The organism is Ruegeria sp. AB5 (genome assembly GCF_056542645.1).
Genome location: NZ_JBQGAE010000011.1, coordinates 54,454 through 109,663, shown reverse-complemented (window position 1 = coordinate 109,663; position 55,210 = coordinate 54,454). Strand labels below are relative to the sequence as shown.

Here is a 55,210-nt window from a genome sequence, read left to right as displayed (position 1 = left end):
TGCTTCGCGGTCGAAATGGAAGAACTCGCGCCCCAAGGATCGGACCGGCACCAACCCGTCCGCGCCGGTTTCGTCCATCTTCACGAAGGCCCCAAAGCGCGCGATGCCGCTGATCCGGCCCGAGAATTCATTGCCCACGCGCTCGCTGAGGTAGGCCGCCAGATAGCGGTCGGTCGTGTCGCGCTCCGCCATCATCGAGCGGCGCTCGGTATCCGAAATATGGGTGGCAGTTTCGTCCAGCCGGGCGATCTCATCCTCGGTCAAACCGTCCTTGCCCCAGCCATGGGCCGAGATCAGCGCCCGGTGCACGATCAGGTCGGCATAGCGCCGGATCGGAGAAGTGAAATGTGCATAATTCCGCAGCGCCAGCCCGAAATGGCCAAAATTTTCCGGGTTGTAATAGGCTTGCGCCATCGACCGCAGGGTGGTCAGGTTGATCAGCTCGGCATCCTCGGTGCCCGCAGCCGCATTCAGCAGCGCGTTCAGATGACGGGTTTGCAACACTTGCCCCTTGGCCAGGTTCAACCCCGCCGCCTGCGCGGTTTCCCGCAGGCTTTCCAATTTCTCGGGCGCTGGCTCTTCGTGGACACGGAACAGCAGCGGGCGGCGCTTGGCGACCAGGGTCTCGGCGGCGGCGACGTTGGCCAGGATCATGAACTCTTCGATCAGCTTATGCGCGTCCAGACGGTCGCGGAACGCCACGCTTTGAACTTTGCCCGTCTCGCTCAGGATGATCTTGCGTTCCGGCAGATCCAACTCCAGCGGCTGCCGCACAGCCCGCGCCTTTTTAAGCGCTGCATACGCGGCATAGAGCGGTTTCAGCACAGTCTCCAACAGCGGCCCGGTGCGGTCATTGGAGGAGCCGTCGATGGCTTCCTGCACCTCGGCATAATGTAGCGAAGCGGCGGAGCGCATCAGTCCGCGCACGAACCGGTGGTCGATCTTGTTGCCCTCGGCGTCGATCTGCATCCGCACCGCAATACAGGCGCGCGGGACGCCTTCGTGCAGGGAACACAGATCGCCCGACAGCCGGTCCGGCAGCATAGGAACCACCCTGTCGGGGAAATAGCTGGAGTTGCCGCGCTTGCGCGCCTCGCGGTCCAGCGCGGTGCCTGGCTGCACATAGGCGGCAACATCGGCGATGGCTACCCAGATGACATGCCCGCCGGGGTTCTTCGGATCTTCATCCGCATGGGCATAGCAGGCGTCATCATGATCCCGCGCGTCCGAGGGGTCGATGGTCAGCAGCGGCATATCCCGCAGGTCTTCGCGCCCTTTCAGGCCAGCGGGTTTGGCCTTGTCGGCCTCGGCAATCACCGGGTCGGGAAAGTCATCGGGGATGCCATGTTGGTGGATCGCGATCAGCGACACGGCCTTGGGGGCCGACGGGTCGCCAAGGCGTTCTACAATGCGGGCACGTGGCAGGCCCATACGGGTCTTGGGCCCGGCCTGTTCAGCCTCAACCAACTCGCCGTCTTTTGCGCCCAGAACAGCGCCATCCTGAACCAGCCATTCGTTTTGGCCGGCCTTGTCGATGGGCACGATCCGCCCGCCCTCGGCCCCTTTACGGAAAATACCGACGATCTTGCGCGGGTTGGTTCCGATCCGGCGGATCAGGCGCGCCTCGTAATTATGGTCTTCCTCATGCACCACGGTGAGGCGCGCCAGAATGCGGTCGCCTTCGCCCAGTGCCGGATCGCTGGCGCGGGTGATCATCAGCACAATCGGCTCGACCCCTTCGCCGTGCCATTCCAAAGGCCGTGCGAACAGATCACCATCGGCATTCGGGGCCTTCACCTGCAATACGCTGACAGGTGGCAACCGATCCGGGTCACGATAGCTGCGATTGCGTTTTTCCAGATGCCCTTCGGCCTCAAGCTCTTTGAGGATACGTTTCAGGTCGATCCGGTCCGCGCCTTTGATGCCAAAGGCTTTGGCAATGTCACGTTTCGAGGTCAGGGTGGGGTTCGCTGAGATCCAGTCCAGGACCTCTTGCTTGGTAGGGATGCGAGTCATATTTGTGGCCTAGCATGCGCGCACGACCGCGTCATGACCAAAAAAGCGCCGCTTTGGTTCAGCTTGGTAGATCAGCCACGGTATCCACGTCGCGCAGGTGATCCAACAAACCTACACGAGACCCCGAAATCGAGGCCAGCGTGTCAGCGAGCGCGTGTTCGGTTGACCAGCGCACATCCTGAAACAGGCCGGAAGGCAAAGCGCCATAGCGCTGCGCACCAACCAGCCAATAGCCGCCATCTGGGGCGGGGCCAAACACCATCTCCGCACGCCCCAAAACCGCGAAGCCCCGCGCAATGTGCGCGCGTGAAATCCCGGGAATGTCGGCGCCGATCAGGCACACTGGCCCTTTGGGTGCCGCCCTGAGCTGCCGAGCCATACGTTGCCCCAGATCCCCGTGCCCCTGAGCGACGCGCGGCAAATCCGCAGGCCAGACCCGGCTGCGCAAGCCCTCGCGATCCGGTGAGACCGCCAGCACGATCTGCCAGCGCGGGTCTCGCAGACGACGGATCAATGATCGGGTCTGATGCCGAAACCACCACGCCGCGCCCACCATACCGATATCTCGGCCCAGTCGGGTTTTGACGCGCCCCGGACGGGGCTCTTTGACCATGATTACCAAAGTGCGCTTCAAATCAGGTTCCGCACCATATCCCGATGTTCGATCCCGGCGTCCATATAGACAGGGCCAACAGCCACAAACCCAAGTTTTTCATAGAAACTCAGCGCTTGAATCTGCGCACCGAGCATGACCTTTTGAACGCCAGCCGCTGACGCCGCGATCTCGACCGCTCGGCGGATTAGATCGGCCCCCAACCCCTGACCACGCGCACGCTCCAGCACGCAGACCCGACCGATTTTTGCGCTCTGAGCTTCGAACACAATGCGGGCCGTTCCCACCGGATCTATTGCGTCCCGCGCCAGCAGATGCGTCGCGGTCGCATCCAGATGGTCTTGTTCTTCGTCTACAGGCACGCCTTGTTCGACAACAAAAACGCGATGCCTGAGATCAAAGCATGTTTGAATGTCCCGGGTCACTTCGATGCCGATCGTCATGCAAAAAAGTCTTTCAGGATACGGGTATAGATCGTCTTGAGCTGATAGATTTGGGCCACTTCGACGCATTCATCCACCTGATGCATCGTGCGGCCGACAAGGCCAAACTCGACCACAGGACAGTGGTTTTTGACAAACCGCGCATCCGACGTCCCGCCGGTGGTCGACAATTCGGGCATAATGCCCGTCTCAGCCAAAACGGCCTTGGACACAAGCTCCGACAATGCGCCCGGTGGCGTCAGGAAGCTTTCGCCGGAAATCTTGATTTTTGTATCGACCTCAACCCCATACTCACGGGCCACCTGATCCGCAGCGTCCCGAAGCCACACGCTGAGCTTGGCCCCAGAATGCAAATCATTGAACCGGATGTTCACGGCACCACGGCACTGCGCCGGAATTACGTTTGTTGCCGTGTTGCCGGTGTCGATGGTCACGACGGCCAGGGTCGAGGCGTCGAAATGGTCGCTGCCCTGATCCAGCTCGTGGCTGGCCAGCCGATCCATCAGTCGCGCCATCGCAGGCAAAGGGTTCTTCGCGCGGTGCGGATAGGCCGAATGCCCCTGAACACCCGTCACGGTGAACCACGCCGTCATCGACCCGCGCCGCCCGATCTTGATCATCTCGCCCATCTGGTTCGGGCAGGTGGGTTCACCGACCAGACAAACGGACATCTGCTCGCCCATTTGATCCATGTGATCCAGCAATGCTGTGGTGCCGTCCACTGCATCGCCTTCTTCATCCCCGGTGATTGCAAGAAGGATGGCTCCGTCAGGTGGGGTGTCACGGACGAAATCCACAGCCGCTGCCACAAATGCCGCCACACCCGATTTCATATCGGTCGTGCCACGGCCATACATCACACCGTCATGAATCTCGGCTCCGAACGGAGGTTTGGTCCAGGCCGCCTCATCCCCCACCGGAACCACATCCGTGTGCCCGTTGAACCCGAAACTCCGCGCGTGCCCTTTAGCACCCCAGCGGGCGAACAGGTTGCTGACGCCGCCCCGATCAACGCGGGCGCAGTCAAACCCTGCTTCCGTCAGCAGGTCCTGAAGCAGGACCAATGCGCCGCCCTCGGCAGGTGTGACCGATGGGCAACGGATCAGGTCTGCCGTCAATTGAACTGCATCGGTCATGTCGGGGCCTTTTTGGTGGGGTTGGACTCAGGTTCGTGCACAGATTCAACGAATTGGCCGGATTGCCAACCCCAATCAGCAGTTTTTGCCGGGTAAAACCCCCCTCGTATCGAGTTGAGACACCGATAAAACATGGCAATTTACCCTGCGACCACCTTGCTGTTTTGCACAAATTCGCGCTACAGCGCCGCGAAACAGGTGAGTTGACCATGACGCGCGCTCTTTACGCACTGATCTGCCTGACTTTCGCCGTTCTCGCACAGCAAAGCCTGGCACAAACGCTGAACGTCACAACAGTGACCCGACCGCCGTTTTCCTATGTGGAGGACGGGGCCGAGACCGGGTTCTCGATGGACCTGCTTGAAGCTCTGGCCGACGCGCTGGATTGGGAATACTCGGTCACCCGGGTCGAGGCGTTTTCGGATATGTTGGGTGCGGTCGAGGACGGGTCGGCGGATCTGGCGATTGCCAATATCTCGATCACCGCGATGCGCGAGACAAAGATGGATTTCAGCCAGCCGATTTTTGAGGCCGGCCTTCAGATCATGGTGCCTTCGGACGCGGTGCGCAGACCCTCGCTGCTGCAGGCGCTTCTGTCCACCGAGCTGTTCATCGCGATCGGCCTGGCTTTTGCCATCCTGCTTGGCGGCGGCATGCTGATGTGGGGATTCGAACGGCGCGCCCAGCCCTATTTCGACCGCAAGCTGAACGACGCATGGTTCCCATCGTTCTGGTGGGCATTGAACCTGGTCGTCAATGGCGGGTTTGAAGAAAGGATGCCCCGCACACCCTTTGGCCGCGTTTTGGGTGTCATCCTTGTGGTGTCGTCGCTGTTCATCGTGTCTGTCTTCACGGCCCGGATCACCAGTGTCATGACCGTTGACGCGATCACCGGAAACGTAAATTCGGTCAACGACCTTTACGGCAAGAATGTTGGAACCATCAATGGATCAACCGCTGCCAATTTCCTGAACCGGCGCGAGATCGAGTTCACCGGCTATCCGGGGCTGGAAGAAATGCTGGACGCGTTCAAAGCCGAGGATCTGGATGCGGTTGTGTTCGACGCACCGATCCTGTCCTACTTTGCCACCCACGAGGGCCGACGCATCGCCAGCATGACCGGCGGTGTGTTCCTGCGCGAAAGCTACGGAATTGCGTTCCCAACCGGCTCACCGCTGGTTGAAGAGGTCAACCAGGCGCTGTTGTATTTGCGCGAAGACGGAACCTATGACGAGATTTATCGAAACTGGTTCGGATCGCGGAACTAGGACTGGGCGTCCCCTTCGAAAAACGGCGTCATTTGCGCCACGATCACCGCGTTTTCGTCCAACGCCCGCTGCATCAGGGCCCGTTCGTCCGCGTCGATGTCGTGCCCCTGCGCTTCGCGTTCGGCAAGGGTGCCATAACCCGTCACATCCAAGGGCGCTGTATCGGCCTGCTTCAGGATTGCCACGGTTTCGCGTACCGCCTCGGCTTCGTCGACGCCACTGGCAAAGCACATCAAGGCTGCGCCCGTTGCACCGTCCGGCAGACCATCGCCTTCCTTTCGTCCGATCTGAACGAGAAGGGTGTAAACTTGCTGACGCGAGGGTTTCTTCTGCTTTTCCATGGCAGGGGCCTTAGCCTTGCGGTGTGCGATGGTCAAGCGCGGGTGGTCTAACGCTCGGTCGTGGCCAGTTTGAGCGCCAGTGCAACAAAGATCACGCCAGATACGCGATTCAACCACAACTGCACCGACGGAGACCCTTTGAGAAGTGCGCCCAAAGTTCCCGCGGCAAGGGCAACCGCGCCGAAAACGATCACCGTTGCCAGAAACATCAAGGCCCCAAGTTGGTAGAATTGCGCGATCAGAGGGCCGTTATCGGGATCGACGAATTGCGGCAGGAAAGCCAGCATGAAAATCGTCACTTTCGGGTTCGCGATATTCATGATCAATCCGCGCAGGTAGAGTTTGCGGATCGGGACGCGAGGTGTATCTCCCCCATCCAGTTTGGACCCCGACGCCGTGAATGCGTTCCACGCCAGATAGACCAGATAGCCCGCGCCGGCGAATTTGAGCGCCGCAAAGGCAGTTTGCGAAGTTTGGAAGATCACCGCCACGCCCAGGGCCGCTGCTGTGGTATGCACGATCAGCCCCGTGGCCAGGCCCAGCGTCACGATCAGGCCTGACATCCGGCCATACAGCGCGGATTGCGTCATTACAAAAATGTTGTCCGGCCCCGGAACGGCGGCCAGCGCAATGGCTGCGCCCATGAACAGGATGGCGATATCGGCAGGGATCATGGCGTCTCCTCTTCCGGCGCAGTGCCGCCCGGTATAGCACCATGGACATGGTGCAACAAAGGCCGCAGACGAAGCCACGGCCTTTGATGGATTTGGCTATATCAGGATCAGTCGCGCAGCAATTCGTTGATTCCGGTTTTCGAGCGGGTCTTTTCGTCAACACGCTTTACGATGACCGCGCAATACAGGCTGATATTGTTCTTGGACGGCATCGAACCCGCCACGACGACCGAATAGGGTGGCACTTCGCCATACGTCACTTCACCGGTCTCACGGTCGACGATCTTGGTCGATTTGCCGATGAAAACACCCATGCCCAGAACCGAGCCTTCGCGTACGATGCAGCCTTCGACCACCTCGGAGCGCGCGCCGATAAAGCAATTGTCTTCGATGATGGTGGGGCCAGCCTGCATCGGCTCCAGCACGCCACCGATCCCGACGCCGCCCGACAGGTGAACGTTCTTGCCGATCTGCGCGCAGGACCCGACGGTCGCCCAGGTATCCACCATGGTGCCTTCGTCGACATAGGCGCCGAGATTCACGAACGACGGCATCAGCACTGCGCCCGGCGCGATATAAGCCGACTTGCGGACAACGCAGTTGGGCACGGCACGGAAGCCGGCAGCTTTCCAGTTGTCTTCGTTCCAACCGGCGAACTTGCTATCCACCTTGTCCCACCAGCCACCGGCCTGAGGGCCGCCGGTCTGGATTTCCATGTCCTTGATACGGAAGCCAAGCAGAACGGCTTTTTTCGCCCACTGGTTCACATGCCAGTCGCCGCCGTCGAGCTTTTCGGCCACACGCAGCGAACCACTGTCCAACGCATTCAGCGTATCTTCGATGGCGTCGCGCTGTTCGCCTGTGGTTGCGGGCGTGATCGTGTCGCGCGCCTCCCATGCGGCTTCGATGGCGGCTTCCAGTTGCGCGTTGGACATTGGGCGTCTCCCTACAGAATCTGTTCGTGTTGGTTTCGCCTATACGCAAGGCAGGTCCACGGCGCAATGCGACGAACAGGGGTCAGTTTGCGTCCAATACGCACCGCAATCAGCTTGCACGGCGAATATGGCGGATCAGAATGGCCGTTGCTGTGGCGGTATCCTTGCGGTTCAGCGCCTGCGCAATGGACATGTGGTCCTTGTCCGCGCGCTGCATCCATTTTGGACGCCAGTGGGCGAACAGGTGCCGCGCGCTGGCGATATGCAGATCATCAATGGTGTGCAAAAGACGTGGCAAACCGCATGGCGTCAGGATCGCCCGGTGAAAGGCACGGTTGCGGGCCTCCCACTGTGGCATTGTTGTTGCCTCATCACAGGCAATCCGTGCCTTCTCGATCCGCATCAAGTCTGCAGGTGTCATGTTCTGAACCGCCTGTTGCAGCGCCAAAGGCTCCAACGCAACGCGCATTTCAATCACTTCTCGCACCTCTGCGGGGTCCAGCACCGTGACCCGCATTCCGCGACGCGGCTCGCTGCGGGCCAGACCGTGTGCCTCGAGCCGCAAGAGGGCTTCGCGCACCGGAACATGGCTGGTGTCAAAGGATTTGGCGATATGATCCTGGCGCAGTTTCTCACCCGCACTCAGGGCACCAGTGATGATCTGCTGCATCAGATTTTCGTAGATCGTGTCGGCAATAGTAGCGGTCATGGATTATAGATAAAATTGACGACGGTGGTCCACAAGCCGATAGTTTACACCGCAAGCGGATCAGGGGCGATGTTTCCACCGCAGACCAGGACCGCCACCCTCTCACCGGGTTCAGGCTGGTATGCGCCAGACATCAATGCTGCCAACGCGGTCGCCCCTGCAGGTTCAACAAGGATACGATGGGTTTGCCACAACGCGCGCTGAGCCTCGATGATCGCCTGATCCGAAACCAGTACCGACGTCATTCCCTGCGCCAGATCGAAACAGATTTGCCCAATGCGCCGCGCGCCCAGCGCATTTGCCGCGATGCCCGAGACCGATACATCCACCGGCTCACCCGCTTTTAGTGCTGCATTCAACGCACAGGATGTCTCAGGCTCTACCGCGACAACCTTGCGCGCATCTTGGAACCACGCCAGAGCGCCCGCGATCAGGCCACCTCCACCGACGGCGACCAGAACGGTATCCGCTTTCAGGCCCTGCGCGTCCCACTCGGCAAAGCACGTGCCCTGCCCGGCCACAGTCGCGGGCGCGTCATAGGCGTGTATCTGCATCGCGCCGGTCTTTTCTTCATGCTGCTGCGCCATCGTCAGCGCATTGGCATATTCACCGGGCACAACGCTCAGGTCCGCTCCGATTTGTTCGATCAGGGCAATCTTGGATGGCCCCGCCAGTTCCGGCACAAAAATCTTGGCCGGATGACCCAGCGCACGCGCGGCATATGCCGCCGCCGCCCCATGGTTCCCACCCGAGGCCGCCACAACACCCGCCGCAGGTACTGCCATGCTGAGCAACGTGTTGAATGCCCCGCGCGCCTTGAAGCTGCCGGTGTGCTGCATATGCTCAAGCTTCATCTCGATCGGATAGCCGGGAATGCGGCTCTCCATCACCGGGGTCACTTGCGCGTGCCCGCCTATCCGACCAGCTGCCGCCTGAATTTCTGTCTTCCAATCCATTCTTGTCTTTCCGTGACTGGCACTCTGCCCGCGAACCCTATAGCTGTTTGTCAAACACGCAAGCAGGGATCGATCACCCATGAGAGAAGACCGCCACAGCCCGTTCCGCGATGCGCAGACCGACCGCTCGACCGCGAGCGAGGTGCCGGACACGCCGCAAACGCGCTCGCCCGCCTATCGCCTTGCTTTTGCCGATGACGAGTTCCTGTGCCGGGATGAGCTGCGCCCGGTGCGCTTGCAGTTGGAGTTGCTGAAACCCGAGATGATCATGAGCGAACGCGAAATCACCTCGACCATCGTTATGTTCGGCGGTGCGCGTATCCCCGAGCCGTCACAGAAACACACGGCACGGACAAAAACGCTGGCCGGACTGTCGCAGTATTATGATGAAGCGCGCGAGTTTGCCCGGCTGATGACCGAGAAATCAAACGCCACCGGCTGCCGCGAGAATGTTATCGTCACCGGCGGCGGACCGGGCGTGATGGAGGCCGGAAACCGCGGCGCGCAGGATGCGGGCGGCTGTTCCATCGGTCTGAACATCGTGCTGCCGCACGAGCAGGCGCCGAACCTGTACGTCACGCCGGAACTCAGCTTCAATTTCCATTATTTCGCCATCCGCAAAATGCATTTCCTGATGCGCGCCCGCGCCATCACCATCTTTCCCGGTGGTTTCGGCACCATGGACGAGCTGTTTGAATCCCTGACCTTGATCCAAACCGGCCGGATGGAGCGCGTGCCCTTCCTGCTGTTCGGGCGCGCGTTCTGGGAGAAAGTGATCAACTGGGACGCACTGGCTGATGCCGGCACCATCTCGGATCAGGACCTTGACCTCTTCCGCTTTGTCGACACCGCGCAAGAGGCGGTCGAGATCATCGAGAACTGGGAACCCGCCCCACCCCGCGACGCAATTCCGGGGCGCTGAACCATGGCCCCAAAACCCGGAGAGATGCTGCACCTGCGCGGCAATGCCCTGACCGATGGTGAACCGGTTGCCCTGCCGCTGACGCAAAGCAGCATGTATCACCTGCCCGGCGCAACAGAGGGTCTGGCCACATATGGGCGCGTGGACAATCCGACATGGGTCGCACTGGAACACGTTCTGGCGCATCTTGAAGATGCCCCCTGCCTGACATTCCCCTCTGGTATGGGCGCGATTTCGGCCGCGTTGTTTGCCACCGTGAAGGCCGGATCACGCCTGTTGATCCCTTCGGACGGGTACTACGTGACACGCGTTCTGGCAGATCGTTTCCTGTCAGGGCTGGGTGTTTCGGTCACAGAACGCCCCACGACCGCCTTTGCCAAAGGTGGGTTTGACGCGTTCGATGTGGTGTTTGTGGAAAGCCCGTCCAACCCCGGGCTGGACATGATGGACCTGCCGGCCATCGCCTCCGCTGTGCGCTCGGCAGGGGGCGTCACGATCGCCGACAACACAACCCTGACCCCTCTGGGCCAACGCCCGCTGGATTTGGGGATTGATGTTGTCGTCGCCTCGGACACCAAGGCGATGGGCGGGCATTCCGACTTGCTGATGGGCCATGTGGCCAGCCGCAATGCGCAGATCATGGAGCGGGTCGAAGACTGGCGGCGTGTCTCTGGCGCCATCCCCGGCCCGCATGAGGCGTGGTTGCTGCATCGCGGGCTGGAAACGCTGGACGTTCGGTTTGATCGCATGTGCCGCTCGGCACAGATCTTGGCCGAGCGTTTGGCGGCACATTCTGCGGTCCGGAACGTCCGCTACCCCGGCTTGCCGAACGATCCGTCATACGCGCTTGCGCAGGCTCAGACCAAACGCTTCGGGTTCCTTTTATCCCTGACGCTGAACAGTGAAGACGCTGCAGAAACCTTCATCAACATGTGCCCGTTGCTGCGGCCAGCGACGTCTTTTGGCGGGGTCCACAGTTCAGCCGAGCGCCGCGCACGCTGGGGCGACGACGTCGACCCCGGTTTCGTGCGGCTGTCTGTGGGATGCGAGCCGGTTGAAGAGCTGTGGGACGCCATCAAGACCAGTCTGAACGCGCTGTAACTACTTTTTCGGCTCACGCAGCTCGGTGAACACATAGATCGGCAAAACGATGCTGCCGATCAGCGCACCCAACCAGACCAACAGCGTTGCAGCCAGAAGGTTGGAGATACCGCCGATGGTCAGCCCCGCAGTGATCCAGTCTGTCACAAGCAAACCCACAAAGGTTACGATCAGCGCGATCCCACCTTTCAGGGCCGGGGCCTTCTTTTCGCCCAGCTTCAGGATAAGAGGCTCTGCCACCACCTGCACCAGCGTGAACACGATCACGACAACGATAAACGACAAAGGCTTGATTGAAAAACCGGACAGCAACAGCATCGCCAGTAGCAAGCCGATGGCGTTCCCGGCCAGCAAGGCCAATGCGGATTTGATTCTACGCGACATAGTGTGGCTTCCGTCAATCAACACTTAAAAACATGCATATGGTAGCAGGTTTGCAGGAATTGATGAAGCAATTCAATCGCCTCTTCCTTTCGGCCATTTGAAGCCGCATGATAAAACACATCCTGTTCTGCCCGAACCGTGAGAGGTGAGATGAGCGACGATCCCTATTCCGTCCTTGGTGTCGCGAAGGACGCCGAGGCTGCCGAGATCAAGAAAGCCTATCGGCGCATTGCCAAGGAATGCCACCCGGACCTGAAGCCCGGGGATGCCAAGGCCGAGGCAAAGTTCAAGGCCGCCGCAGCTGCCTATGATCTGTTGAAAGACCCCGAAACACGCGCGCGGTATGACAATGGCGAGATTGACGCCTCGGGTCAGGAACGCCCGCAACAGCAGTACTACCGCGACTATGCCGAGGCCGCCGGGAACCCATATCGTGGACGACAGGCCGACCCCGACGATATGTCCGACATCTTCTCCGAATTCATGCGCGGTCGGGGTGGCTTTGGCGGGCAGCGCACGCAGGAGTTTCATGCCCCGGGGCACAATCTGAACTATTCGCTCCAGATCAGCTTTCTGGACGCGGTGTTCGGCGCCAGCCAAAAGCTGACATTGCCGGATGGCGACCGGATCGAAGTCAAGATTCCGGCAGGTATCACCGATGGACAGACCATCCGGCTGCGCGGCAAAGGCGCTCCGGGCTACGGCGAGGGTCCCCCGGGCGATGCTTTGGTGACCGTGTCGGTCGCGCGACATCCTGTGTTTGAACGTCAGGGCGACGACATCCATATCACACTGCCGATCACCATTGACGAAGCCATTCTTGGGGGCAAGGTCCCCGCCCCGACCATTGATGGCGGTGTGAATGTCAATGTTCCCGCGGGCACCAGCAGCGGCAAGACCCTGCGGTTGCGAGGCAAAGGTGTGAAAAAGCGCGGCTCATCCGATCGCGGGGACCAGCTGATCGAACTGACCGTCTCGATGCCCGGCACAATCGATGACGAGCTAAAGCAATTCATGGAGACATGGCGCGAAACGCACCGCTATGATCCGCGGAAAGGAATGCCATCATGACCCTGTCCGAAAAGGAATTGATCAATACCGTCGCCCGCCTGACCTCGGACCGCCTGACCGAGTATCTGGCCGCCGAGATCGTCATCCCCGAGCAGACGGACAAGGGGCTGGTGTATCACAGCATTGATGTCGCGCGCCTGGAACTGGCCTGCGAGTTGCATGAACAATACGATATGGAGGCCGATGCCCTATCGATGATGATCTCACTGATCGATCAGATGCACGGGCTGCGCGCCGAATTGCGCGAGGTTCTGAACGCGGTTGACGCCCAGCCTGACCCGGTGCGTCAGCAAATGATCGAGCTTATCGGAACAGCACGCCTCCGGCGCAGATAGCACAAGGGCCAGAGACGTTTTTGTTTGTCACTCTCCGACTCGATAGTCTTCGGGGACGTAGAACGTATAGTCGCGATCGGCCACTTGCTCGTGACAGTCGTGGCAATAGGCCACGGCACCGGCCCGCGCGCCCAAGGTGTCGCCATAAAGTGAGCCATCTGGCAAGACCATGATATAGCGCCAATCCGCCGTGTCCGGGCTTGCCCCCGCAGCCAGCTTTTGCATCACGAACATGGCACCGGGATGGATCTTGCCTTCATCTGTGACGGTCATGCTGTCCTTGGCCAGAACCGACCCCATGGGCAGAACCTCACCGTCTTGCAGCGACCCGTAATTGTGCGCCATGCGGTTGGCATAGCTATTCACAAAACGTTGCCCATGGGTGGCCGAGATGTATGGCGCATCGTTGAACAACGGCCAGCTTTGATAGTTCAAAAGGATGTCCAACTGCGCCGCAGCATAGCCACGCGCCATGCGCCGCGACATCGAACGATAGAAGCCGCTCGCCTCATCCTTGCTGAGCTCGGCCGGATTCTCGATTGCCAGGTGAGCCTTGGGGTCTTCTGCAAGGGCAGCTGTGCCAAACGGAAATAGCATCAGAAGCGCCGCCACCCTGAACTTGCAATCGACTTGGAACCATTCAATCATCTTGGGGCTCACGTGAAAACTCAGTTTGCCTGTAGGCCGCGTGTCAGAATGAAAATTAGAATAGCGGCTAAAAAAGAACCTGCCAGTACCACACCTGCAATCTTACCACTTTTTGCGCCATGGCAAGTATGAGAAATGGGAACAAGCACCTACAAACATACCAAATTTTGAATGCGGAATCAGCAGCGAAAACATTAAGATTTTCGCTGCAACTCCTGGCAGACAGGTTGTGTCAGGTGTTCAACCCGGCCTCGGCCGCGATCTGTTTGCGCGACTTGCGGGCACGCTCAGTCGCTGACTTCAACTGTCCACAGGCGGCCATGATGTCTTCACCCCGCGTCTTGCGAATAGGGGACGCGTAGCCAGCCTGATAAATAATGTTGGCAAAAGCCCGGATACGGTTGTTGGAACTGCGCTTGTAAGGCGCACCCGGCCATTCGTTGAACGGGATCAGGTTGATCTTGGCCGGTATGTTATGGCGCTTGATATGCTCGATCAGTCGGTGCGCGTCCTGATCGCTGTCATTCACGCCGTCCAGCATCACATACTCGAACGTAATCCGTTCAGAATTCGAGGCGTTTGGATAGCTGGCCAGCGCCTGCAACAGCTCTTCTATGTTCCAGCGCTTGTTGATCGGGACCAACACGTCGCGGGTTTCATCCGTGGTTGCGTGGAACGAGATGGCAAGCAGGCAGCCAATCTCTTCAGCTGTGCGCGCGATCTCGGGCACCACGCCGGACGTGGACAGGGTGATACGGCGACGCGACAGGGAAATCCCCTCGGGATCCATGGCGATCTTCATTGCGTCACGAACGTTTTCAAAATTGTAGAGCGGCTCGCCCATGCCCATCAGAACGATGTTCGACAACAGGCGGGTTTCGTCCTTGGGCGCGCCCGGCGTGGGCCATTCCTCAAGATCGTCGCGGGCCATCATCACCTGCCCGACGATCTCCGCCGCTGTCAGGTTGCGCACCAGTTTCTGCGTGCCGGTATGGCAGAAGGAACAGGTCAACGTACACCCCACCTGAGACGAGATGCACAGCGTGCCGCGATCTTCTTCGGGGATATAGACGACTTCGACCTCATGCCCGCCCGCAATGCGGCACAGATATTTGCGAGTACCGTCCTCGGAAACCTGACGCGTCACGACTTCGGGGATTTCGATCACAAAACTCTCGGCCAGCTGGGCGCGATAGGCTTTGGCGAGGTTGGTCATCGCCGAAAAGTCGCGCACACCCCATTGATAGATCCACTGCCAGATCTGGCCTGTCCGCATCTTCGCCTGCTTTTCAGGCGTGCCATGTTCGATTAATGTGGCCCGCAACTGATCGCGGGTCAGACCGACAAGGTTCACCTTCCCCTCGGGCAGTTTCCGGGGAATGGTCATGACATCTTGAGTGATCGGCGCTTTGGGCGACATGGCGGCTATCTCAACGTATTCTGGCTTGGAATGCGCCTCTATATAGGATCGCGCACAAAGATCAAAAGAATTCGTTCGGTCTAATTCGCAAAGCGCAGCAATTCGTCCACACGTGCCCGGCCCAGATCGACACGGCAGGATGTGATGGCAATACCGGTTCCCGATCCACCACCGAACGAGGCACCCACGGCCTCACACTGCGTATCGCGGTAAAGAGCCCAGGCATTTTGCGATGCCTGCAATGCGGGCTGAGCAACAGGGCGTCCGGTCAGGTCATCCAGGTTTTTCGCGGATTGCAGAGCGAACCCAAAACTTTCCTCAAGAGCGAGATCTACCCGTTTTTCCATGTCCCCGACGCAGGACCCAATTTCGACCTGTGACCCCGCATCTGAACACTCCAATGCTGGATCGGCCAGAACAGGCGAGGACACAAGCAACAAAAACAAGAAAGGGCGCATTATCTTTTCCTGCAAGGTTTCCATGTACCCACTGTATAACACGGGTCTCAGGCAGCCCCAAAAAATGCAGGTAGGTCGCAAGGGCCATACCCTTGCGACCGGGTGTTCTTGCCCAGTGGCTTACATCAAACGCCTGAAGGCAGGATGTTACAATCTGTGGCGTCCAGAGTTTTGACCGGATCGTTCGGGCCGCACTCCTCACCGCTCACAGGGTAGGTTTCAGGTTCTTTTTCACATGCACTTAACAGAACCGCGGCCGCCATCATCAAAACGGCAAGGGATTTATTCAGCATTACCAAGTTCCTTCCTTTCTTTTGAACTGTTTAGTTCAGAAAGTTCATGATGTACCTTGACATGGATCAACCCGAAAGTCTGACGCTGCGTAAATCAAAAGCAGGTTTCACCCGCAGGATAACTCCGCCGAATGTCAGGCTACATGTGCTCGGGATCTGAAATCAGTTCGTGCAGCGATTCTCGGCGTCTTCGATCGCTGCGGTGAACCCCAGCAACGAAAATGTATCCTTGGTTTGCGTACCGCGTTCCGACCGCGCGGTCAGCACCGCTTCGGTGCCGCGCTTCATGGCCGTCACGATCTTGGCGTCGTCCGCTTCGGATGGGGCCCAGGCCCATTCGCCTTCGGTGAACAATTCAAACTCGGTGCCGTCCACATTCAAGTTCACGGTGGATCCTGCGGCAAACGGGTAGCCGCCGGTAAAGGTCAGCTGGCCTTTGACCTCGGCATTGGGGCGATAGAAAACAAATAGCAGGATATCGCTGCGGCGGACCGATACCACCCGACCGCCACGGGTGTTCACGGTTTCCTTGGGGGCCGAAACGCTCCAACATTCGGTGGGATCATCTTCGACAAAAACGCTCCAATCCGTTTTCGCCGCAACGCGATTGGTGCTTGCCCCTTGCTGAGCGATTGCACTTGTGGCCATCCCTGCCACACATAGGGCCGCGATCACGCGAACGAGCTTTGATCCCATTTGTCCAGCCTCCTAGCTCGACCTTCTACCTCATACCCATCAGAACGGCTTGCGAACCCTGCCGGTTCGTCTTTGGAAACGTTGCGCATTCCGATGATTGCCGACATACACACACTAACGCAGGTTTCGCCACAGGCGAAAGAGCGATTGGCAGAATTTTGCGCATAAATCCGGAGGTCCAGATGACGCAGCCCATTCCGATGACAGAACTGTGGCGCGGCCCCTTGCTGGAAAGCCTTCATCTGGGCCATGCGGTTGTTTGCGACGATACCGGGCAGATCGTGAAAAGCTGGGGCAACCCAAACGCCGTGATCTATCCGCGGTCTTCCGCCAAGATGATCCAGGCGCTTCCTTTGATAACCTCGGGGGCGGCGGCGAAATATGGACTGAATTCGCAACATCTGGCGCTGGCCTGCGCGTCGCATGACGGCGCGGCCATTCACACAGACCGCGTCACGGCCTGGCTGGACCATCTGGGTATGGTCGAGCACGATCTGCGCTGCGGCCCGCAAGAGCCCGCAGACAAGGCTGCGCGCGACCGGTTGATTCTGGCAGACGACACGCCCTGTCAGATCCACAACAATTGTTCAGGCAAGCATTGCGGGTTTTTGACCCTGGCTCAGCATATGGGTGCCGGTCCAGAATACCTTGAGATCGACCATCCCGTACAGCAAGCCTGCCTGTCGGCGATCGAAGAGACCACAGGTGAAACCAGCCCCGGCTACGGGATTGACGGGTGCTCGGCACCGAACTTTGCAACCACGCTGGTAGGGTTGGCGCGGTCGATGGCATGGTTCGCCTCTGGAGGTGACCGCTCCGACCGATCCAGCGATGCCGCATGGCAATTGACAGCTGCCATGATCAAACACCCCGAGTTGGTTGCAGGTGAAACCCGTGCCTGTACGGAATTGATGCGTGCAATGAACGGGCGCGCCGCAATCAAGACGGGTGCCGAGGCCGTTTACGTCGCCATCATTCCCGAAAAACGCCTGGGCGTGGCGCTAAAGATCACCGATGGCACCACCCGCGCCAGCGAATGCGCCATTGCGGCCATATTGGTGAACCTCGGCGTGCTTGAGGCCGAACACGCGGCCACCCGCAAGTTCATGAACGCCACGCAATACAGCCGCCGTGGACTGGAATGCGGGGTGATCAGACCCGCGCCGGGCTTTCCCGGCTAGCCCCGCTACATCTCGATTTCGTGCACCTCGGCCACCTCGACCGAACCCGTGCCGTTGACAACCATAGGGCAGCCCTTGGCCATTTCAGTTGCGGCATCAATGCTGTTGGCCTTGATCACCGTAAAACCCGAGGCCGGGTTGGCGCCACCATTATCGGCAACGCCGGTACTGCTGACGGTGTACGACTGGCCCACGGGGTTACCGGGAATGTCCAGCGCATCGCCCATGTCCTGAAACCATGCGCCCCACGCGGCCATGGTGGCCTCGATTTCGGCAGGGTCGGTCGGGGTATGGCCGCCGTGATAGACGAACAAATATTGGGGCATATCGCTCCTCCTTGATGAAATCCTATTTGCACCGCGCTTCAAGTTTACGCAGCGAAGATGTCCAACCAATGTTGTGGTTCTCGGCGGCCTCGGCGTCGGCCAGTTCCCGGTGGTCCAGAACCAGACGCGCGCCGGTGACTGTCGCAACCACGGAAAACGTCACATGGCTTTCCCGCCCGCGTTGATCCTGATCATCGTGCCAGGCCCATGTGAACCCGACTGAATTTGGTGGATCGACATGGGTGATTTGACCCGAGACCTTGTATTGCTGTCCTTCCCCATTCTCCATCACTGAAAACCACGGACCGGTGCGTGTGAAATCCAGATTGTGCTGTGGTACATGCATTCCCTCGGGTCCCCACCACTGCAACAGCTTTGGGCCATCGGTAAGCCACGCAAACAGGGTCTCGGGGGGGACGGGAAACTCCCGTTCGAGTTTCAGGTCGGCCATGACGTTTCCCTTTCCAATATGTCACTCAAACGATCCAGACTGCTGTCCCAGAACCGCCGTTTCGAGATCGTCCACTCGGCAATAGCGCGCAGCCCCTCGGCGCGGATGGAATACATGCGCCGGGTGCCCTGAACCCGCTGCTGCACCAGACCGGCCTCGCGCAACACCTTCAGATGGCGCGAGATCGCAGCGCCGGACATGCCTTTGCCTTCGATCAACTCTCCGGCAGGCAGTTCGCCGACGTCCATGAGCTGTTCGACAATCAAAAAGCGCGTGCTGTCCGACAAGGCGGAAAAGGTTCTCAGTAGATCAGGCATGATTCTTATTTAACACATCCGTTAAATTAAAGAAAGCACTCTACTTATGGATGAACTCTGTCGTGCCACATCGCAATCAAATGAAAGACGGGTGCACAGGCCAAAAAAGATATGCTAATATGTTCGCACTTTAAGCTGTTTATGAGTTCATTGAGGAGGTTTGAGATGCACAAAGCGTCGGGATCATTGTTTTTTCTTGGAATGTTAGCCGTCGCCGGGTGTACGACACCCTGGTCTCAAACCGAAGTCGCCGACCCGCCTGAGACAGCAGCCCAACCCGCTGCAGCGTCAGCGCCCGCGCAGGCTTCTGCACCTGCGACCACAACCGAAACCCCCTCGCCAGCCGAGACAACGCCAAACGCGTATGACCGCGATGGTGGTGGTGAAGGCGGCGGTGGAGGCGGCGGCGGATCCGGAGGTGGCGGCGGCGGAAGCTGGGGTTGAGCCAGAAAGGACGACACATGCCTTGGCTTGGGCTGAACACGGGTGTGCGCCAAGTTCTGGCTGCAGCGTCCCTTCTTGCCCTTTCCGCAAGCTGTCTTGCTGCACAAGCTCTGTCGACAACTGGTGAGGCGACAGGCACGGCCAATCGGATTGCCATTGTCATCGGCAATCAGGACTATGCCAATGTCGGTGATCTGATCAACGCCAGGAAAGACGCTGAAGACATCGCGGACATGCTGCGCAGTTTCAATTTCCGCGTCTATGACGGCTATGATCTCAGCAAACGCGAGTTTGAAGAATTGATCCGCACGGCAGTCCTGAACATTCCGGATTCCGCGGATGTGCTGTTCTACTATGCAGGCCACGGCATTCAGATCGGGCGGCGGAACTATCTGCTGCCCGTGGACGCAAAATTCGAAAGCATCTATGATGTACCCTTGGCCACAATGACGCTGGATCGCGTGATCGACACCCTGTCCGCGCGCAGTGCTGCCCATGTTGCGATATTGGATTCGTGCCGGGACAATCCGTTTCAGGATCTCAGGCTGGCCGCCGATCTTGATGCAAACCTGTTCGAAACCCGCGAGGGGTTCGACGTGTTCAAAACGCCTTTGAATTCTCTTGTGGCCTATTCGACCTCGCCGGGCGCGGTGGCCAGCGATGGAGAGATCGGTCAGAACAGCCCCTATACCGCGGCCGTACTGGAGACCGCCCAATCCTCGCCGTTCCAGAATATTCAGCAACTGTTTCCGGTCATTCGCGAGAGAGTTCACACCAAAACCGCCGGACAGCAGATCCCTTGGGAAAGTTCTACTTTGGTGCGCCCGTTTTTTTTGGCGCAGCAAGAGGTTGAGATCGAACAGGAAGACTTGCAGGAAAGCGCACCTCAATCAATTGCGCTCAGCTACCAGTTCGACAAAACTGTACCATTGTCGCAAAGTCTGGCCCAGGCCTTGGGTCGGGACATTGTCGATGTGCGCGTGACCGAAACAGCCGACCGGGGCGTTGTCAGCGCAAGTGACAGATCGCTTGTCTACACACCAGAGATTACAGACACACGCGCAGTCGATCTGGCCAAAACGAACTTTGCCGACACATTCGCAGTTGAGGTTGTCACCGCAGATCAAACCAGACAGACCGTCGAAGTCTCTCTTGAGCTTGGAATGAACGTGTGTGATCTCGAAGCGGGTGACGCGCTGGACCTCAACGGCGTTGGCGTGTTCCGCCTGCCAAACGAGTTGGATATCACCAAGGGCCTGGCCGCATGCTCGCAAGCGGTTGAAGACTATCCCGGGAACGCAAGATTCCAGTATCAACTGGGGCGTCTGCAGCAAGCCGCAGGGAACGTGGCCGGAGCCTATGACAACATTTCCGCGGCCGTCGACGGCGGGCATATCCGCGCCAAGTATGCCTTGGCGACCCTGCTGCAAACCGACAGGATAGACCGGGCGGTCACAAAGACACCGTATGATCCCGAAAAGGCTCGCGATTTGTTGGAACTCGCCACTGCCGAGCAAGACCCCTATGCCATGCACAGCCTGGGCAAACAGCTACTGCGCGAGGGCCAAACGGTCGAAGACAAAAAACGCGGGTTCGAGTTGCTGGAACGCTCGGTTGAGCTTGGGCATACCTTTTCGATGAACGAATTGGGTCTGTATTTTTTGCGAGAAAACTCAGATCACTATATCCCCGAGCGTGGCATGCGTTATCTGCGCGCCTCCGAATTGCGTCAGGATATCTATGGGTATGACAATCTGGCCTATGTCTCTTTGAATGGGCTGGGCGGTAACCCGGTCGATTTCGCTAAGGCGGAATCCTACTTCCTTGCTGCTGCCGAGGGTGGGCACCCCACCGCACCCGCCAGTATCGCCCGCATGATCCTGCGAGACCAGTTGCCGGGGCGAACCCGCTCGGAAGCCCTGAAATGGTATGACACGTCGCTGGAACGCGGAGACGCGTGGGGCGGTGCAAACGGCGCATACATTATCCTGGATGGTCAGGTGCCCGGAAAAGGCCCGGCCGACGCCGCGCTGCGCGCCGCAAAAGCAGCGTTGCTGCCCAACGAGGAACCCGCAGCACAGGCGCAGTCACAGTTGGATGCGCGGTCGCGTGCTGATCTGGATCGGGCGTTGCAATTGGCCCTGAACGAATTGGGTGAAAATGTCAGCGTCGACGGCCAGGTCGGCCCGGCAACATTGGCCGCGCTGGAGAATATCAGCGCAAAATTCGGCGTTCCTGTCCCCTATGCCGCCGCCAATGACCCCAAGGCGCGCCTGTTGCTGGCCGCGCGCGTGTATTGGGCGCAGAACCCGGTGCGCTTTGACTTGTTCTAGGCCACTTCAGATCTGGAAATCTGATTTTCTGTAACCCTGGATGTAAAGCAGTGCTGTCAGGTCTGCGTGATTGATCCGCACATCACATTCTGCGGCAACCGATGGTTTTGCGTGCAAGGCAACCCCGGCTCCGGCCCGCCCCAACATGCCCAGATCATTGGCCCCATCGCCCACCGCGATCACATCATCCTCGGACAGGCCAAGCTTTGCGGTAATGCGCTCCAGCGCCTCGACCTTGGCTTGCCGCCCCAGGATTGGGCGCTTCACATCGCCGGTCAACTGACCGTTTTCGACCAGCAGTGTGTTGGCGCGGTTCTCGTCGAAGCCCAACAACTCGGCCACGCGCGCCGTAAAGGCCGTGAACCCGCCCGACACCAAAGCTGCGTAGCCGCCACCCGCCCGCATGGTTGCAACCAGTTCGCGCCCGCCAGGCATGAGGGTGATCCGCGTATTCAGAACCTGAGCAATCACCGCCTCATCCAATCCTTTCAAAAGACCGACACGCTCGATCAAAGCCCCTTCGAAATCCAGTTCGCCATTCATGGCGCGCGCCGTAATGTCCTTGACCCGTTCACCTACACCGGCCTCATCGGCAAGCTCGTCGATGCACTCCTGTTGGATCATGGTGCTATCCATATCTGCCAGCAGCATTTTCTTGCGGCGGAGTTTGGCAGATTGCACGACCAGATCGATGCGCATGTCCTGCAAATCCTCCCAGACATCCCAGCGATTGTCCGGCATCTCGGTCAGTGTGAACTCGGCCGCTTCACCTTGGCTCAACCACGTGATCTCTCCTCCGCCCCAGGCGTTGCGCAGCGCCTCAACGACCGGGATCTCCAGAGACGGTGCGGTGGGGTTGGTCAGCAAAGTTGCAACGTACATGTCAGGTCTCCGGCCATTTGCACTGCGCATATCGCAGGTGCAGCATTTTCACCAGAGTTCGATTGGAGGCAACGCCGAATTATCCGGGAATCGGGGCTTTACGACCTTGGGAAACCAAGCCAGATTCAGGTTACGCGATGCAGAAAGGACTAAGGAATGGCCAACCCGCTTTATGATCGCTTGTTCGGCATTCACGCGGGTCGGAAAACGCCGTTTCTGCACTTGCCTGATGGGCGTATCATCACCCATTCCGAGTTTCTGGACATTGCCGCCCGGATCGCAAATGCCCTGACCGGATTTGAGCTGGAACCGGGCGACCGGGTGGCTGTTCAGGTCGAGAAATCGCCCGAAATGCTGGCACTCTATGCGGCGTGCGCGCAAGCAGGGTTGATCTTTCTGCCCCTGAATACCGCGTACAAATCCGCCGAACTGGCTTATTTCATCGAAAACAGCGGTGCCGCGCTGGTGGTCTGCGATGCGTCCAACAAAGACGCGCTGGATCCAATTGCACAGGCTCAGAACGCAAGGTTGGAGACATTGAACGCCGATGGCTCGGGCAGTCTGATGCGGCGGGCATTGGGGATGTTGCCCGCCTTCGAGCCGGTTAAACGGACCGGGGACGACCTGGCCGCCTTCCTGTACACCTCTGGTACAACAGGACGCTCGAAGGGTGCGATGCTGACGCAATCCAACCTGTTGTCAAATGCACAAACGCTGGTGCAGGAATGGCGCTTTACCAAGGACGATGTGCTGCTGCACGCCCTGCCGATCTTTCACACCCATGGTCTGTTTGTGGCAACAAACGTGATCCTCGCCTCGGGCGGATCGATGATCTTTTTGCCCAAATTTGATCTGGACAACATGCTGCGCCTGATGCCCCGGGCGACATCCATGATGGGGGTTCCAACCTTCTATACCCGCTTGCTGGGTGATGCCCGTTTCACCCGCGATCTGGCGCACCACATGCGGCTGTTCATCTCTGGCTCGGCGCCTCTGCTGGCCGAAACCCATGAACGGTTCGAAACCCGCACCGGTCACCGCATCCTGGAACGCTACGGCATGACCGAAACCAATATGAACACCTCAAACCCTTATGACGGCGAACGCCGCGCGGGAACGGTCGGGTTCCCTTTGCCGGATGTCGAATTGAAAGTGACAGACCCGGAAAGCGGTGAAACCCTGCCACAGGGCGAGATCGGCATGATCGAGGTGCGTGGCCCCAACGTGTTCAGCGGTTACTGGCAGATGCCCGAAAAAACCGCCGCTGAGCTGCGCGAAGATGGGTTCTTCGTCACCGGCGATCTGGGTCGTGTGGATGAGGACGGCTATGTTCACATCGTAGGTCGCGGCAAGGACCTGATCATCTCGGGCGGCTTCAACATCTACCCCAAAGAGATCGAGCTGCTTCTGGACGACCAGCCCGGCGTGCTGGAAAGCGCCGTGATCGGCGTGCCGCATCCGGATTTCGGAGAGACCGTGCTGGCAATAGTAGTGCCTGCACCAGACCAGACGCCAGACCTTGAGGCGATCATGGCTTTGGTCCAAACCGACCTCGCCCGCTTCAAACATCCGCGAGAATTGATCCTGCTGGACGAATTGCCCCGCAACACGATGGGCAAGGTCCAGAAAAACCAGCTGCGTGAACGCTACAAGGACAGGTTCACTCGGTCGTGAGAGCAACGCGGCCCGCAACGGTCAACTGCCAGCACTGCCTGCCCTCGAACACGGCAACACTGGCCGGGTGTCCATATCCGGCGCCCGTATCCAGGTTGATGCGATTGCCGTAATGCGTGGCATGATCCACCGGCGTATGGCCGTGAACGATCAGCTTCGGATGGGCATCGCAATGGCTGTGAAAGGTCTTTCGTATCCAGACCAGATCGTTTTCCTGTTGCTCGTTCAATGCAATACCCGGTCGAATGCCCGCATGAACAAACGCCAGATCAGCCGTCTGATACAGTGCTACAAGATCGCGTAGAAACGCGATATGCGACCGGGGAACCGCAGCCTTGGCCATCGCATGCAGATCTGCGAGTCGAATTTGGCCTTCGAATTCAACGCCATAGCTGCGCAGCGTTTCCATCCCGCCCAACCGATCATGCAGCCAGTGATACCCGACCAGCAGATGCGGATCATGCCGTGGGGTGTCTTCCATGAACCACGCGAACATCCGGTCGTGATTGCCCAGCAGCGTGATCCAGTCCCTGCCCCCATCGCGGCCATGGATCATGCGATCAATCACTCCGGCGCTGTCGGGGCCACGATCCACATAGTCGCCCAGAAACACAACACGCGCGTCCGTCCCGCCATCCTGTGCGATCAGAGCAAGAACCCGGTCGAATTCGGCGACTTGCCCGTGCAAATCACCAACGGCGTAGATCGGGGATGTCATGCCAAGTCCTTTGTGGTTGGATTGCCTGTGTTGTGCCGCAAAGTGCCTTTGCACAAAAGAAAAAGCCCGCGCCATACGCGGCACGGGCGGAAGATGTCTCAGAAACTCAACACTCGTTACGCGACATCGAACTCCAGCGGTTTGATCTGGGTGAATAGGCCCGTCTCGGCCAGCTTGGCGCGGGCCTCAGCCGGAACCGGCTCATCCACGTAGAGAAGCGCGATCGCCTCACCCCCTGCCGCAGACCGGCCAAGGGTAAAGTTGGCGATGTTCACATCATTTTCGCCCATGGTTTGGCCCAGCGCACCGATAATGCCCGGCACGTCTTCGTTGGTGGTATAGAGCATGTGCGCACCGATCTCGGCATCGATATTGATACCCTTGATCTGGATGAAGCGTGGCTTGCCGTCGCTGAACACCGTGCCCCCGATGGAACGCTCACGCTTTTCGGTCACGACGGTTACCTTGATGTAGCCTTCGAAGGCACCGGATTTGTCCTGGTTGGTGGTCGAGATTTGAATACCACGCTCTTTCGCCACAACCGGGGCCGAGACCATGTTCACCTCGGGATTGAACTTTTTCATGATCCCCGCTACGACCGAGCAATTGAGTGCCGCCAGGTTCATCTCGGCCGCGACACCGTCATAAAGGATGTTGATTGCCTTGATCGGCTCGTCCGTCATTTGGCCGATGAAGCTGCCCAGGTGCCCTGCCAGCTTGATCCAGGGGCCCATGACCTTGGCCTCTTCGGCGGTGACGCTGGGCATGTTCAGCGCGTTTTCCACCGCGCCGGTCAGCAAGTAGTTCGAGATCTGCTCGGCCACCTGCAGCGCGACGTTTTCCTGCGCTTCGGTCGTGGCGGCACCCAGATGCGGCGTGCAGACCACGTTGGGCAGGTTGAACAGCGCGTTTTCCTTGGCGGGTTCTTCGCTGAACACGTCAAAGGCCGCACCGGCAACGTGACCGGAGAGCAGCGCCTCGGCCAGCGCGTCTTCGTCGACCAGACCACCGCGCGCGCAGTTGATGATCCGCACGCCCTTCTTGGTTTTCGTCAGGTTTTCTCGGCTCAGGATGTTGCGCGTCTGATCCGTCAGCGGAACGTGCAGAGTGATAAAGTCAGCGCGGGCCAGCAGCTCGTCCAATTCGACTTTTTCCACACCCATCTGCGCGGCTTTCTCTTCGCCAAGATAGGGATCATAGGCCACAACCTTCATCTTCAGGCCAAGCGCGCGCTCACACACGATCCCGCCGATATTGCCCGCCCCGATCACGCCGAGGGTCTTGTTGGTCAGCTCGATCCCCATGAACTTGGACTTTTCCCACTTACCCGCATGGGTCGAGGTGCTGGCCTCGGGGATCTGCCGCGCCACGGCGAACATCATCGCAATCGCATGTTCGGCGGTGGTGATCATGTTGCCAAAGGGCGTGTTCATGACGATCACACCTTTTTTCGACGCAGCCTCTTTGTCGATATTGTCGGTGCCAATTCCGGCGCGGCCGATGACTTTCAGCTTGTCCGCCTTTTCAAGAATGGTTGGCGTCACTTTGGTGGCCGAACGAATGGCAAGGCCATCATACTGACCGATCACCTCGGCCAATTTGTCTTTGTCCTTGCCCAGATCGGGCATGAAATCCACGTCGATGCCACGATCGCGGAAGATCTGTACGGCGGTTTCGCTGAGCTTGTCGGAAACGAGTACTTTGGGGGCCATATTGGTGGTCCTTTGAAGAGTTCTGGGGGGGGTGGCGGGCTAAAGCCCGCCCTACAATTCGATTGTGTAGGCCGGGCTTCAGCCCGGCGCTGGGATATCAGGCAGCCTCAGACTGCACCGCGATCTCGGCCTCAAAGGCCCATGCCAGCCAAGGCAACATCGCCTCGATATCCGAGGTTTCGACCGTGCCGCCGCACCAAATGCGCAGACCCGCAGGCGCGTCACGATAGGCGCCGATATCCAGCGCGATGTTCTCGGCCTCAAGACGTTTGGCCACAGCTTTGGCAAAGGCAGCGCCGTCCTGAATGCGGGCGTCGGTAAATTTCAGACAAACCGAGGTGTTCGACTGCGTCGCCGGGTCGTCGGCCAGATTGGCGATCCAGTCATTCTGGTCGCAAAACGCATACACCGCACCGGCATTGGCGTCCGCGCGATCAATCAGCCCTTGCAGCCCACCAACCGAGCGCGCCCAGTCCAGAGCGAACAGATAGTCCTCAACCGCCAGCATCGAGGGCGTATTGATCGTGGCACCGGTAAAGATACCGTCGATCAGCTTGCCACCCTTGGTCAGGCGGAAAATCTTCGGCAGGGGCCATGCGGGGGTGTAGCTTTCCAGCCGTTCCACTGCGCGAGGGGACAGGATCAGCATGCCATGCGCGGCCTCGCCACCCAGAACCTTCTGCCAGCTGAAGGTGGTCACATCCAGCTTGTCCCAAGGCAGGTCCATCGCAAACGCCGCCGAGGTCGCATCGCAGATCGTCAGACCCCGACGGTCATTGGCGATCCAGTCACCGTTCGGTACCCGCACGCCCGAGGTTGTGCCGTTCCAGGTAAAGACGACATCATTGGCGAAATCGACTGAAGCCAGATCCACGATCTGACCATAGTCGGCGGTTTTTACCTCGGCCTCGATCTTCAGCTGCTTGATCACATCCGTGACCCAACCGGCACCAAAGCTTTCCCAGGCCAGCATCTCGACCTTGCGTTCACCCAGCAGCGACCACAGGGCCATCTCAACCGCGCCGGTGTCCGAGGCGGGAACGATGCCGATCTTGTAGTCCGCCGGTATACCCAGCAGCTCGCGCGTGCCTTCGATGGCCGCTTTCAGCTTGTCCTTGCCAACGGCAGCCCGGTGCGAACGGCCAAGCGCCGCGTCAGCCAGTTTGGTCAGATCAAATGTGGGGGGTTTGGCGCAGGGGCCCGAAGAAAAACGCGGATTCGCCGGCCGCGTGACCGGTTGTTCAATAGTCATGTGTATTACCCTTCCAGATACACGCCCCTCGTTGGGGAGGGGTGTCCCACGGACGGGGTTATGGGGTCTTTGCAGATGCAGCAAGCGAAAAAGACGCTTTGAGCACGGAAAACGACGCCTCAAAAGGGCGCAGATGGGAACACAGGTTTCCGATCAGCGAAAAACCCGGCCAATTTCTTGGCAGGGCTTTGTTTTGTGTTATTCGGCTGCTTCCATGTAGTCTTCCATGGGTGGGCACGTGCAGACGAGGTTTCGGTCACCGTATGCGTTGTCGACGCGGTTGACGGGGGACCAGTATTTGTCGACGCCCATCGAGCCCGGAGGGAAGCAGGCCTGTTCGCGGGTGTAGGGGCGGTCCCAGTCGCCGACCAGATCGCGCACAGTGTGGGGGGCGTTTTTCAGCGGGTTGTTCTCCGCGTCGATTGTGCCGTCGATGATGTCCTGCGCTTCAGAGCGGATGGACAGCATGGCGTCGCAGAAGCGGTCCAGCTCGTCCTTGGGCTCGGATTCGGTGGGTTCCACCATCAGGGTGCCGGCCACCGGCCAGGACATGGTCGGCGCGTGGAAACCGCTGTCGACCAGACGTTTGGCCACGTCGTCGACGGTGACATGCGCCTCGGCATCCAGCGGGCGCGTGTCGAGGATGCATTCATGCGCCACCCGGCCTGTTTCCGAGGTGTAGAGGATCGGATAAGCATCCTGCAGACGTGCCGCGATGTAGTTGGCGTTCAGGATCGCCACTTTCGTCGCCTGCGTCAGACCCGCGCCACCCATCAGCAGCACATAAGCCCATGACACCGGCAGGATCGAGGGCGAGCCAAAGGGCGCTGCCGAGACCGGACCGACGGCGGTGCCGTATTCGGGATGGCCCGGCAGATGCTCGGTCAGATGCGCCTTGACACCGATCGGACCCATGCCGGGGCCGCCGCCGCCATGCGGGATGCAGAAGGTCTTGTGCAGGTTCAGGTGGCTGACATCGCCGCCGATCTTGCCCGGCTGGGCCAGACCGACCATGGCGTTCATGTTGGCCCCGTCGATATAGACCTGACCGCCATGGTCATGGGTGATCTGGCAGACCTCCTGCACGGTTTCCTCGAACACGCCATGGGTCGAGGGGTAGGTGATCATGCAGGCGGCCAGATGATCGGAATACTTTTCCGCCTTGGCGCGGAAATCGTTCAGATCGATGTTGCCCTTGTCATCCGCCTGCACCGGCACCACCTGCCAGCCCACCATCTGGGCCGAGGCCGGGTTGGTGCCATGCGCCGAAGTGGGGATCAGGCAGACATTCCGCTGCCCTTCCCCACGGGCAAAGTGATAGTTGCGGATGGTCAGAAGCCCCGCATATTCGCCCTGCGCGCCCGAGTTGGGCTGTTGGGAGATCGCGTCATAGCCGGTGATCTGGCACAGCTTGTCGTTCAGATCGGCAATCATCTCGTGATAACCCTGCGCCTGATCTTCCGGCACAAACGGGTGCAGATTGCCGAACTCGGGCCAGGTGACCGGGATCATCTCGATCGTGGCGTTCAGCTTCATGGTGCAGGACCCCAGCGGGATCATCGCCCGGTCCAGCGCCAGGTCGCGGTCGGCCAGACGGCGCATATAGCGGGTGATCTCGGCCTCGGCCCGGTTCTTGTGGAAAATCGGATGGGTCAGATAGGCGCTTTCGCGCAGCGCGTAATCCGGCAGGCGGTATTGCTTGTTCGAGCTGTCATCCTTGCGGTCGATGCCAAAGGCCCCCCAGACCGCCTCGATGGTCTCAGGCCGGGTCTGTTCGTCGAGGCTGATGCCCACTTTCGTGTCACCCACCTTGCGCAGGTTGACGCCGCGCGCCACGGCGGCCTCCATCACCGTCTTTTGCAGAGGACCGACCTCAACCGTGATGGTGTCGAAGAACACCTCTGGTTCCACGGCAAAGCCAGCCTCTTCCAAACCGGCGGCCAAGCGCGAGGTTTTGCGGTGTACCGATTGCGCGATGGCTTTGATGCCATCGGGGCCGTGATAAACGGCATACATCGAGGCAATGACGGCCAAAAGCGCCTGTGCGGTGCAGACATTCGAGTTGGCTTTTTCGCGGCGGATATGCTGTTCACGGGTCTGCAGCGACAGGCGATAGGCCTTGTTGCCGCGGCTGTCGATGCTGACACCGATGATCCGGCCCGGCATCGAGCGTTTCAGCTTGTCGGTGGTCGCCATGTAAGCCGCGTGCGGGCCGCCATAGCCCATCGGCACGCCAAAGCGCTGGGTCGAGCCGATGGCGATATCCGCGCCCATCTCGCCCGGGGATTTCAGCAGCGCCAGCGACAGGATGTCGGCAGCGACAATGGCGATGGCTTTATGTTCATGCAGCGCTGCAATCTCGGCGGTGAAGTCGCGCACATGACCATGGGTGCCGGGGTACTGGAAGATCGCGCCAAAGACCGCGCCTGCATCCAGCGTGTCAGGGTCGGCCACCTGTACGTCGATGCCCAGAGGCTCGGCGCGGGTTTTGATGACCGCGATGGTCTGCGGGTGGCAGTTCTTGTCGACAAAGAAGGCCGCGTTATTGGCCTTGGAGCGGCCACCGCGTTTGGCCATGGCCATCGCTTCGGCGGCTGCTGTGGCTTCGTCCAGCAGCGAGGCGTTGGCCACGTCCAGACCGGTCAGGTCGCTGACCATGGTCTGGAAGTTCAACAGCGCCTCAAGCCGGCCCTGGCTGATCTCGGGCTGATACGGCGTGTAGGCCGTGTACCAGGCTGGGTTTTCCAGAATGTTGCGCAGGATCGGCGCCGGCGTGGTGGTGCCGTAATAGCCCTGACCAATCAGCGAGGTCAGAACCTTGTTCTTGCTGGCCACCTCTTTCATGTGAAAGAGCGCATCGCGCTCGGTCATCGCCGGACCCCAGTCCAGCGCCTCTTTCTGCCGGATCGCAGGCGGGACGGTGGCGTCAATCAGTTGGTCCAGCGTCTTGAAGCCGATCACCTTGAGCATGTCGCGCATCTCGGTCGGGCTGGGCCCGATATGGCGGCGGTTGGCGAAGTCATAGGCTTCGTAATCGGTCAGTTTGAAGGCCATAGGTCATGCTCCTCAAGGAATGTCTCGCCCGGCCGCTCTGGCAGGAGCCTCCGGCGGGGATATTTTTAGCCAGATGAAGGGGCGGATCCTCGAAAGGACCCGCTGATGCGCTTAGCCGATGAAGGCCTTGTAGCCCGCCTCATCCATCAGGTCGTCCAACTGCGACGCATCCGCAATCTTGATCTTGTAGATCCAGGCCTCACCTTCGGGGTCTTCGTTCAGCGCGCCGGGATTGTCGGCCAGCGCCTCGTTCACTTCCGCAATCTCGCCATCAACCGGCGCATAGAGTTCCGACGCTGCCTTGACGGATTCGATGACGCCGATCTCGCCGCCTTTTTCAAACTCGTCACCTGTTTCCTGTTGCTCGACGAAGACCACTTCACCCAGCTGTTCGGCGGCGTGTTTGGTGATGCCCAAAATGGCGGTGTCGCCCGCAACGGTCAGCCATTCATGCTCTTCGGAATAGTAGGTCGCCATATGTCTTTCTCCTGACTTCAACGCTTGTAATTCTGGGTGACGAAGGGCAGCGCCACGATCCGCGCCGGTTGCGCCTTGCCCCGGATGATAAGGTTCACGGTCTCGCCCGGCTCGCCATGACCCTTGCTCACATAGCCCATCGCAACAGGGCCGCCGACCGTGGGGCCAAAGCTGCCCGAGGTGATCTGACCGATCGGGGTGCCCTCAGCACTCTGGATTTCCACGCCCTGACGCGCAGGCGCGCGGCCATCGGGTTGGATGCCCACCAGCTTGCGGGCAGGGCCTTCGGCCAGTTCCTTCTGGATGCGCGCGGCGCCCGGAAAGCCACCCTCTTCCTTGCGGCGCTTCTGGATCGCCCAGCCAAGGCTGGCCTCGATCGGCGAGGTGCTCTGGTCGATGTCATTGCCATAGAGGCAGAGACCCGCCTCCAGCCGCAGGCTGTCGCGCGCGCCCAGACCTGCCGGTTCGCAGTCCTCATGCGCCAGGAAGGCCTTGGTGATCTCAATGGCCTTGTCCTCGGGGATCGAGATCTCATAGCCATCTTCGCCGGTGTAGCCCAGCCGCGAGATGCGGCATTCGACACCCATGATGTCGGCCAGGGTGGTCTCCATGAACTTCAGGTCCCGCGCGGCCGGGCACAGCGCACCCACCACGTCCTCGGCCTTGGGACCCTGCACCGCAACCAGCGCGCGGTCGAAAATCTCGATCACCTCAACGCCGTCGAGCTTGTCACGCATATGTGGAATGTCCTGATGCCGCAGCGCCGCGTTCACAACCACAAAATAGTGATCGCCTGCGTTCGACACGATCAGGTCATCCATGATCCCGCCATCCATATTGGTGAAAAACCCGTACCGCGCCTTGCCCGGCTTCAGCGTCGCATAGGCCTGCGGGCACAAAGCTTCCAGCTTCTCACCCACATTCTCGCCCCGCAGAACCACCTGGCCCATATGTGACACGTCAAACACCGCCGCCTTCTCACGGCATTGCTTATGCTCGCCCATAATCCCCATCGGATACTGAACAGGCATCTCCCATCCCGCAAAATCAACCAGCTTTCCACCCAACTCAACATGCAACATATGAAGAGGCGTGCGATTCAATGTGGTCATTGTCGATACCTTCCTTGTACCTCTGGGTCACGACACGGTCCCGACAGTCTGATCATCACTGCATTTTATGCAACGATTCTGCCCCGGTTTTCAGTCTTCAGACGGTGCCGGAGCAAGCCAGTATGCGGGCGCATGCATCAATAATGTTCCTATAGGAAACTTTTTTCCGTTAGGCAACACTCCTTGCATCATACCATCTGAGCAAGCCGAAACCTGCAGGCACGGCCTGAACACCAAACTAAAAAAATGAGAAATTTCACCATTAAAATCATTAATTTATCCAATTTAATCACGATTGCGCTTCGAGCATCGCGACGGCATGATCCAATACCCTGAGCCCCGCGATCAGGTCTTCCTCGGCCGTGTCTTCGGCGAAATCATGGCTGATTCCGTCAATGGACGGCACAAACAGCATAGCGACAGGCATCAGGCGAGAGACGTTGGTGGCATCGTGCAATGCCCCCGACGGCATTCTGCGCCATCCGCCCGGTGCGACCCGTTCCGCCCCACTCTCCAACGCCGCACGCAGCATCGGGTTCATGGCCACCGGTTCCAGCCCCAACATGGGGCCATGATCCAATACCATGCCCAGCTCATTCGACACGTCTTGCAAGGTGGACCGAATGATGTCCTCCATCCGTACCAGACGATCCGCGTCCCCGTCGCGCCACTGCATTGAAAACTGCACACGACCGGGCACGATGGAGGACGCGTTTGGATGCAGATCGACGCGACCTATGGTCCACACCGTTTGCGGAGTCACGACATTGCGAAACCGATCATTGATTCGGGTATTGAACAGGGACAGTGCCTGAAAGGCGTCGCGGCGCAGATGCATGGGTGTGGTTCCGGCGTGGTTCTGCTGCCCCTCGAACGAAATCTTCATATCCCGGATACCAACGATGTCGGTGACGACGCCAATCTGTTGTCCCGCCGCGTCCAATGTCGGGCCTTGTTCGATATGCATCTCGATAAATCCGCTGAAGCGCGCGGGGTCGACAAACCCCTCTGACAGATCCGCCATCAAAGCTCGGGCCGCGTCAAAGCGGATGCCGGCCCCATCGGTCAGCCCATCCGCCTGATCCAGCGGCAACCCGCCTGACCACACGGCCGACCCCGTGGTGACGCCGAACCGGCCTTCTTCATCCTGAAAACTGACGACCGAGATGGGCCTTTCGCCAGAGCGCGCGATTTCAAGCGCGGCGATCACGCCCAAAGCGCCATCCAGCCAGCCGCCTTCGGGCTGGCTGTCCGAATGCGACCCCATCAGCAGCGACTGCCCCTGGGCCAGACCGAAAAGATTGCCGACAGGATCGAAATGCGGGGACAAACCCGCCTCGGCCATCCGCCCGGCAAGCCACTTGCGCGCAGCGATATCCGCTTCGGAATAGGCCGGTCGCACAACGCCCTTTCCAACACCCGAAGCCCCAAATCCCCGCAATGTGTGCAGGTCATCTAAAAAACGCTGCTGATCAATGGTCATGGGTCCCCTCGTGGCAAGAACAACAGCGCAAACATAGCCACAAACCGGATCGGCGCGAGGATTTTTTCGGGCAGGCTGCGAACCCCTCTGGTCCCGGGGTGGAAGCTGCCCTAAGACTCCGGCGCAAGAGGGACCGACATGTCAACTATCACATTGGTGCGTCACGGGCAGGCAAACACGACGGCGCGCGACGAAATAAGCTATGACAGACTCAGCGATCTGGGCCATCAACAGGCACGCTGGCTGGGCGCGCATCTGCGCGACACCCGGAGCCACTATACCCGCGCCTATTGCGGCACCCTGACCCGCCACGCGGAAACCGCCGCCAGCATGGGGCTGTCTGACCCGGTCCGTGATGCCCGGCTGAACGAGATCGAGTATTTCACCCTTGCGCAATTGTTCGAGGAACAGCACGGCGTAAACATCCCAACGGATCGTGAAGGTTTTGTCGAACATCTGCCCAAAACATTCGAAGCCTGGTCGACCGGCAAGATCGAGAACGCCCCTGAAACCTTCCAGGACTTCGAGACCCGCGTCAGCGATGCCTTGCGCGAAATCGGAACCGGAGGTGGGCCAGCCATCGTTGTGACCTCGGGCGGGTTGATTTCGATGGTCGTGCGACAAGCGATGGGACTGGACATCCCATCAATGGCGCGGGTGGCGTTGGCGATCATGAACACGTCGCTGCACCGTTTGCACCCGATCGGTCCGCATCTCAGCCCGGTCCTGTTCAACGCTGTTCCGCATCTTGAAGCCCCTGACCGGCAGTTCGCCCAGACCCATCTGTAAGGAGACCCCGGATGCAACTTTACTATGCCCCCCGCACGATCTCGGTTGCCGTGGCGATTGCGCTGGAAGAAGCCGGACTGGAATACGAGGCAATCAAGCTCGACTTTGCCGATGGTGAGCAGACCAAGCCTGCCTACAGGCAGATCAACCCCAAGGGCCGCGTTCCGGCATTGGTTGTCGACGGGGGCATCCTGACCGAAACCGGTGCCTTGCTGGAATACGTTGCTGCCACGGCACCCGAGGCCGGCCTGGTCCCTTCGGACCCTGTCATGGCGGCGCGTATGCGCGAGGTTATGTTCTATCTTGCCTCGACCATGCATGTGAACCACGCGCACAAAATGCGCGGACACCGCTGGGCCGACAAGAAATCCAGCTGGAAAGATATGGCAGACAAGGTTGCGCAGACGATGACCGCATCTTGTGACTACATCTGTTCAAACGGGCTGCGCGGACGATTTGTGCTGGGCGACGCATTCTCGCTCGCTGATGCCTACCTGTATGTGGTCTGCAGCTGGCTGGAGGGCGATGGCGTTGACGTCTCGGCCTTTCCGAAAATCCTCACCTTCCGCGACGCGATCGAGGCGCGTCCGTCGCTTCGGGCCGTGCGCGCCGCCGGGATGATCTGACAGAAGGAAACACGATGACACATCTCTGGGTCCGGGCGGAACAACGTCCAAACGAGGAACGGGTGGGGCTGACCCCGGAAGGTGCCGCAGCACTGATTGCAGCGGGTATCCGCGTGACAGTCGAAGACAGCTCGGTTCGCGCCATTGGCATCAAGCGTTACAAGGAGGCCGGGTGTGAGATTGCACCCGAGAATTCCTGGCCGAAAGCGCCACCGCAGGCCATCATCTTTGGCCTCAAGGAACTGCCCGAAGACGCCACACCGCTGCCCCATCGCCACATCATGTTCGGCCACGCCTACAAGGGTCAGCATTCGGGCCACGCGCTGTTGCAGCGGTTCAAGGCCGGACGTGGCACACTTTATGATCTGGAATATCTGGTCGATGAAAACGGCCGCCGGGTTGCGGCGTTCGGCTATTGGGCGGGCTATGCCGGTGCCGCTGTCACGCTCAAAACCTGGGCTGCTCAACAGCGCGGCGAGCGATGCCCGCCCGTGGGCGTCTATGCGGGCAAAGAGGTCCTGAATGCCGAACTGCTGGCCGAGTTGGACGCCACAGGCGCGGCGCGGCCAAACGCGATTGTCGTAGGGGCCTTGGGCCGTGTCGGCTCGGGTGCCGCAGATTTATGCGAGGCGATGGGCGTTGTCGTCACCAAATGGGACATGGCCGAGACCGCCAGCGGTGGACCATTCCCTGAAATCCTCGACCACAACCTGTTCCTGAACTGCATCTTCGCGCGTCCCGGCACCCCGGTCTTTGTGCCGCGCGAAGCGCTGACGGCGCCGCGCAAGCTGACCGCCATCGGCGACGTGGCCTGCGACCCGGACAGCGACTACAACCCCGTTCCCGTCTACGACCGGGCAACCACGTGGGACGCCCCCGCGCTGCGCGTGGCCACCGACCCGGTGATGGATGTCATGGCCATCGACAACCTTCCGTCAATGCTGCCGGTCGAAAGCTCGGAAGACTACGCCGCGCAACTGCTGCCGTCTCTGCTGACCCTGGCCGATCTGGACAGTGGCGTCTGGGGTCGGGCAGAAGCAACTTACAAAACTCATATCGAAGGGATCTGAGCGATGACGATACACTGGTGTGGCACCGGCCTGTCGGCCATCCCCGGCCTGCGCCGCCTGATCGAAGGCGGGCACAAGGTCACCGTCTGGAACCGAACCATCGAGAAGGCCAAGGCCGAAGTCGGGGACCTGACCGACGACATCCGCGCCTTTGACATCGATGCCTTGGACGCGGTGCTGCAAAAAGGTGACGTGATCGTCTCGATGCTGCCCGGCGAATGGCACGTGCCATTGGCGGAACTGGCGATCTCGAAACAAGCCAACTTTGTTTCGTCCTCCTACATTGCGCCCGAGATGCGCGCGCTGGATGACAAAGCGCGCGAAGCAGGTGTGGCGCTGGTCAACGAGGTCGGTCTGGACCCAGGGATAGACCACCTGATGGCGCATGCTTTGATCGACGACTACCGCGCCTCGGATGCGTTCAATCCGCAAAACCACCTGAGCTTTATCTCGTATTGCGGTGGTATTCCCAAGAACCCGAACCCGTTCCGCTACAAGTTCAGCTGGTCGCCTTTTGGCGTGCTCAAAGCACTGCGCTCACCGTCGAAATCAATCCGCGACTATGCCCCATTGGACGTCGCTCGTCCGTGGGACGCGATCACCAGCTATATTGCCCCCCTGCCCGCGCCCGAAAGCTTCGAGGTCTACCCGAACCGCGACTCGCTGCCCTTCATGGCGCAGTACCATTTTGAAGACCACTGGCCGGTCAAGGAATTCGTGCGCGGCACCTTGCGCCTGAACGGCTGGGCCGACGCTTGGTCGGACGTGTTCCACGAAATCGAAACGCTGTCAGGACCCGAAGGTGACGCGCGCCTTAGGGAAATGTCCGACCAGTTCTGGGCCGAGAACGCCTATGACGAAGGCGAGCCTGACCGCGTCGTTCTGTGCGTGGGCCTGAAGGCCCAGAAAGACGGCACTGAAGTCTGGCACAAAACCTATGTCATGGACGCCTGGGGCGACGCGCGCGGTACAGCCATGGCACGTCTGGTATCGATTCCGGTTTCTCTGGCCGTCGAGGCCGTTCTGAACCGCGCCATACCGGCCGGTGTTCACGCAGCCCCCAGCGATCCGAGCCTGGTGCAGAACTGGATGAAAGAAATCGACACGCTGGCGCAGCATTTGCAGATCGTGGATCACGTCGGCTGATTTACCAACGTAAGAAGGCCATCCCAGTCTATCTGGAATGGCCTTCAGGTGTGTGTCTTTCTCATTTCTTTGTCTGGCTTTCCTTGAACCGACCCAAGCGTCAAATGTATCGCTGAATCGTGTCCTCGATATCGCTGCGGTTTATCCCCAACTCGGCCAGTTGATTGTCGCTCAGGCTGTCCAGATACTGCGCGGCGCGCACGATATCCGGGCTGATGGCCCTGATGCGCATGGCACGGTCAAACAGCAGCAATGCAGTGGCAGACGGGGTTGGCTGATGGGTTGTCGGAATTGCGTCAAACATACTGGTTACCTCGGTCTTCGAAAAACAGGTGTTGGCGTACTGTCGGCAGATCAGATTCACTGTCGAAGTGCAGCACCGTTGTAGACACTTTGGTAGGCGCGTTGCTTGATCTCGCTTCGCGGGACCCCGATATCCTCAAGCTGATGATCTGTCAGTTTTTCAAGATCTTGCACCGTGTTCAAAAAAATATGCTGTCGGAAATACTCGACTTTCTTTTCCGCGTAGTTTGAGAACAGACCTTCAAAGAGTCCATTCCGGGCTTCTACGGTATGAGTGTGGGCCATGTCTTTTCCTCCTAAATCCGATGTTCTGTTCCGTAGTGACATCAAATAAAGGAACGCAGCGTTAACAAGACAGCAGCGCCAGATTAAGGTTTCTTTAGAAGATTTGCGCGCTGTTGCGCGTCCAAAACAAGGACCGTTGTTACATCAGGTCGTTTTCCACATCCTCGGCAGATATGCCCAAAGCGTCCAGCCCGTTTTCGAGGTGGTCCGACAGGTGCGGTGTACCGATCAGATAGTCGACACAAGGCGTCGAAGCTTCGGATTTTGCGGTTGCAACGGCTTCGGCCAAATCCTCTGCAAAAAAACTCTCGCGGCCGATCCACATGATGGCGACCAGTTCGGCCTGTTCGTCTTCGCTCATGCGGTCGACAAAAGCGCGCAATTCGCCTTCGGCGCGGTTCAGTTCGCGGCCCATCATGGCCACCTGGGCGACTTTTCTTGCCGAGATTTCCAACATCTCATCAGCTCCTCGTGTTCGCGGTTCGGAACCATCAGACCCATTTCACGGAACCGAGTCTTTGATCTTACGCAAACCGACGGGTCCTATCGACGGACACGCGATACGGGATGGTCCGGTACGGGTGCGCTCCGAAACGGGCGAAAGCGTGCCTTTTTGGCCCAGAGTTTCAGCGCCTGCCACACGATCAAGGTGAAGGTCCGCCGCGCGCCAAACGGACGGCGCAGTAGGGACCAAAGGATGGTTCGGTTGGTCAGAGGCCGGCGCGGCCCCGTCAGCGTTGCGATCAGGCCGCCATCATCACGCCCGTAGTCAATCCAAACGCCGACACGGTCCGGACGGTAGTCAAATCGGAACGTATACTGGCCCTCGATCTGCTGGAACGGCGATACATGCATCAGCTTGTCGGCGACGACCCGATCAGAAGGCCCAATCACCGAGAAGTCCGGTTTGTGGCACACATAGCTGTGACGGGTGCCGAAGGTGTTCGTGACTTCGGCCACCACCGCATAAAGCCGAGCGTCGCTGTCAAAGCAGAACCAGAAGCTGACCGGGTTAAAGACATGTCCCAGAACACGTGGCTGTGTGAGCAGCATGATCCGCGCCGGTTGCGAAATGCCCATCTCGTCAAACCGCGCACGCAACCATGGGGCACCCGCACCCTGCCCCGGATCACCGCCGTGATCGGAACTGCGCCAGTTGGCAATATTCGCCTGATCGACCGAGAACAGCATCGGCGTGGTCAGATCGGCCTCGGGGTCCAGAAGAATGTAGTCGACCGAATAGCGGAACGCATTCTGGATCGCGCCTTTGCGCCCATGATAGGTGTGACCTGCAATGTGGTCGATATTTGTCATGTCGCCCTGTATCCCGCTCATGTCGTTAAACTGTTCAAATGGCGTTCTTTTCCGAAAAGGCACGTTAATACTGATACGAAATCTAGCCTGGATTGGATTATTTTGTCGCGTGAAAGTGATCCGCCTTGGGCCGCTTGTCGTAATGTGGTTATGTTTACCGAGATCAACTCCGTGACCTTGGACGAACCTGCGGCTGAACGGGCCGCCCCTCAGCCTTGGCGCGCAAAGAAACGCATCAAGGGAAGACAGGTGAACGGAACAAAAGACAGTTGCGACACCAGAACCGAGTGGGTGGACCATGTCAGGCGTATACGGGATGCGCAGGATCAGGCGGCCTTTGCCGAACTGTTCCAGCACTTCGCGCCACGTATCAAGGCGTTCCTGATGAAATCAGGGTCTGACGCCACGCTGGCCGAAGAATGCGCCCAGGAGGTGATGGCAACCTTGTGGCACAAGGCCCATCTGTTCGATCCGTCGCGGGCAACAGTGGCCACCTGGGTGTTCACCATCGCTCGGAACAAGCGCATTGACGTCCTGCGCAAGCAGCGGCGCCCCGAACCGGAACAGCTGGGATGGGGCCCCGAGGCTGAGCCGGATCAGGACGATGTCATTGCGCTGCAACAGGAAACCGCGCAGCTGCGCACCGCCATGTTGGCGTTGCCAGAGGCACAAAGAGAACTGATCGAGAAGGCGTATTTCGGAGACCTGAGTCACCGAGAGATTGCGTCTCAGACCGGGTTGCCCCTGGGAACGATTAAATCACGCATAAGGTTGGCGCTGGACCGCTTGCGCCACACGATGAACTGAGATGAGCAAGATGAGCCAGTCGATTAAACATCACCTGACGGACGAGCTGCTGATGGCCTATGCCGCAGGCACTCTGCCCGAGGCGTTTGACCTGATGGTCGCGACCCACCTGTCCCTGTGCGACCATTGCCGCGCACGGGCCGAGAGCTTTGAGGCCGTCGGTGGTCATGTTCTGGAAGAACAGCCTGACGCGATCAGCATGAGCGACGCGTCACTTGCTGCCACAATGGCTTTGATTGCCCAAGGCGCACCGACCCCCAAGCCCGCTCGCCCGGGCTGCGCCGTCCTGCCGACCCCCTTGCAGGATTACGTTGGCGGAACCGTGGACGATATCCAGTGGAAACCGATCGGCATGGGTGTGAAGCAGGCGATTCTGCCCACCACCAAAGAAGCGTCCGCCCGGCTGCTGTTCATTCCTGCGGGCGTCGCCGTTCCCGACCATGGTCACAATGGCATCGAATTGACCATGGTTCTGCAAGGCGCGTTCTCGGACGAAGTGGATCGCTTTGCGCGCGGAGACGTTGAGATTGCAGACGAAGATTTGGAACACACGCCAATCGCTGACATGTCAGCGGACTGCATTTGTTTGGCGGTCACGGATGCGCCGCTCAGGTTCAACAAGCTGATGCCCCGGCTGTTCCAGCCTTTCCTGCGCATTTGACCGCAGGTTGCCTAGGCATCGTCCGCGTGGCCTTGTCGGGGTATTCCAAATACATCCAATGTGCCGATACGGCCCCGAACTTCGATCGGGGACATGGAAGTCAGGTTGGTTTCCGGACCCGGCGGGCCTGCTGCCTCGATCAACGCGGCGGACAGGATAAGGTCCATATCCTTTGAACGCGTCAGGCTTTCCAGCCGGGCCGCGATATTCACGGTGTCGCCAAACACCGAATACTCCAAACGATCCTGGTCGCCGATCACACCAATAAAGACCTCGCCCCAATGCAGGCCGATCCCGGTGTCCAGCGTGGGCAGGTCTGACTGGCTGCGCTCTGCGCTCCAGTCGCGCATCTCGCTCCACAGTCCCAACCCACATCGCAAGCAGCGCTCGGCTGCGCGCGCGCCCTCGAAGACGATCATCACTGCATCGCCGATGAATTTGTCGATGATGCCGTTTTCCTGCCGAACCACTTTGGACACGCGGCTGCGATAGGAGGCGATAAGTTCCGACACCTGCTCGGGCGGCAGCTGCTGAGACAAGCTTGTGAAACCGCGCAGGTCTATGAAGATCAGCCCGGCCAGCTGACGCCGCCCCTCTTTCAGGGCCGACAGGCCGCTTTCACCCAGGTCATCCACCACCTGAGCCGGAAGGTATCGGGTCAGGTTTGCGCGGCGCTGCGCTTCGGTTACGGATACAAACAGAAGTGCACGCACACGACGGGCTGCAACGATCATCACGACACCCGCCAGCGCAATCATGAACAGGCGGATCAGGTTCGGCGGCGGCGACAGGAACAGCCAGATCGGGTTCGTGTTTTGCCCACGTGTCGAACCCGCATCCAAGCCCACCAAGACCAACAGCCCCAAAACAAGCACTGCGACCTGCATGGCCATGACTTTTGGATTGCCCCGCAAAACGCCAAAGGCCAGTACGACAGGAACCAACCACACAGCCGGCAAGACAAAGAGTGCATCCCCTGAAAGGCCGACATTCCGCATGCCGACCCAGACATTTACCACCAGAAACACAGCATCCGCAGCGGAAACCGGCCACGCCATCCACCCGGAAAAGCGCTGTCTGCGTGCCGCTGCCCACGTGACAAGACCCAGTGCAAAATAGGCGAACATGGTGCCCAGGGCAAAAGTCCACTGCCGCTCCAGCACGGCGTGACCCGTGTTGTGAACCGGTTGCACCGTCACCAGAAAGAAAGCGCCCAACCCAAAGGCCACCAGCATTCGCAGCAACCCGACAATACGTTCAGCGTCCTGTTCGGCCTTGCCAACCAGTTGGGTTATCTGTGGCAGCGGACTGTTTCTTGCCATGTTGCGACCACCACGCTTCATGAACCTGCTGCGCTGATCAGAGCGCACAGATCAGCCTTCGTGTCGCGCCAGCGGAACAACGTCTTGCGACTCGTCCGGGGCCAACTCCTCAAAGTCGAAATTGTCCAGCCGCTGTGCGCGACGACCAGCTTTGTCCGCACTGATCTTGATTTCAGAGATATCTTTGGCCGCCTGTCCGAAATGGCGATCCAGGTTGGTCACGCGATCCCCCAGACGTTCCACATCCTTGTGCAGCGCGCCAAGTTCCTTACGGATCGCCCCGGCCTGTTCGCGCATCCGGGCGTCTTTCAGGATCGCGCGCATCGTGTTCAAAGTCGCCATGCAGGTAGTGGGCGAAACGATCCAGACGCGTTTGCTGAAACTCTCCTGCACCAGTTCGGGGAACTTGGCATGCAACTCGGCATAGACCGCCTCGGACGGCAGAAACATCAGCGCGCCGTCTGCGGTTTCGCCGTCCAGAATGTATTTCTCGGCAATGTCATTGATATGTTTGCGTACCGTGCTGCGAAACATCTGCAGCGCCGCTTTCAGCTCCGCATCATTGGTCGAAGCGATCAGCGCCTCGTACGCCTCCAAAGGGAACTTGCTGTCAATCACAATGGGGCCGGGCGGGTTCGGCAAATGGATCAGACAGTCCGCCCGCCGCCCGTTTGACAGTGTCACCTGCAGTTGGAAACTGCCAGAGGGAAGTGCCTTGGACACGATGTCATTCAGTTGGATCTCGCCAAATGCGCCACGGGTCTGTTTGTTCGACAGGATATCCTGCAAGGACAACACATCGCCCGACAGTTTGGTGATGTTGTCCTGCGCCCTGTCGATAGCCGCCAGTCGTTCCTGCAATTGGGTCAGGGACGTCGCGGTCTGTTTCGATGACCCGTGCAGCGATTCCTTCATCCGTTCCTGCATCTCGGCCAGTGCCCGCGCCGATTTCATCGCGTTGTCGGCCAGCCGGTCATTCATCTGCTGCTGGACCGAAGACAAGCGCGCCTCGACCGTCTGGATCACCTGCACCTGCGCATTGGCCTGCGTATCCGAGACATGCTGTAACCCACCCCGCAATTGCTCTTGTCCCTGTCCAAGCTGCTGAACATGTTGCCCAAGATGGGCCATCTGCCGGGACAGGGGCTCTGCCATCCGGGCCGAACGGTTGGCCGCGCGCAGCGACAGAAACAACATGAGCAGGATTAACGCAACAACCCCGCCGACCGTCAAGAAAACCGGGTCATTCACTGCGATCTGGATGCCTGCAATCTCAATCATGTGATTCAATTTGTTCTCGTTTTGTTTCTATCTTCTTAACGACTTCGAGCCGCTGGATCAACTGCGCCCGAACAGCCGCTCAATATCGCTGAGTTTCAGTTCCACATAGGTCGGGCGTCCGTGGTTGCATTGGCCGGAATGGGGTGTTGCCTCCATCTCGCGCAGCAGGGCGTTCATCTCTTCAGCCCGCATCCGACGGCCCGAGCGGACCGAACCATGACAGGCCACGCGACTGAGGATTGCTTCGATCTTGGCTTGTACCATCTGGCTTTCGCCCTGATCCGCCAGTTCGTCAAGGATGTCCAGGATCATCGCACGGGCATCGACCTCACCCAGAATGGCCGGGGTTTCGCGAATGGCAATTGCACTGCCGCCAAATGGTTCAAGAATCAGTCCAAGTCGCGACAGATCACCAGCCACAGCCATCAGGCGCGCGCAGTCGCCCTCGGACAATTCCACGATTTCCGGGATCAGCAACGCCTGTGCCGCGACGCCCTTCTCGGCCATCTGGGCCTTGAGCTGTTCATAAACCAGCCGTTCATGTGCCGCGTGCTGGTCGACGATCACCATGCCATCGGCGGTCTGGGCTATGATGTAGTTCTCGTGGACCTGGCCCCGCGCAGCCCCCAGTGGCAAGTCCTGTGCCAAAGGGTCTTCAGCCATCGGAATGGCAACAGGCGTTGGGTCCACGATGCTGCCGCTGTAGTCATTGGCCAATTCGGCAAAGCCCGGGGATTGGGCCCGATAGGCGGCCTGACGCGCCGCAGGTGAAGGCCGATCCATCTGATACACCCTTGCGGGCGCGGGCTGTGCCGGTTCCGGGCGCATCGCCCCCAAGGTTGCATTTGCTATGGTCGAAGACGCGCGGTGTCCCGCCTCGGCCAAAGCGTGGCGCAGGCTTGAGACAATCAGCCCCCGCGTAACGCCGGGGTCACGAAACCGGACCTCGGATTTGGCCGGGTGGACATTCACATCAACCAGTGTGGGATCACAATCAATGAACAAGGCCGCCGCAGGATGGCGATCCCGACTGAGAAAGTCGAAATAGGCGGCCCGCAAGGCACCAGTCAACATCTTGTCACGCACGGGTCGGCCATTAACGAACAAATACTGCGCCACCGCCGCGCCACGGGAATAGGTCGGCAGGGCGGCATAGCCATAAAGGCGAATACCCTCACGCGTGGCGTCGATCTGCAACGCGTTTTCGGCAAATTCGCGGCCTATGACGCGAGCCAGCCGGGCGTGCAGGGCATCAAACAGGTCGCCGTTTTCCCGGTCAGCACGGAAGGTCACGCGGCCATCACCCCCGCCCGAGACATCGCGCAGTGTAAACGTCACCGCCGGTTCAGCCATCGCCAGTCGTTTTACGGTGTCGGTGATTGCCTGAGCTTCGGCGCGATCCGTGCGCATGAATTTCAAGCGGGCGGGTGTGGCAAAGAACAGGTCACGCAGTTCGACCACCGTTCCTACGCGCAAGGCAGCGGGTTTCACTGCTTCCATCTTGCTGCCCGCGACATGAATCTGCGCCGCATCTGCACCCGAAACGCGGCTGGTGATGGTCAAACGCCCCACTGCGGCCAAAGACGGCAGCGCCTCACCGCGGAACCCGAACGTGTGGATATTCAGCAGATCCGACCCGTCGATCTTGGACGTCGCGTGGCGTGACAGGGCCAGCGGCAAATCCTCGGCAGCAATACCACAACCGTCATCCGTGACCCGGATCAAGGTCTTGCCTCCATCGGCAAAATCGATGCCAATGCGCGTGGCCTCGGCATCAATCGCGTTCTCGACCAGTTCCTTTACCGCCGAGGCCGGGCGTTCCACGACCTCACCCGCCGCAATCCGGTTGATTGCTGCATCGTCGAGTTGCCGAATGACTGGGCGGTTTTCGCTGATATTGGGGTCTGCGTGTGCCATACCACCATACCTAGCATACTCGCCCGCGATTCTGCCACCGATTTGACCGGCAGTTCATCCCTGAATTTTTATCTAGGGGTGTCCGGGCAATTGTCACAAGACCAGCGGGGGTCGCCAGTTCAACAATTGCCCGGACAGACCAAAGTGAGTGGTAGGCCGTCAGCCAATAATAGGTTCGGCGTAGCACGAGATTTTCTAAATTGCTCATTAAGACTATAGTTTTATCGCTCTGAGCAGAGTTCAGCCGATGACCCGCCGACACGGGCGGCAGGAAAACGCCACTTTAGGCAGAGATGCGCGCTCCGACACGGGTACGACACGGGCCAAATACCGCAGTCACGGCCAGAATCAGCCCGGACATCGTGGCAATCATGCCGGCTGCGCTGACCGCGTCCGCTGCGCCCAGCCAAAGCGGGCCATAGCCTGCAAACACATAGCCCGAAACCGCCGAGATTGTGGCAAAGGCCACGCTCCACGCGATCTGGGTTTCCAACCGGTTGGTCATCATGCGGGCCGACGCCGGAGGACAGATGAACATGGCAATCACAATGATCGAACCGACTGCATCGAAAGCAGCCACAGCGGCAATTGCGGCAACGATCACCAAGGCCAGTCCCAACGCACCGGTACGTATACCCATTGTTCGCGCGAACCCTTCATCAAAGGTCGATATCTTTAAGGGCCGCCAGAACAGCCAGGTGAACAGCGTCACGCCAAGCAAGGTCACCGCAATCCGTGGCAATTCGGGCGGCAGCCCGGCCAAGGCCCCGATATCCCAAAGCGAGGACCAGCCGGTGGCGTCCAGCCAGATCAGGCTTTCCAGATTGCCATACAGCGCGTGTTCAACATCCAGATGCACTGTCGATGTGTCCGTCTGCTCCAACAACAGCACGCCCGCCGCAAACATGGTGGTGAAGACCACGCCCATGGCCGCACCCGGTTCGATCTGGCCCAACCTGCGGATCGTCTCGATCGCGATGACGGCGACAATGGCCGCGCCTGCCGCGCCCAGCATCATCGGCCAGGTCGAGATCGCTCCGGTCACCAGAAAGGCCACGACGATACCGGGCAGCACCACATGGCTGATTGCATCCCCGATCAAGGCCTGTTTGCGCAGGACAAGGAAATTGCCGGGCAATGCGCAGGCAATCGCTGCGCATGTGCCGATCAGCAAAGGCGTCAAGGACAGGGGGACAAATTCCTCACCGCTCATGCCGGAACCTCTTGCGGGCCACCAATCTGGCGGTCAATCTCGTTGATCTGGTCTTGGGTCAGGACGGTTTCGATATCACGTAACCCGTCATAAAGCGCCGCCGTCGCCTCATGCGCCTGATCTGCGCGCACAATTTCCCAACGCTTTTCGTCTCGCAGAGCCTTGGCGGCACGGGCCTTTCCGGCCTCGGTCACCACACCGTCGGCACGCACCAGTTCGGCGCGGCGCAGCAGGCGCAGGGTCAGCGGTTCATAGATTTGTTGCCCCTGCGCCAAAGCCAGCAATCCCTGCCGGATATGAACTCGGCGCTGAAACCGCAAATGGCGCATCACGGCGGCCAGCACACCCCGAACCGGCGCAAGAAACAGAGACAGGACAAAGAAGGCAAAACTGACAAGAACGATGATCGGCCCGGTCGGCAGGTTCGGGGCAGTGGCCGAGAGGGCGGCACCGATATAGCCCGCCATACCTCCGACCACGCCGGCCAGGATTACCACGCGATCCGACCGTTCAGACCAGAAACGTGCGGTGACCGGTGGGATGATCAACAGGGCAACAATCAGGATCAGGCCAACGATCTTAAGGCCAACAACGGTGACGGCCATCACAAGGCCCATCATCGCAAGGTCGATCCGATGCACTGGCAAGCCTCGGGCCGCCGCATAGTCCGGATCAAACGCCACAAGTGTCATCGGACGGCGCAGAATCATCACCAGCAGCAGAGTCGCTGCCCCACCAACCGCAATGATCAATGCGTCCGCCCAAAGCATCCCGGCGGTGGAGCCCAGCAAGAACCCCTCGAGCCCCGCCTGACGGCCAACGCCCATCGTCTGTATGACCGTCAACAACACAATACCAAAGCCGAAGAACACCGACAGGACGGCGCCGATCGCGGCATCTTCGGCCAGACGGGTGTTGCGTGTCAGCCAGTTCATGCACAAAAGACCGACCCAGGCGGAAACCGCCGATCCGGCCAGCAGGCCCAGCAGATTGCGCCCGTCACCGCCTGTCGCGACCAGCAGCATAAACGCAAGGCACACACCTGGCAGGGTCGCATGGCTGATCGCATCGCTGACAAGCGCGCGTTTGCGCAGAAACAGGAACGTCCCGGTGACACCTGCCGAGACCCCAAGCAATGTCGCACCAATGGCGACCAGCGTGGCGTTGTAGCCAAGCTGCAAGCTCAGAGCGTCCCAGAGCATAGCCTACCCCACTGCGCGCGAAATCTGATCGATTTGCGCGGTGGCCAGACGGCCTCCGTAGGCAGATTGGAGGGTTTCAGCGGTGAAGGCCTCGGGCACCGGGCCTTCCGCGACCTTTCGGGTGTTGATCAGAAAGACATGATCGAAATAGTCCGCGACAGTCGCCAGATCGTGATGCACAACAACCACGGTCTTGCCCGCCTCTTTCAGCGATTTCAGCACGGCGATGATGGCTTTTTCAGTCGCTGCATCAACTCCAGCGAAGGGCTCATCCAACAGGTAAAGATCGGCATCCTGCGCCAATGCGCGGGCCAGAAATACACGTTGCTGTTGCCCACCCGAAAGCTGGCCGATCTGCCGATCAGCAAAATCGCGCATTCCGACACGGTTCAGACTGTCCATCGCCGCAGCCTTGTGGCGGGCACGCACGCGACCCAGAAGCCCGAGCTGACGTGACAGACCCATCAGGACCACATCAATCACACGGGTTGGAAAGTCCCAATCCACACTGGCCCGCTGCGGTACATAGGCAATCCGAGCGCGCTGCGCCTCCAGCGGTTGACCAAACACCGTCACCCGACCTGAAAGCGGCGTCACAATGCCAAGCGCGGCCTTCAGCAAGGTCGACTTCCCGGCCCCGTTCGGACCGATAATAGCCGTCATGGCACCGGGCTGAACGGTCATATCAACCGAAAATACGGCAGGCTTCTGGCCGTAGGAGACCGTCAAACCCCGAACCGCCAGCGGGCTTATCTCAACCCCTTGCTCTTCGACCGAGACGCCCTGAACAGCTGCCAGTTCCAACATGTCTTAGAACCCCGCCGAGAGTTTGCCGTTCAAACCACGATCGGGCACATTTGCACCCAAAGCGCCGGCAATAACGGTGATATTGTGATCCAACATCCCGACATAGGTGCCCTCATATGTGCCGGGCTCGCCCATCGCATCGGAATACAGCTCACCGCCGACCGTGACCTCGTGGCCCTTGGCGGCCGCGCCTTCGATCAGCGCGCGCATCGAGCGGTCCGAAACCGAGCTTTCGACAAACACAGCCGTCAACTGGCGATCAACCAGTGTATCCACCAGCTCTCCGATCCGGTTGAGACCTGCTTCGGATTGGGTCGAGATACCTTGAACACCCATCACCTCATAGCCATAGGCCGCGCCGAAATAGCCAAAGGCGTCATGGGCGGTTAGCAAAACGCGGCTTTGTTCCGGTACCGCGGTCAAAGCCTGTTCTGCATACGCCGCCAATGCGTCCAACTCGGCCAGATGCGCCTGCGCGTTTTCAGCAAAGATATCCCTGGCCTCAGGCCGCGCTTTCGTCAGAACGGTCTGAATTTCTGTTACGACCTCGCCCCACAGGGCCGGGCTCATCCAGATATGCGGGTCGTATTTATCGGCATAATCGTCATGGGCGCGCAGCTTGGACGTATCGACGCTTTCGGCGACGGCAACCACGGTTTGCTTGCGGCCCAGGTCTTCGAAGAACCCTTCCATCTGCGCCTCAAGATAGAGCCCATGCCACAGCACTAGATCCGCGCGGGTCATTGCCACAATGTCAGTGCGGGTCTGGCGATAGGCGTGCGGGTCAACACCCGGCCCCATCAGACCTTTCACCTCGACCTGATCTCCGCCCACCTGACGGACCGCATCTGCGATCATGCCGGTTGTGGCAACCACTTTCAAGGGCGCCTCGGCCCATGCTGCAAGTGGCAACGACACGGCAACGGCCAATGCAGCAAGAAAACGGCGACGAATCATGGTCAATCCTCAGACTATGCCTTCTGTTGAGATTGAATATGAGAACCATTCGCAACTAAGTCAATGCTATTGAGAATTAATCGCAACAAATTCTGGGTTATTTGTCCAAATGGTCAAATATTTTAGCGCTATGCGGTTCTGGTGCCTTCCATTTGGTCGCTGCTCGTGCGAATTTGGCGCAAACCTCCCAAAGGATGTGAAGATGGAAACGCAGAGCTCAGAAAGCCCCGTGCGCACCGCGCATCTGCCGCAAGTGACCGAGCCCCGGAACCCCGGAATGGAGCTTGATCTGGACTGGGTGCGGACCGTGCAGGTCAACACCTCGGCTGTTGAGCGCCGTGCCGCCACCCTGCCGGGTCGGCGTTCGGTGAAAAAGGACTATCAGGCGGCGTGGCTGCTGAAGGCGGTCACGATGATCGACCTGACCACCCTGTCGGGTGACGATACAGTAGGGCGGGTGCGTCGCCTGTGCGCCAAGGCGCGGCAACCGGTGGCGTCAGCGACCCTACAGGCCATGGACATGCCGCCGATCACCACCGGGGCGGTCTGTGTCTATCACGACATGATCGAGACCGCCGTGGATGCGCTGAAAGGCACCGGCATTCCCGTGGCCGCCGTGTCCACCGGCTTTCCGGCGGGCCTGTCCCCCTTCCACCTGCGCGTGGCCGAGATCGAGGAAAGCGTCAAAGCCGGGGCCGAGGAAATCGACATCGTGATCTCGCGGCGTCATGTGCTGTCGGGCGACTGGCAGGCGCTGTATGATGAGATGAAGGCCTTCCGTCTGGCCTGTGGCGATGCCCATGTCAAAGCCATCCTTGCCACCGGAGAGCTGGGCAGCCTGCGCAACGTCGCGCGCGCCTCGCTGGTCTGCATGATGGCAGGGGCGGATTTCATCAAGACCTCGACCGGCAAGGAAAGCGTCAACGCCACCCTGCCCGTGTCGCTGGTGATGATCCGCGCAATCCGCGACTATTTTGACCGCACCGGGTACCGGGTGGGTTACAAACCTGCGGGCGGGATTTCCAAGGCCAAGGACGCGCTGGTCTATCTGTCGCTGATCAAGGACGAGCTGGGCGATCGCTGGCTGCAACCCGACCTGTTCCGCTTTGGCGCCTCGTCGTTGCTGGGCGATATCGAACGGCAGTTGGAACATTATGTCACCGGCGCGTATTCCGCTGGTTACCGCCACTCCATGGGCTGAGGAAAAAACAATGACAGTCAAAGAGATTTTCGAGACCATGGATTACGGCCCTGCCCCCGAAAGTTCAGCCGAGGCATTGGCCTGGCTGGTCGATCAGGGCGACAAGTTCGGGCAGTTTATCGACGGCGCCTTCACCAAACCGGGCAAAGGCTTTGACAGCCGCAACCCGGCGACGGGTGAGGTTCTGGCGAAGCTGACCCAAGCCAAGCAGGCCGATGTCGACGCCGCCGTATCCGCCGCCCGCAAGGCGCAACCGAAATGGGAAAAGCTGGGCGGCGCAGGCCGGGCGCGTTACCTCTATGCCATTGCACGGCTGCTGCAGAAACATTCGCGCCTGTTTGCGGTTTTGGAGAGCCTGGACAACGGCAAACCGATCCGCGAGGCGCGCGATATCGACATCCCTCTGGTGCAGCGCCACTTTTACTACCACGCGGGCATGGCTCAGCTGATGGAATCTGAGCTGCCGGAGGCGCAAGCACTGGGTGTCTGCGGGCAGATCATCCCGTGGAACTTCCCGCTATTGATGCTGGCGTGGAAGGTGGCCCCGGCGCTGGCGATGGGCAATACGGTGGTTCTGAAACCGGCCGAATATACCTCGCTAACCGCGCTGCTGTTTGCGGATATCTGCACGCAGGCGGGGCTGCCGAAAGGCGTGGTCAATATCGTCACCGGCGACGGTGCGGTGGGTGAGATGATCGTGGCCTCGGACGTGGACAAGATCGCCTTTACCGGCTCAACCGCTGTGGGTCGCCGCATTCGCGAGGCGACCGCCGGGTCTGGCAAGGAGCTGACTTTGGAGCTGGGCGGCAAGTCCGCTTACATCGTCTTTGACGACGCCGATATCGATTCCGCCATCGAAGGGCTGGTCGACGCGATCTGGTTCAATCAAGGTCAGGTCTGCTGTGCGGGATCACGTCTGTTGGTTCAAGAAGGCATCGCCGACCGCTTCCACGACAAGCTGCGCGCGCGGATGGACACGCTGCGGATCGGTGATCCGCTGGACAAATGCATCGATGTGGGTGCCGTGGTGGACCCGGTTCAGCTGCAGACGATCAAAAGCATGGTCGACAGCAACACCGCCGGTCACAAGCATCAGGCGGCCTGCGATCTGCCTGAGAACGGCTGTTTCTATCCGCCGACCCTGATCTCGGGCCTCGAAACCTCCGATCCGCTGATGCAGGAAGAAATCTTTGGCCCGGTTCTGGTGTCTTCGACCTTCCGCACCCCGGAAGAGGCAGTGGAACTGGCCAACAACACCCGTTACGGGCTGGCCGCGACGGTCTGGACCGAGAACGTGAATCTGGCGCTGGATATCGCGCCAAAGCTGGTTGCGGGTGTGGTCTGGGTGAATGCCACCAACCTGTTCGATGCCACAGCCGGGTTTGGCGGCGTGCGCGAAAGCGGCTTTGGCCGCGAAGGTGGCTGGGAGGGTCTGACCGCCTATACCAAGCCCAAGGGCAAAGCCAAACCGCTGGCGAAAATTGACGCGACCATGGGCGAAGGGGCCCCTGTTGATCCGATCGACCGCACCGCCAAGATGTATGTGGGTGGCAAGCAGGCGCGCCCTGACAGCGGCTATTCGAAACCGATCTGGGGTAAGCCCGGCCTGCTGGGCCATGTCGGTCTGGCCAACCGCAAAGATGTGCGCAACGCGGTTGAGGCCGCGGCGGGTGCCAAGGGGTGGTCCAAGACCACCGGCCATCTGCGGGCGCAAATCCTGTATTACATCGGCGAAAACCTTTCGGCCCGCGCCGATGAATTCGCCGCGCGCATTGATGGCATGACCGGCAAGAAGGACGGCACGAAAGAGGTTGAGGCCGCAATCCAGCGTCTGTTCACCGCTGCCGCCTGGGCCGACAAATATGACGGCCAGGTCCATGGCGTTCCGATCCGGGGCGTGGCCATTGCGATGAAGGAACCGGTGGGTGTGATCGGTGCGCTTTGCGCCGATGAGGCGCCGCTGCTGGGGCTGGTCTCGGCCATGGCGCCCGCAATTGCGATGGGCAACCGGGTGGTACTGGCAGCGTCAGAGCCCTACCCGCTGGCGGCGACGGATTTCTACCAGATCCTGGAGACCTCGGACGTGCCCGCAGGCGTGGTCAACATCCTGACCGGCAGCCACGCGGAACTGGCCAAACCGCTGGCCTCGCATCTGAACGTCGATGCCGTCTGGTCCTTCTCGTCCACCGACCTGTCGGCCGAAATTGAAAAGGCATCAGCCGGGAACCTGAAACGAAGCTGGGTCAATAACGCGACGGCAACCGATTGGAGCGTGGACCATTCCCGCCGCTTCCTGCAGGCTGCCACTGAAATCAAAAACATCTGGGTGCCCTACGGCGAGTAGGGCTCCCGCCAAGGGAGGCCTCAATGGATTTCACCAAGCAATTTTCCGGCAAAACCGTCATCGTCATCGGGGGCACCAGCGGGATCAATCGTGGTATTGCCGAGGCCTTTGCGGCCGCGGGTGCCAAACTGGCCGTGGCCAGCCGGTCGCAGGAAAAAGTTGACGATACGGTTGCCGCGCTGAAAGCAGCAGGCGCATCCGACGCAACTGGTGCGGCGTTTGATGTGCGTGATCCGGATGCGGTCGCCACAGGCCTTAAGCAGTTCCATGACGCGTTCGGGGAATTCGACGTTCTGGTCTCGGGCGCGGCGGGGAACTTCCCGGCACTAGCGGCTGAAATGTCGGTCAATGCGTTCAAGACTGTCATCGATATCGACCTGATGGGCACGATCCATGTGATGAAGGGCGCCTATCCCTATCTCAAACGTCCCGGGGCCAGCATCATCAATATCTCGGCCCCGCAATCCTACTTGCCCTACGAAGGCCAATCCCATGTTTGCGCCGCCAAGGCAGGCGTCGATCAGATCACCCGGACCCTGTCAATGGAATGGGGCATCGAGGGCATCCGCGTAAACTCGGTCGTACCCGGTTTCATTGAAGGCACCGAGGGCGCCAAACGCCTTGCACCGTCAGAAAGTGCCCATGATGAAATTCGCAAGGACGTTCCGCTTGGCCGCTGGGGTCAGCCGCAGGATGTCGCCAATGCTTGTCTGTTCCTCAGCTCGGACATGGCCGGCTATATCAGCGGAACCGTTTTGGCCGTAGATGGCGCGCTGTATCAGCGCGGCTCGGGCAAGTTTGGGCAGATGATGGGTCAGATGCTGCGCAGCATAAAAAAGGGGTGAGCACCGCCCACCCCTGCGCAAGTCAATTTGTGGTCTCTAGCCCTTCGGGCTTGCCCACCACGGTAAAATGCAGCCCGTCCGGGTCCAGCAGTTCGGAGGCCACGCGGTTGACCTCGTCCAGTGTCACCGCGTTGACCTTGTCATTTCGGGTGGCGATGTAGTCGATGGGCAGACCTTCCATCTGCATTCCCACCATGATCCCGGCAATCCGACCGTTGCCATCAAAGCGCAGTGGGTAGGCCCCCGTCAGATAGGTTTTGGCGTCGTCCAATTCCTTTTGCGTCACGCCTTCAGTTGCGGCACGGGCCCATTCATCCCGGATCACGTCGATTGCTTCGGCTATGCGATCATTGGCCGAAGACACCGAACCCAGATAGACCGAGGCCAAATCCTTGGGGGCCAGATAGGAATATACCCCATAGGTGAGGCCCCGCTTTTCGCGCACTTCATGCATCAGACGGCTTTCGAACCCGCCCCCGCCAATGATGTGGTTCAACACGAACGCAGCAAAGAAATCCGGGTCGTCCCGATCGATCCCCCTCTGCGAGAACAGGGCAACGGATTGCGGCGTGTCAAATTCAACAACGCTGACACCTCCGTCAATCTGAACTTCGGCTCTGTCCGGGATCGGCTTTCCGGCTTCCGGCAAATCACCCAGCAACCTGTCCAGCAACACGCCCAGCTCTTCGGCAGTGATGTCACCAACTGCGCCGACATACAGACGATCCTTGGCAAATACGCTTTCATATGCGTCAACGATATCATCGCGTGTCAGGACCGAGGCGCTTTCAATCGTGCCTTTCGAACTTGACCCGTAAGGGTGGTCACCATAGGCCATGGCCGCAAAGTTCTGGCCCGCAATTTTATTCGGATCGGTCTGATCAGACCTCAGGCCAGACAGGATTTGCGCCTTTACGCGGTCCACCGCATCCTGATCAAAACGCGGTTCGTGTATGGTTGTGTGCAGAAGATCAATCACCTCGTCGCGATTTTCTGTCAGGAACCGGGCCGAAATCGATACCGTATCATCCCCGGCATTGTAGGTGAATGAGGCTGCAAGCGACTCCAGCTCGCGCGCATAGGTACGGGCGTCCATGTCGCCGGACCCTTCTTCCAGCAAACCGCTCATCAGATAGACCGCACCGCGTTTGTCCGGGTCGTCCAACGATGTACCGCCGCGAAAGCGCAGTTCCAACGCGGTGAAGGGGATCGAGTGGTCCTCGACCAGCCAGGCCGTGATGCCACCGGGCGAGGTAACTTCTTTGATTTCAATCTCGGCCCATGC

Annotated in this window: 56 protein-coding genes (2 of these 56 running past the window's edge); 18 read left to right on the top strand and 38 right to left on the bottom strand. The window is 59.6% G+C overall.

Annotation, left to right across the window (positions count from 1 at the left end; translation table 11 throughout):
• The 4 genes in view from rnr to dapE are tightly spaced (at most 58 nt apart) and all read right to left on the bottom strand, a layout consistent with a single transcriptional unit that may run on beyond the window.
• Positions 1-2,016, bottom strand: the 5' portion of a protein-coding gene (rnr, locus tag ACR0L4_RS17335; protein WP_480514358.1) for a ribonuclease R. The gene continues 243 nt to the left of window position 1, outside the view; 2,016 of the gene's 2,259 nt are visible here — the first part of the coding sequence; the start codon lies at positions 2,014-2,016; its stop codon lies off the left edge, out of view.
• 58 nt (positions 2,017-2,074) lie between these two features.
• The gene (locus ACR0L4_RS17330) at positions 2,075-2,650 is read right to left on the bottom strand and encodes a TIGR04282 family arsenosugar biosynthesis glycosyltransferase (protein ID WP_480514357.1); all 576 of its coding nucleotides are present in this window, start codon (positions 2,648-2,650) and stop codon (positions 2,075-2,077) included.
• A complete protein-coding gene (locus ACR0L4_RS17325) occupies positions 2,647-3,072 on the bottom strand; it encodes a GNAT family N-acetyltransferase (RefSeq protein WP_480514356.1) in 426 nt (141 codons plus the stop codon). Before ACR0L4_RS17325 ends, ACR0L4_RS17330 begins: the two co-directional genes overlap by 4 nt.
• Positions 3,069-4,208, bottom strand: coding sequence for a succinyl-diaminopimelate desuccinylase (dapE, locus tag ACR0L4_RS17320; protein ID WP_480514355.1), 1,140 nt, complete (start codon positions 4,206-4,208; stop codon positions 3,069-3,071). The genes ACR0L4_RS17325 and dapE overlap by 4 nt, the downstream gene beginning before the upstream one ends.
• 209 nt (positions 4,209-4,417) lie before the next feature.
• On the opposite strand from dapE, the gene ACR0L4_RS17315 reads away from it, so the two are divergent.
• Positions 4,418-5,476 carry a transporter substrate-binding domain-containing protein gene (locus ACR0L4_RS17315; protein WP_480514354.1) on the top strand — a complete coding sequence of 353 codons (1,059 nt, stop codon included), beginning with the start codon at positions 4,418-4,420 and terminating at the stop codon, positions 5,474-5,476.
• Here ACR0L4_RS17315 and ACR0L4_RS17310 read toward each other — a convergent pair.
• The 5 genes from ACR0L4_RS17310 to ACR0L4_RS17290 form a co-directional block, all read right to left on the bottom strand.
• On the bottom strand, positions 5,473-5,817 hold the full coding sequence (locus ACR0L4_RS17310) for a hypothetical protein (RefSeq protein WP_170751538.1): 345 nt from the start codon (positions 5,815-5,817) through the stop codon (positions 5,473-5,475). The genes ACR0L4_RS17315 and ACR0L4_RS17310 overlap by 4 nt on opposite strands.
• 47 nt (positions 5,818-5,864) lie before the next feature.
• Entirely contained in the window at positions 5,865-6,491 is a 627-nt protein-coding gene (locus ACR0L4_RS17305) for a LysE family translocator (protein WP_480514353.1), read from the bottom strand.
• Between the two features lie 107 nt (positions 6,492-6,598).
• The gene (gene dapD, locus ACR0L4_RS17300; protein WP_480514352.1) at positions 6,599-7,426 is read right to left on the bottom strand and encodes a 2,3,4,5-tetrahydropyridine-2,6-dicarboxylate N-succinyltransferase; all 828 of its coding nucleotides are present in this window, start codon (positions 7,424-7,426) and stop codon (positions 6,599-6,601) included.
• A 109-nt stretch (positions 7,427-7,535) separates the two neighbouring features.
• Positions 7,536-8,135, bottom strand: coding sequence for a GntR family transcriptional regulator (locus ACR0L4_RS17295; RefSeq protein ID WP_480514351.1), 600 nt, complete (start codon positions 8,133-8,135; stop codon positions 7,536-7,538).
• A 44-nt stretch (positions 8,136-8,179) separates the two neighbouring features.
• Positions 8,180-9,091, bottom strand: a complete 912-nt coding sequence (locus tag ACR0L4_RS17290) for a threonine/serine dehydratase (protein ID WP_480514350.1) — start codon at positions 9,089-9,091, stop codon at positions 8,180-8,182.
• Positions 9,092-9,170: 79 nt separating this feature from the next.
• Between ACR0L4_RS17290 and ACR0L4_RS17285 the strand changes: the two genes are divergently transcribed.
• Together ACR0L4_RS17285 and ACR0L4_RS17280 are read left to right on the top strand one after the other, a co-directional pair.
• On the top strand, positions 9,171-10,013 hold the full coding sequence (locus ACR0L4_RS17285; protein WP_480514349.1) for an LOG family protein: 843 nt from the start codon (positions 9,171-9,173) through the stop codon (positions 10,011-10,013).
• Between the two features lie 3 nt (positions 10,014-10,016).
• Positions 10,017-11,114 (top strand): cystathionine gamma-lyase, encoded by a 1,098-nt coding sequence (locus ACR0L4_RS17280; RefSeq protein WP_480514348.1) that lies wholly within the window; start codon positions 10,017-10,019, stop codon positions 11,112-11,114.
• Here the strand turns inward: ACR0L4_RS17280 and ACR0L4_RS17275 are convergent, their stop codons facing one another.
• Positions 11,115-11,498, bottom strand: a complete 384-nt coding sequence (locus ACR0L4_RS17275) for a hypothetical protein (RefSeq protein ID WP_170751525.1) — start codon at positions 11,496-11,498, stop codon at positions 11,115-11,117.
• Positions 11,499-11,648: 150 nt separating this feature from the next.
• Here ACR0L4_RS17275 and ACR0L4_RS17270 point away from each other — a divergent pair, with 150 nt between their 5' ends.
• Positions 11,649-12,569, top strand: coding sequence for a DnaJ C-terminal domain-containing protein (locus tag ACR0L4_RS17270; protein ID WP_480514347.1), 921 nt, complete (start codon positions 11,649-11,651; stop codon positions 12,567-12,569).
• Complete coding sequence (locus ACR0L4_RS17265; RefSeq protein ID WP_480514346.1) at positions 12,566-12,904, top strand: hypothetical protein; 339 nt, start codon at positions 12,566-12,568, stop codon at positions 12,902-12,904. The genes ACR0L4_RS17270 and ACR0L4_RS17265 overlap by 4 nt, the downstream gene beginning before the upstream one ends.
• 27 nt (positions 12,905-12,931) lie before the next feature.
• Here the strand turns inward: ACR0L4_RS17265 and ACR0L4_RS17260 are convergent, their stop codons facing one another.
• The 5 genes from ACR0L4_RS17260 to ACR0L4_RS17240 form a co-directional block, all read right to left on the bottom strand.
• A complete protein-coding gene (locus ACR0L4_RS17260; RefSeq protein WP_480514345.1) occupies positions 12,932-13,552 on the bottom strand; it encodes a cytochrome P460 family protein in 621 nt (206 codons plus the stop codon).
• A 232-nt stretch (positions 13,553-13,784) separates the two neighbouring features.
• Complete coding sequence (gene rlmN, locus ACR0L4_RS17255) at positions 13,785-14,972, bottom strand: dual-specificity RNA methyltransferase RlmN (protein WP_480514344.1); 1,188 nt, start codon at positions 14,970-14,972, stop codon at positions 13,785-13,787.
• A gap of 80 nt (positions 14,973-15,052) precedes the next feature.
• Entirely contained in the window at positions 15,053-15,430 is a 378-nt protein-coding gene (locus tag ACR0L4_RS17250; RefSeq protein WP_170751515.1) for a lysozyme inhibitor LprI family protein, read from the bottom strand.
• 125 nt (positions 15,431-15,555) lie between these two features.
• Complete coding sequence (locus tag ACR0L4_RS17245) at positions 15,556-15,723, bottom strand: hypothetical protein (protein ID WP_480514343.1); 168 nt, start codon at positions 15,721-15,723, stop codon at positions 15,556-15,558.
• A gap of 162 nt (positions 15,724-15,885) precedes the next feature.
• The gene (locus tag ACR0L4_RS17240; RefSeq protein WP_170751511.1) at positions 15,886-16,419 is read right to left on the bottom strand and encodes an invasion associated locus B family protein; all 534 of its coding nucleotides are present in this window, start codon (positions 16,417-16,419) and stop codon (positions 15,886-15,888) included.
• A 182-nt stretch (positions 16,420-16,601) separates the two neighbouring features.
• Here ACR0L4_RS17240 and ACR0L4_RS17235 point away from each other — a divergent pair, with 182 nt between their 5' ends.
• Entirely contained in the window at positions 16,602-17,600 is a 999-nt protein-coding gene (locus ACR0L4_RS17235) for an asparaginase (RefSeq protein ID WP_480514342.1), read from the top strand.
• A 5-nt stretch (positions 17,601-17,605) separates the two neighbouring features.
• Here the strand turns inward: ACR0L4_RS17235 and ACR0L4_RS17230 are convergent, their stop codons facing one another.
• From ACR0L4_RS17230 to ACR0L4_RS17220, 3 genes are read right to left on the bottom strand one after another with little or no spacing between them, the layout of a single operon-like run.
• The gene (locus tag ACR0L4_RS17230; protein WP_170751507.1) at positions 17,606-17,926 is read right to left on the bottom strand and encodes a YciI family protein; all 321 of its coding nucleotides are present in this window, start codon (positions 17,924-17,926) and stop codon (positions 17,606-17,608) included.
• Positions 17,927-17,948: 22 nt separating this feature from the next.
• The gene (locus tag ACR0L4_RS17225; RefSeq protein WP_480514341.1) at positions 17,949-18,377 is read right to left on the bottom strand and encodes an SRPBCC family protein; all 429 of its coding nucleotides are present in this window, start codon (positions 18,375-18,377) and stop codon (positions 17,949-17,951) included.
• Positions 18,365-18,694: an ArsR/SmtB family transcription factor gene (locus ACR0L4_RS17220; protein ID WP_480514340.1), complete on the bottom strand. Its 330-nt coding sequence runs from the start codon at positions 18,692-18,694 to the stop codon at positions 18,365-18,367. The genes ACR0L4_RS17225 and ACR0L4_RS17220 overlap by 13 nt, the downstream gene beginning before the upstream one ends.
• Positions 18,695-18,859: 165 nt before the next feature.
• Between ACR0L4_RS17220 and ACR0L4_RS17215 the strand changes: the two genes are divergently transcribed.
• Positions 18,860-19,138 carry a hypothetical protein gene (locus tag ACR0L4_RS17215; protein ID WP_480514339.1) on the top strand — a complete coding sequence of 93 codons (279 nt, stop codon included), beginning with the start codon at positions 18,860-18,862 and terminating at the stop codon, positions 19,136-19,138.
• Positions 19,135-21,471, top strand: coding sequence for a caspase family protein (locus ACR0L4_RS17210; RefSeq protein ID WP_480514338.1), 2,337 nt, complete (start codon positions 19,135-19,137; stop codon positions 21,469-21,471). The genes ACR0L4_RS17215 and ACR0L4_RS17210 overlap by 4 nt, the downstream gene beginning before the upstream one ends.
• A 6-nt stretch (positions 21,472-21,477) precedes the next feature.
• On the opposite strand, the gene serB is transcribed toward ACR0L4_RS17210, so the two are convergent.
• On the bottom strand, positions 21,478-22,353 hold the full coding sequence (serB, locus tag ACR0L4_RS17205) for a phosphoserine phosphatase SerB (RefSeq protein ID WP_480514337.1): 876 nt from the start codon (positions 22,351-22,353) through the stop codon (positions 21,478-21,480).
• A gap of 156 nt (positions 22,354-22,509) precedes the next feature.
• On the opposite strand from serB, the gene ACR0L4_RS17200 reads away from it, so the two are divergent.
• A complete protein-coding gene (locus ACR0L4_RS17200; RefSeq protein WP_480514336.1) occupies positions 22,510-24,027 on the top strand; it encodes a malonate--CoA ligase in 1,518 nt (505 codons plus the stop codon).
• Here the strand turns inward: ACR0L4_RS17200 and ACR0L4_RS17195 are convergent.
• The 7 genes from ACR0L4_RS17195 to ACR0L4_RS17165 all read right to left on the bottom strand — a co-directional run bounded on the left by ACR0L4_RS17195 (position 24,014) and on the right by ACR0L4_RS17165 (position 33,835).
• Complete coding sequence (locus ACR0L4_RS17195) at positions 24,014-24,745, bottom strand: metallophosphoesterase family protein (protein WP_480514335.1); 732 nt, start codon at positions 24,743-24,745, stop codon at positions 24,014-24,016. The genes ACR0L4_RS17200 and ACR0L4_RS17195 overlap by 14 nt on opposite strands.
• A 116-nt stretch (positions 24,746-24,861) precedes the next feature.
• The gene (gene serA, locus ACR0L4_RS17190) at positions 24,862-26,457 is read right to left on the bottom strand and encodes a phosphoglycerate dehydrogenase (protein ID WP_480514334.1); all 1,596 of its coding nucleotides are present in this window, start codon (positions 26,455-26,457) and stop codon (positions 24,862-24,864) included.
• A gap of 97 nt (positions 26,458-26,554) precedes the next feature.
• The gene (locus ACR0L4_RS17185; RefSeq protein WP_480514333.1) at positions 26,555-27,709 is read right to left on the bottom strand and encodes a phosphoserine transaminase; all 1,155 of its coding nucleotides are present in this window, start codon (positions 27,707-27,709) and stop codon (positions 26,555-26,557) included.
• 198 nt (positions 27,710-27,907) lie between these two features.
• The gene (gene gcvP / locus ACR0L4_RS17180; RefSeq protein ID WP_480514332.1) at positions 27,908-30,763 is read right to left on the bottom strand and encodes an aminomethyl-transferring glycine dehydrogenase; all 2,856 of its coding nucleotides are present in this window, start codon (positions 30,761-30,763) and stop codon (positions 27,908-27,910) included.
• 111 nt (positions 30,764-30,874) lie between these two features.
• Positions 30,875-31,240 carry a glycine cleavage system protein GcvH gene (gene gcvH, locus ACR0L4_RS17175; protein WP_480514331.1) on the bottom strand — a complete coding sequence of 122 codons (366 nt, stop codon included), beginning with the start codon at positions 31,238-31,240 and terminating at the stop codon, positions 30,875-30,877.
• Positions 31,241-31,257: 17 nt separating this feature from the next.
• A complete protein-coding gene (gcvT, locus tag ACR0L4_RS17170; protein WP_480514330.1) occupies positions 31,258-32,352 on the bottom strand; it encodes a glycine cleavage system aminomethyltransferase GcvT in 1,095 nt (364 codons plus the stop codon).
• 289 nt (positions 32,353-32,641) lie between these two features.
• Positions 32,642-33,835 carry a Zn-dependent hydrolase gene (locus ACR0L4_RS17165; protein ID WP_480514329.1) on the bottom strand — a complete coding sequence of 398 codons (1,194 nt, stop codon included), beginning with the start codon at positions 33,833-33,835 and terminating at the stop codon, positions 32,642-32,644.
• Positions 33,836-33,973: 138 nt separating this feature from the next.
• Here ACR0L4_RS17165 and ACR0L4_RS17160 point away from each other — a divergent pair, with 138 nt between their 5' ends.
• From ACR0L4_RS17160 to ACR0L4_RS17145, 4 genes are read left to right on the top strand one after another with little or no spacing between them, the layout of a single operon-like run.
• A complete protein-coding gene (locus tag ACR0L4_RS17160; RefSeq protein WP_480514328.1) occupies positions 33,974-34,624 on the top strand; it encodes a histidine phosphatase family protein in 651 nt (216 codons plus the stop codon).
• 11 nt (positions 34,625-34,635) lie between these two features.
• Positions 34,636-35,250 carry a glutathione S-transferase family protein gene (locus ACR0L4_RS17155; protein ID WP_480514327.1) on the top strand — a complete coding sequence of 205 codons (615 nt, stop codon included), beginning with the start codon at positions 34,636-34,638 and terminating at the stop codon, positions 35,248-35,250.
• A gap of 14 nt (positions 35,251-35,264) precedes the next feature.
• On the top strand, positions 35,265-36,320 hold the full coding sequence (locus ACR0L4_RS17150; RefSeq protein ID WP_480514326.1) for a saccharopine dehydrogenase: 1,056 nt from the start codon (positions 35,265-35,267) through the stop codon (positions 36,318-36,320).
• A 3-nt stretch (positions 36,321-36,323) separates the two neighbouring features.
• Positions 36,324-37,466, top strand: coding sequence for a saccharopine dehydrogenase family protein (locus tag ACR0L4_RS17145; protein WP_480514325.1), 1,143 nt, complete (start codon positions 36,324-36,326; stop codon positions 37,464-37,466).
• Between the two features lie 100 nt (positions 37,467-37,566).
• Here the strand turns inward: ACR0L4_RS17145 and ACR0L4_RS17140 are convergent, their stop codons facing one another.
• From ACR0L4_RS17140 to ACR0L4_RS17125, 4 genes are all read right to left on the bottom strand, one after another.
• Positions 37,567-37,770: a DUF1127 domain-containing protein gene (locus ACR0L4_RS17140; protein ID WP_170751470.1), complete on the bottom strand. Its 204-nt coding sequence runs from the start codon at positions 37,768-37,770 to the stop codon at positions 37,567-37,569.
• Positions 37,771-37,826: 56 nt separating this feature from the next.
• Positions 37,827-38,054 carry a YjiS-like domain-containing protein gene (locus tag ACR0L4_RS17135; RefSeq protein WP_170751468.1) on the bottom strand — a complete coding sequence of 76 codons (228 nt, stop codon included), beginning with the start codon at positions 38,052-38,054 and terminating at the stop codon, positions 37,827-37,829.
• 139 nt (positions 38,055-38,193) lie between these two features.
• Positions 38,194-38,511 (bottom strand): DUF3775 domain-containing protein, encoded by a 318-nt coding sequence (locus tag ACR0L4_RS17130; RefSeq protein WP_170751466.1) that lies wholly within the window; start codon positions 38,509-38,511, stop codon positions 38,194-38,196.
• Between the two features lie 86 nt (positions 38,512-38,597).
• A complete protein-coding gene (locus ACR0L4_RS17125; protein WP_480514324.1) occupies positions 38,598-39,368 on the bottom strand; it encodes a DUF1365 domain-containing protein in 771 nt (256 codons plus the stop codon).
• 249 nt (positions 39,369-39,617) lie between these two features.
• Between ACR0L4_RS17125 and ACR0L4_RS17120 the strand changes: the two genes are divergently transcribed.
• Together ACR0L4_RS17120 and ACR0L4_RS17115 are read left to right on the top strand one after the other, a co-directional pair.
• The gene (locus ACR0L4_RS17120; protein ID WP_480514372.1) at positions 39,618-40,175 is read left to right on the top strand and encodes a sigma-70 family RNA polymerase sigma factor; all 558 of its coding nucleotides are present in this window, start codon (positions 39,618-39,620) and stop codon (positions 40,173-40,175) included.
• Positions 40,176-40,185: 10 nt separating this feature from the next.
• Complete coding sequence (locus ACR0L4_RS17115) at positions 40,186-40,836, top strand: ChrR family anti-sigma-E factor (protein WP_480514323.1); 651 nt, start codon at positions 40,186-40,188, stop codon at positions 40,834-40,836.
• An 11-nt stretch (positions 40,837-40,847) separates the two neighbouring features.
• Here the strand turns inward: ACR0L4_RS17115 and ACR0L4_RS17110 are convergent, their stop codons facing one another.
• The 7 genes from ACR0L4_RS17110 to ACR0L4_RS17080 all read right to left on the bottom strand — a co-directional run bounded on the left by ACR0L4_RS17110 (position 40,848) and on the right by ACR0L4_RS17080 (position 49,535).
• Positions 40,848-42,158, bottom strand: a complete 1,311-nt coding sequence (locus tag ACR0L4_RS17110; protein WP_480514322.1) for an adenylate/guanylate cyclase domain-containing protein — start codon at positions 42,156-42,158, stop codon at positions 40,848-40,850.
• A 51-nt stretch (positions 42,159-42,209) separates the two neighbouring features.
• A complete protein-coding gene (locus tag ACR0L4_RS17105) occupies positions 42,210-43,439 on the bottom strand; it encodes a DNA recombination protein RmuC (RefSeq protein WP_480514371.1) in 1,230 nt (409 codons plus the stop codon).
• A 57-nt stretch (positions 43,440-43,496) separates the two neighbouring features.
• The gene (gene mutL / locus ACR0L4_RS17100; protein WP_480514321.1) at positions 43,497-45,356 is read right to left on the bottom strand and encodes a DNA mismatch repair endonuclease MutL; all 1,860 of its coding nucleotides are present in this window, start codon (positions 45,354-45,356) and stop codon (positions 43,497-43,499) included.
• A 283-nt stretch (positions 45,357-45,639) separates the two neighbouring features.
• On the bottom strand, positions 45,640-46,569 hold the full coding sequence (locus tag ACR0L4_RS17095; protein WP_170751454.1) for a metal ABC transporter permease: 930 nt from the start codon (positions 46,567-46,569) through the stop codon (positions 45,640-45,642).
• On the bottom strand, positions 46,566-47,771 hold the full coding sequence (locus tag ACR0L4_RS17090; RefSeq protein WP_480514320.1) for a metal ABC transporter permease: 1,206 nt from the start codon (positions 47,769-47,771) through the stop codon (positions 46,566-46,568). The genes ACR0L4_RS17095 and ACR0L4_RS17090 overlap by 4 nt, the downstream gene beginning before the upstream one ends.
• A 3-nt stretch (positions 47,772-47,774) precedes the next feature.
• Positions 47,775-48,578: a metal ABC transporter ATP-binding protein gene (locus tag ACR0L4_RS17085; RefSeq protein WP_480514319.1), complete on the bottom strand. Its 804-nt coding sequence runs from the start codon at positions 48,576-48,578 to the stop codon at positions 47,775-47,777.
• 3 nt (positions 48,579-48,581) lie between these two features.
• Positions 48,582-49,535 (bottom strand): metal ABC transporter solute-binding protein, Zn/Mn family, encoded by a 954-nt coding sequence (locus ACR0L4_RS17080; protein ID WP_480514318.1) that lies wholly within the window; start codon positions 49,533-49,535, stop codon positions 48,582-48,584.
• Between the two features lie 202 nt (positions 49,536-49,737).
• Between ACR0L4_RS17080 and deoC the strand changes: the two genes are divergently transcribed.
• Genes deoC through ACR0L4_RS17065 form a run of 3 tightly spaced genes read left to right on the top strand, consistent with a single transcriptional unit; the run spans position 49,738 to position 53,925 of the window.
• Positions 49,738-50,736: a deoxyribose-phosphate aldolase gene (gene deoC, locus ACR0L4_RS17075; protein ID WP_480514317.1), complete on the top strand. Its 999-nt coding sequence runs from the start codon at positions 49,738-49,740 to the stop codon at positions 50,734-50,736.
• Between the two features lie 10 nt (positions 50,737-50,746).
• Positions 50,747-53,080, top strand: a complete 2,334-nt coding sequence (locus tag ACR0L4_RS17070; RefSeq protein ID WP_480514316.1) for an aldehyde dehydrogenase family protein — start codon at positions 50,747-50,749, stop codon at positions 53,078-53,080.
• A 23-nt stretch (positions 53,081-53,103) separates the two neighbouring features.
• The gene (locus tag ACR0L4_RS17065; protein WP_480514315.1) at positions 53,104-53,925 is read left to right on the top strand and encodes an SDR family oxidoreductase; all 822 of its coding nucleotides are present in this window, start codon (positions 53,104-53,106) and stop codon (positions 53,923-53,925) included.
• A gap of 22 nt (positions 53,926-53,947) precedes the next feature.
• Here ACR0L4_RS17065 and ACR0L4_RS17060 read toward each other — a convergent pair whose 3' ends face one another.
• Positions 53,948-55,210, bottom strand: the 3' portion of a protein-coding gene (locus tag ACR0L4_RS17060) for a M16 family metallopeptidase (RefSeq protein ID WP_480514314.1). Its footprint extends 48 nt past the window's final position; only the last 1,263 of its 1,311 coding nucleotides appear in the window; its start codon lies off the right edge, out of view — the gene reads right to left on this strand; its stop codon occupies positions 53,948-53,950.

Excerpts from the sequence above, each read along its gene's own strand:
- ACR0L4_RS17105 (WP_480514371.1), bottom strand. The coding sequence starts at position 43,439 with ATGATTGAGATTGCAGGCATCCAGATCGCAGTGAATGACCCGGTTTTC.
- ACR0L4_RS17135 (WP_170751468.1), bottom strand. The coding sequence starts at position 38,054 with ATGGCCCACACTCATACCGTAGAAGCCCGGAATGGACTCTTTGAAGGT.
- ACR0L4_RS17140 (WP_170751470.1), bottom strand. The coding sequence starts at position 37,770 with ATGTTTGACGCAATTCCGACAACCCATCAGCCAACCCCGTCTGCCACT.
- ACR0L4_RS17085 (WP_480514319.1), bottom strand. The coding sequence starts at position 48,578 with ATGTTGGAACTGGCAGCTGTTCAGGGCGTCTCGGTCGAAGAGCAAGGG.
- ACR0L4_RS17220 (WP_480514340.1), bottom strand. The coding sequence starts at position 18,694 with ATGCCTGATCTACTGAGAACCTTTTCCGCCTTGTCGGACAGCACGCGC.
- ACR0L4_RS17265 (WP_480514346.1), top strand. The coding sequence starts at position 12,566 with ATGACCCTGTCCGAAAAGGAATTGATCAATACCGTCGCCCGCCTGACC.
- dapE (WP_480514355.1), bottom strand. The coding sequence starts at position 4,208 with ATGACCGATGCAGTTCAATTGACGGCAGACCTGATCCGTTGCCCATCG.
- rlmN (WP_480514344.1), bottom strand. The coding sequence starts at position 14,972 with ATGTCGCCCAAAGCGCCGATCACTCAAGATGTCATGACCATTCCCCGG.
- ACR0L4_RS17245 (WP_480514343.1), bottom strand. The coding sequence starts at position 15,723 with ATGCTGAATAAATCCCTTGCCGTTTTGATGATGGCGGCCGCGGTTCTG.
- ACR0L4_RS17165 (WP_480514329.1), bottom strand. The coding sequence starts at position 33,835 with ATGACCATTGATCAGCAGCGTTTTTTAGATGACCTGCACACATTGCGG.
- ACR0L4_RS17285 (WP_480514349.1), top strand. The coding sequence starts at position 9,171 with ATGAGAGAAGACCGCCACAGCCCGTTCCGCGATGCGCAGACCGACCGC.
- ACR0L4_RS17325 (WP_480514356.1), bottom strand. The coding sequence starts at position 3,072 with ATGACGATCGGCATCGAAGTGACCCGGGACATTCAAACATGCTTTGAT.
- ACR0L4_RS17065 (WP_480514315.1), top strand. The coding sequence starts at position 53,104 with ATGGATTTCACCAAGCAATTTTCCGGCAAAACCGTCATCGTCATCGGG.
- deoC (WP_480514317.1), top strand. The coding sequence starts at position 49,738 with ATGGAAACGCAGAGCTCAGAAAGCCCCGTGCGCACCGCGCATCTGCCG.
- ACR0L4_RS17280 (WP_480514348.1), top strand. The coding sequence starts at position 10,017 with ATGGCCCCAAAACCCGGAGAGATGCTGCACCTGCGCGGCAATGCCCTG.
- ACR0L4_RS17125 (WP_480514324.1), bottom strand. The coding sequence starts at position 39,368 with ATGACAAATATCGACCACATTGCAGGTCACACCTATCATGGGCGCAAA.
- ACR0L4_RS17240 (WP_170751511.1), bottom strand. The coding sequence starts at position 16,419 with ATGGGATCAAAGCTCGTTCGCGTGATCGCGGCCCTATGTGTGGCAGGG.
- ACR0L4_RS17200 (WP_480514336.1), top strand. The coding sequence starts at position 22,510 with ATGGCCAACCCGCTTTATGATCGCTTGTTCGGCATTCACGCGGGTCGG.
- ACR0L4_RS17095 (WP_170751454.1), bottom strand. The coding sequence starts at position 46,569 with ATGAGCGGTGAGGAATTTGTCCCCCTGTCCTTGACGCCTTTGCTGATC.
- ACR0L4_RS17290 (WP_480514350.1), bottom strand. The coding sequence starts at position 9,091 with ATGGATTGGAAGACAGAAATTCAGGCGGCAGCTGGTCGGATAGGCGGG.
- ACR0L4_RS17315 (WP_480514354.1), top strand. The coding sequence starts at position 4,418 with ATGACGCGCGCTCTTTACGCACTGATCTGCCTGACTTTCGCCGTTCTC.
- ACR0L4_RS17150 (WP_480514326.1), top strand. The coding sequence starts at position 35,265 with ATGACACATCTCTGGGTCCGGGCGGAACAACGTCCAAACGAGGAACGG.
- ACR0L4_RS17305 (WP_480514353.1), bottom strand. The coding sequence starts at position 6,491 with ATGATCCCTGCCGATATCGCCATCCTGTTCATGGGCGCAGCCATTGCG.
- serB (WP_480514337.1), bottom strand. The coding sequence starts at position 22,353 with ATGTACGTTGCAACTTTGCTGACCAACCCCACCGCACCGTCTCTGGAG.
- ACR0L4_RS17295 (WP_480514351.1), bottom strand. The coding sequence starts at position 8,135 with ATGACCGCTACTATTGCCGACACGATCTACGAAAATCTGATGCAGCAG.
- serA (WP_480514334.1), bottom strand. The coding sequence starts at position 26,457 with ATGGCCCCCAAAGTACTCGTTTCCGACAAGCTCAGCGAAACCGCCGTA.
- ACR0L4_RS17275 (WP_170751525.1), bottom strand. The coding sequence starts at position 11,498 with ATGTCGCGTAGAATCAAATCCGCATTGGCCTTGCTGGCCGGGAACGCC.
- gcvH (WP_480514331.1), bottom strand. The coding sequence starts at position 31,240 with ATGGCGACCTACTATTCCGAAGAGCATGAATGGCTGACCGTTGCGGGC.
- ACR0L4_RS17270 (WP_480514347.1), top strand. The coding sequence starts at position 11,649 with ATGAGCGACGATCCCTATTCCGTCCTTGGTGTCGCGAAGGACGCCGAG.
- ACR0L4_RS17080 (WP_480514318.1), bottom strand. The coding sequence starts at position 49,535 with ATGATTCGTCGCCGTTTTCTTGCTGCATTGGCCGTTGCCGTGTCGTTG.
- ACR0L4_RS17225 (WP_480514341.1), bottom strand. The coding sequence starts at position 18,377 with ATGGCCGACCTGAAACTCGAACGGGAGTTTCCCGTCCCCCCCGAGACC.
- ACR0L4_RS17185 (WP_480514333.1), bottom strand. The coding sequence starts at position 27,709 with ATGACTATTGAACAACCGGTCACGCGGCCGGCGAATCCGCGTTTTTCT.
- ACR0L4_RS17160 (WP_480514328.1), top strand. The coding sequence starts at position 33,974 with ATGTCAACTATCACATTGGTGCGTCACGGGCAGGCAAACACGACGGCG.
- gcvP (WP_480514332.1), bottom strand. The coding sequence starts at position 30,763 with ATGGCCTTCAAACTGACCGATTACGAAGCCTATGACTTCGCCAACCGC.
- ACR0L4_RS17145 (WP_480514325.1), top strand. The coding sequence starts at position 36,324 with ATGACGATACACTGGTGTGGCACCGGCCTGTCGGCCATCCCCGGCCTG.
- ACR0L4_RS17310 (WP_170751538.1), bottom strand. The coding sequence starts at position 5,817 with ATGGAAAAGCAGAAGAAACCCTCGCGTCAGCAAGTTTACACCCTTCTC.
- ACR0L4_RS17235 (WP_480514342.1), top strand. The coding sequence starts at position 16,602 with ATGACGCAGCCCATTCCGATGACAGAACTGTGGCGCGGCCCCTTGCTG.
- ACR0L4_RS17260 (WP_480514345.1), bottom strand. The coding sequence starts at position 13,552 with ATGATTGAATGGTTCCAAGTCGATTGCAAGTTCAGGGTGGCGGCGCTT.
- ACR0L4_RS17115 (WP_480514323.1), top strand. The coding sequence starts at position 40,186 with ATGAGCCAGTCGATTAAACATCACCTGACGGACGAGCTGCTGATGGCC.
- ACR0L4_RS17250 (WP_170751515.1), bottom strand. The coding sequence starts at position 15,430 with ATGCGCCCTTTCTTGTTTTTGTTGCTTGTGTCCTCGCCTGTTCTGGCC.
- mutL (WP_480514321.1), bottom strand. The coding sequence starts at position 45,356 with ATGGCACACGCAGACCCCAATATCAGCGAAAACCGCCCAGTCATTCGG.
- dapD (WP_480514352.1), bottom strand. The coding sequence starts at position 7,426 with ATGTCCAACGCGCAACTGGAAGCCGCCATCGAAGCCGCATGGGAGGCG.
- gcvT (WP_480514330.1), bottom strand. The coding sequence starts at position 32,352 with ATGACCACATTGAATCGCACGCCTCTTCATATGTTGCATGTTGAGTTG.
- ACR0L4_RS17130 (WP_170751466.1), bottom strand. The coding sequence starts at position 38,511 with ATGTTGGAAATCTCGGCAAGAAAAGTCGCCCAGGTGGCCATGATGGGC.
- ACR0L4_RS17215 (WP_480514339.1), top strand. The coding sequence starts at position 18,860 with ATGCACAAAGCGTCGGGATCATTGTTTTTTCTTGGAATGTTAGCCGTC.
- ACR0L4_RS17195 (WP_480514335.1), bottom strand. The coding sequence starts at position 24,745 with ATGACATCCCCGATCTACGCCGTTGGTGATTTGCACGGGCAAGTCGCC.
- ACR0L4_RS17110 (WP_480514322.1), bottom strand. The coding sequence starts at position 42,158 with ATGGCAAGAAACAGTCCGCTGCCACAGATAACCCAACTGGTTGGCAAG.
- ACR0L4_RS17070 (WP_480514316.1), top strand. The coding sequence starts at position 50,747 with ATGACAGTCAAAGAGATTTTCGAGACCATGGATTACGGCCCTGCCCCC.
- ACR0L4_RS17155 (WP_480514327.1), top strand. The coding sequence starts at position 34,636 with ATGCAACTTTACTATGCCCCCCGCACGATCTCGGTTGCCGTGGCGATT.
- ACR0L4_RS17230 (WP_170751507.1), bottom strand. The coding sequence starts at position 17,926 with ATGCCCCAATATTTGTTCGTCTATCACGGCGGCCATACCCCGACCGAC.
- ACR0L4_RS17090 (WP_480514320.1), bottom strand. The coding sequence starts at position 47,771 with ATGCTCTGGGACGCTCTGAGCTTGCAGCTTGGCTACAACGCCACGCTG.